The sequence below is a fragment of the Streptomyces sp. NPDC056883 genome, from assembly GCF_042788835.1.
GTDB classification, from domain to species: domain Bacteria; phylum Actinomycetota; class Actinomycetes; order Streptomycetales; family Streptomycetaceae; genus Streptomyces; species Streptomyces stoeckheimensis.
On record NZ_JBHUBS010000020.1, the window covers coordinates 55405 to 111645 of the forward strand.

A 56241-nucleotide genomic window follows, 5' to 3' on the forward strand; every position below is an offset into this window, starting at 1 on the left:
GTGGACCTGGCGCAGGAGTTCTTCGGCCTGCACAGCGGCCGGCCGGGAGACTTCGTCGAGAGCGAGCTCACCCGCTACCTGTCGATGCCGGGTCAGGCGATCGGCTACAAGCTGGGCGAGCGCGCCTGGCTGCTGGGCCGTGACAACGCGCGTGCCGCGCACGGTGATTCCTTCGACCTGAAGGCCTGGCACATGGCGGCGCTGTCCCAGGGTTCGCTGGGCCTGGACGACCTGGTGGACGAGCTGTCGAAGCTCTGACCTCCGGGACCCGCACCACGCACGGACGGCCCGGCTCCGCGGAGGAGCCGGGCCGTCCGCCTGCTTGCACTCAGCAGCCGCAGTCGTCGGAGTCCGTGGGGGCGGTCAGCGGGTCGGCCTCGGGGCGCTGCTCGCGGCCCTGCCAGGTCTCGACCTCGAAGCCGTTCTTGTCGAGGAGGCGTTCCGCCTGCTCGGCGACGAGGGCGTTCGGCAGGTGGACCGCCCCGGGCACGTGGGGCTGGTCCCAGGTGTTTCAGCCCGTTCCGCCCGCCGTGCGGTGCCGCACCACCGAGCCTCCGCGCTGCTTGACGATCTCCAGCTGGGCCTGCACCCGGGTCCGCAGGTCGGCGACGTGGCTCACGATGCCGACGCTGCGGTCGCGCTCGCGCAGCGAGTCCAGCACGTCGAGCACCTCGTCCAGCGCCTGGTCGTCGAGGCTGCCGAAGCCCTCGTCGATGAAGAGGGTGTCGAGCCGCATGCCGCCCGCCTCGTCGGTGACCACGTCGGCCAGGCCCAGCGCGAGGGCGAGCGAGGCGAAGAAGGTCTCGCCGCCGGACAGCGTGGCGGTGTCCCGCTCACTGCCGGTCCAGGCGTCGACCACGTGCAGCCCGAGCCCGGAACGCCCTCGTCCGCTCGCCTTGGCGTCGGAGTGCAGCAGCGTGTAGCGGCCGCCCGACATGCGCAGCAACCGTACGGTCGCCGCCGCGGCGACCTGCTCGAGCCGGGCCGCGAGCACGTAGGCCTCCAGCCGCATCTTGCGCTCGTTGTCCGCGGAGGTGCCCGCGGTGAGTCCGGCGAGCCGGGCCACCCGTTCGTAGGCCTCGCGCAGCGGTCCCAGGGAGCGGAGCTCCCGCTCCACTTGGAGGGAGAGCCCGTCGAGGTCCTTGCACCGGACCCGGGCCGCGTCCACGGCGGACCCGGCCGTACGAAGCTTCGCGGCGGCCAGCGCCGCGTACGCCTCGGCCGCCTCCGGCGCGGCCGGGGGCAGGGCCGCCGCCGCGGCGGTGTCGCTCTCGCCGAGGCGGTCGGCCAGCATGGCCTCCTCCGCCTGCCAGGCGTCCATGCGGCGTTGGAGCCCGCTGCGTTCGTACTCGGGGAGCACGGCCTCGGCCGCCTCCTCGGTGGTGTCGAAGCCGGCCTTGAAGGCGGCGTCGGCGAGCTGGTCGTCGGCCTCCTTCAGCCGGGCGGCGGTGGTTTCGGCCCGGCGCAGCGAGGCGGCCGCGGCCGTGACCATGCGGACCCGGTCCTCCAGGACTCCGGCGCGGGCCGCGACGCTGGGCGCGTCCGCCCGGACGAGGGCCAGCTCCGCTTCCAGCGAGGCCTGTTCCCGGTCGAGGGCCTCGCGGCGCGAAGCCCGCGCCGCGGCCCGGGCCTCGGCTTCGCTCCGCTCGGCGCTGCGCACCGCGTGCTCCCGCTCGGCGCGGGCCAGCCGCTCGCGGGCGGTGTGCAGTCCGGCGGCCGCGGCGTGCGCCTCGGCGTGACGCGAACTCAGCGCGGAGGTCAGCTCGATCAGCTCGGCGGTGGTGGCCTCCCCCGCGGCGGCCGCGGCCTCGGCGCGGGCCTCCCGGACGGCGGCCAGCCTGCGCTCGACGCCGGCCCTGCGCTCCTCGGCCCCCTCGAACCGGGCGTGCGCCGCCTCCTCCGCGGCCCGGTCGACGTGACCGGGGGCGGGGCGGGCCGGAGCGGGGTGCTCCGCGGCCCCGCACACGGTGCAGGGCTCCCCCTCCACGAGGGCGGCGGCGAGTTCGGCGGCGATCCCGCGCAGCCGGGTCTCCTTGAGCTCCAGCCAGCGCTCCCGGGCGGCCGCCGACTCCTCCCGGGCGGTGAGCAGTTCGCCCGAAGCCCGCTCCGCGTCGGCATCGAGGGTGTCGCGCCGCCGCGCGGCGTGCAGGTGCAGTCGGGCGGGCTCCAGCTTGCCGGCGAGCTGCTCGGCCAGCGTCGCGGCCTGCTGGGCGGCGTCCGCGCGCCCGGCCAGCTGGGTCCGGGTGGCGTCCCAGCGGCCGAGCCACTCGGCGGTCTCCTGCTGCTGCTCCTCGGCGGCCCGGGACTCCCGTTCCAGGTCGGCCCGTTCGCGGCCGATCTCGGCGCTGCGCTGCTCGGCGCGGCGGGCGGCTCCGAGGGCTCCCAGATCCTCGCGCAGCCGCTGCTCGACCGCGGCCAGCTGCTCGGTCCCCGCCTCGGCGAGCTGCGGCGGCAGCTCCGCCCGGGCCACCGACTCCGCGTGCGCGGCGGCCATGTGGGCGCCGGCGGCGGCTCCGCGCAGCTCCAGGGCGGGGGCGACGAGGGCTCCGCGCCGGGCCCGGTCGAGCAGGGCGCGCACCCGCTCCCGCTCCGGACCGGCCTCGGTGTGCAGGGCCGCCCGACGGGTGGTCTCCGCGTGCCGGCGCTGCAGCCGGTCGAGCTCCCGCGCCTCCTCGGCGGCCCGCCGGGCGGCGGCGTGGCGCCCCTCGACGGCGGCGAGTGCGTACTCGGCGACGGTGAGCCGCTCCCGGGCGGAGCACCGCGCGACGGCGGCCCAGGCACGGATCGCCCCGGCCAGCCCGGGGTCGCCCGGCTGGTGCCGGGGCAGCGGCCAGGCGCGCAGGTCGGCGGCGTCCCCGGCGGCCTGGGCGAGCCGCTGGGCGGTGTGCAGCACCTGCTCGTCACCGGCGCGGACCTTGGCCTCGGCCGCGCGGCGTCGCTCACCCAGCAGGGTCTCGACGGCGGCGAAGCGCCGGGTGTCGAAGAGCCGCCCCAGCAGCCGCCCCCGCGCGACCTCGTCGGCCCGCAGGAAGCGCGCGAACTCCCCCTGCGGCAACAGGACGACCTGGCAGAACTGCTCGCGGCTCATGCCGAGCAGCTGCTCGATCTCCTCACCGATCTCCTGATGGGACCGGCTCAGCGCGGCCCACTTCTCCCCGTCGTACTCCCGCAGCCAGCTCTGCGCCTTGTCCTTCGTCGTCCCGGTGCCGCGCTTCTTGGGCCGGTCCTGCTCGGGCCGCCGGGTGATCTCGAGGCGCCGCCCGCCCGCGGTGAGCTCGAGGGTGATCTCGGTCGGGTTGTCCGGGGCCGCGTGGTCGCTGCGCAGACTCGTACCCGGGGCCTGCCGGGATCCGGGAACGGACCCGTACAGCGCGTAGCAGACGGCATCCAGGACGGAGGTCTTGCCCGCGCCGGTGGGCCCGTGCAGCAGGAAGATCCCGGCGCCGGAGAGGGCGTCGAAGTCGATCTCCTGGGGTTCGGCGAAGGGCCCGAAGGCGGTGATGCGAAGCCGGTGCAGCCTCATCGGTGGGTCTCCTGCCGGCTGTCCTCGGCCCGTACCTCGTCGAAGGCGCCCTGGAGGACGTCCCGTTCGGCATCATCGGAGAACCCCGCGCCCCCGCGCACGTGGGCGACGAAGTCCTCGGCGATCTCCCGGTCGCTGCGGCCCTTGAGCCGCTGGGCATAGGACCCGCCGGCGTCCTCGCCACGGCCCTCGGGGTCGAAGGCGAGGCTCAGCACATGGGGGAACCGCACGGCGAGCCGGGCCATGGGCTCCTCGGGCCGGACGGCGTCGGTGAGCGTCGCCTCCACCCAACAGTCCTCGTACCGGGCGTACGCCTCCTCGGAGAGCAGCTCCTCCAGCGCCCCCCGCACGCGCGCGAGCCCGCGCGGCACAGGCGTGTCGACACGCTCGGCGCTGACGATCTCCCCGTCCTCCCCCATCTCCACGACCCACACGCTCTTCCGCTGATCGGCTTCGGAGAAGGAGTAGGCGAGCGGGGACCCGGAGTAGCGGACCCGCTCGCTGATCCTCTGGCACCCGTGGAGATGCCCGAGGGCGGCGTAATCGACCCCGTCGAAAACAGAAGCCGGCACGGCCTCGACCCCACCGACGGTGATGTCGCGCTCACTGTCACAGGCCAGCCCCCCGGCAACAAAGGCATGAGCAAGCACAACGGACCGCGTCCCGGGCGCCCGCCCGGCCAGATCCGCCCGGATCCGGTCCATGGCCGCACTCAGCACGGCCTCGTGGCTGACCTTCCCGGCACCGAACTCGTCCCTCACCAGCGCGGGCTCGAGATACGGCAGCCCGTAGAACGCCACGTCACCGTGTACGTCGGCCAGCACCACGGGGTCGGCACACCCGGCGGGATCGGTCCGGAGATGAATCCCGGCCCGCCCGATCAACCCTGCCCCGACCCCGAGGCGGCGGGCGGAGTCATGGTTCCCGGAGATCATCACGGTGGGCACACCAAGATCGGCGAGCCGGTGCAAGGCCTGGTCGTACAGCTCCACGGCAGGCAACGGCGGCACGGCCCGGTCGTACACGTCCCCGGCAACGAGCACGGCGTCGACCTCCTGCTCCCGGACGGTCTCGACAAGATGATCGATAAAGGCAGCCTGAGCCCCGAGCAGGTTCACCCGATGAAAGCTCCGCCCCAGATGCCAGTCGGAGGTGTGCAGGAACTTCACTCGCCGGCACCGCCGCGCATACCGTTTCCCCCTGCTGTACGACCCCGTCGGCCGGACCGCGCCGGCCGGACCCTGAACCCCTCTACGCTAACGCCTCCCCGGCGCCGCTCCGTCCCCTTCGTCCCTTCTCCACCTCGGGCGCTCAGAGCGCGTAGGTCTCCCCGCCGGGTGTGAGGGTGGCGCTGCCTGCGGTGCTGTCGGCCAGCCAGGCCTCGAAGGCGGGCAGGTCCGCCTCGGGCAGGGCCACCTCGATCTCCACGGCGGCCCCGTAGCGCACGTCGATCACGGTCCTGCCGGTGGAGCGGAGATCGTTCTCGGTCTTCCCGGCCCGCTGGTGGTCGACGGTGACGGTGACCAGCCGGTACCGGTGCCGGGTGACGGTGCCGAGCGCGTCGAGCGCCTCTCCGACGACCCCGCCGTAGGCACGGATGAGCCCGCCGGCACCGAGCTTCACGCCGCCGTAGTAGCGGGTGACGACGGCGACGGCGTAGCGGATGTCCCGGCGCGTGAGCATCTGCAGCATCGGCACCCCGGCGGTCCCGCCGGGCTCGCCGTCGTCGCTGGCCTTCTGCACGGAGGCGTCGGCGCCGATGACGTAGGCGTAGCAGTTGTGCGAGGCGGTGGGGTGCTCCTTGCGGATCCGCGCGACGAACTCCTGCGCCTCCCGCTCGGTCGCCGCGGGCGCGAGCGCACACAGGAACCGGGAGCGATTGATCTCGGACTCGTGCACACCCTCACGGGCCACCGTCACGTACTGGTCTGCCTTCACCCGTCCACCCTAAGCCGTGGCCCGGACCGGACCGGCCGGGGAAGAACCGGGCGCCCCGGATGACCGTCGCAGCCGTTGACGACCCTCTGACCACGTAGGCGGGCTCGGGGCGCCGGACCCGGGACCGCCTACTGCTCCGGGGACCGGACCCAGGGAGCGAAGCGCTGATGGGGGCCCGCGTCCTCGCGCCAGTACCGCAGGACGGTTTCCCGGACGATGTCGAGCCGCTCGGCGGCGATGAGACACGAGACCGGCTCCTGCCCGCCGGCGTCGGCCTCGAAGGCGACCACGACGGGGGGCTTCTCGCCGAGCCGGCGCGTAACCTTCAGGAGCTCGTCGGGCGACAGGGCCCGGAAGACCGGATCGTGAAAGCTGGACGGACAGCTCACGAGGAGCGGACCGCCGAAGACCAGTTCCAGGCCGTGGTGGTAGGTCAGGTCGTGGCCGGCGGCGAGCTTGAGCTGTCCGCCGTCCCAGGCGATGACGTCCCAGTCCCACCAGGAGCCTTCCGGAAGCTGGATCGCAGCATGTGATCCTTCGGCATCCACCGGCACCAGCAGCCTCCTCATCCCGTTCGAACAGAGCTACAGGCTACGGAGTGGCTGCGAGCCGTCGGCCTGGCACAGAGGGACCGGACCCTGAGGTGTCTACGGGGAATCCGACATGCGTCTTTTCTGTTGATCGAGCTGGCGGCAATCAGCAGTCAGACGCAGCAGGACCAGCAGCATCATCATCAGGAGGCGGCGCGCGTGTACGGCGATCCGGGAACCATCCGCAAGATCCTCACCGAGCTCGGCGACACCTGGGCCGTGGTCGGCCTGTCCAACAATCAGGACCGGGCCGCGTACCGCGTGGCCGAGGTGCTCCAGCGGTACGGGAAGCGCGTGGTGCCCGTACACCCCAAGGCCGAGACGGTTCATGGTGAGCAGGGCTATCCCTCGCTGGAGGCGATCCCGTTCAAGGTGGACGTGGTGGACGTCTTCGTGAACAGCGCCCTTGCGGGTGCGGTCGCCGACGAGGCCGTCGCGAAGGGGGCGGAGGCCGTCTGGTTCCAGCTGAACGTGGTCGACGAGGCCGCTGCCGCCCGTACCCGCGCGGCCGGACTGGACATGATCATGGACCGCTGCCCGGCGATCGAGATCCCCGCCCTCTGAGGCTCCGGGGGGCCTTCCGGCCTCCCGGCCTTCAACCCTTTCAACGCGGCTCAAGTATCCAAACCGCCCAAACGGTACGAATACTTGAGACCGCGCCTCCCCGTCGGGGTCTGCCGCGCACCTCGGACCGACCCCGACCAGGGAGCCTCGCCGTGATCAGTCATGCCCACAGCCGTGCCCGGAGCCACGCCCGCATCGCCGTGCTCGATCTCGACGGGACCCTGGCCGAGGGCTCGCTGGCGGCTCCGTTCGTGGAGTCCCTCATCGCGGGCGGCGTGTGCGATCCGGCGGCCGGACGGGCGGCGCTCGACGCGATAGCGGGCTACCACGACGAGGACGCCGATCCGGAGGGCCCGGCCGGCCACGCCTCCACCGCCGCCGCCTTCTACGCCCACTTCGCACGGGCCCTCGAAGGTGCGGACCGGACCGAGGTGGAGCGGGCCGCCGAGGCCGCCTGGCCGACTGCCCGGAAGAAGATAATTCCCTTCGCCGACGAGCTCGTACGGCTCCTGCACGCGGCCGGGCTGCGGACGGTACTGATCTCGGGGAGCCCGTACGAGATCGTCCGGCGCGCGGCGGCGGAGCTGGGCATCGGTGAGGCCCACGGAATGCGGGCCGAGTTCCGGCGCGGCCGCTGCACCGGCACGCTCACCACGACGCCGGCCCTGCCCGGCGGCAAGCGCGCGGCGCTGCGCACCGCGACCAAGGGCGGCCCCGTGGACCGCCGGAGCTCCTTCGCCATCGGGAACTCCCCCTCCGACGCCGAGGTGTTCGAGCAGGTCGGGCTGGCGGTCGCCTTCGAACCGGACCCGGTGCTGCGGGGCTGGGCGATGGACCGGGACTGGATCACGGCCGACCGGGGCAACGTACTGGCCGTCTGCCAGGACCTGATCGCCACGCACCCGGTGCTGGGCGATCAGGTCCCGGCAGACCACGCGGCGACCCGCGACGCCGGCCTGGGGGTCACCGGCCCCCGCTGACCCCGGGCCGGCCTCGCCGCTCACCCGTGGGCGGCCACCGGCGGGATGGAGACCGCCAAGGTCATCTCCATCGGACCGGGCCCCTCGTTGCGGTAGGCGTGCGCGGCGTCCGCCTCGAAGGAGACGGCCCCTCCGGCCGGTACGGCGTACGTCTCGTCCGCGACCACCAGCGTCAGCTCGCCCACCGTGACGTGCAGCATCTCGAAGGTGCCCGGCGGGTGCGGGTCCGAGGCGGTCCCCTCGCCGGGCTCCAGCCGGTAGGTCCACATCTCCACCGGCCCGCGCCGGTCGTCGCCGAGCAGCATGCTCGCGCCGCTGCCGCCCTCGGTGGACCACATCCGCACGCCCTGCCCCGGCAGGACCACCTTGACCCGCGGACCGCGGTCGTGGTCGAGCAGGGTGGTGATGCTGACGCCGAGCGCGTCGGCGAGTTTGACGGTCGTGCCGACACTGGGGTTCGTACGGGCCTGCTCGATCTGGATGATCATGCCGCGGCTCACCCCCGCACGGGCGGCGAGGGCCTCCAGGGTGAACCCGCGCTCCCCGCGCCAGCGCTTGAGGTTGCGGCCGAGTGCCTGGGTGAGCTGTTCGAGATCCGACACCGTTCCATCCGCTCCGTACAATATTTTGGATGACAGGGTTCAACAGGTTGAACTATCGTGCGCTGTACTACACGCGTACCTCATCGTGTACTCCACCGTTCAACACACTGTACTGCGAGGCCTGCCATGACCGCCCTGTTCGCCTTGGCCACAGCCCTCCTGTGGGGCCTCGCCGACTTCGGCGGCGGGCTGCTCACCCGCCGGATACCGGCCCTCACGGTGGTCGTGGCCTCCCAGGTCCTCGCCGTCCTCGTGCTGGGCGCGGTGGTCCTGGGCACCGGGGCCTGGCGGGAGGCCGGACCGCAGCTCTGGTTCGCGGTGGGTGCGGGGCTCGTCGGCCCGGTCGCGATGCTCAGCTTCTACAAGGCGCTCGCCCTCGGCCCCATGGGCGTGGTCTCCCCGCTCGGATCCCTCGGCGTGGTGGTGCCGATGGCCGCGGGACTGCTCCTCGGCGAGCGGCCCGGCGCCGCCCAGCTCGCCGGGATCGCGGTGGCAGTCGTGGGCATCGTCCTCGCGGGCGGACCCGAGCTGCGCGGCGCTCCCGTACAGCGGCAGGCCGTCGTCCTCACCCTGGTCGCGGCCTTCGGCTTCGGCGCGGTGATGGCCCTGATCGCCCCCGCCTCCTCCACCGTGCCGGGTCTGTTCCTCGCGCTGTTCGTCCAGCGCGTCACCAACGTCGCCGTCGGCGGCACGGCCCTGTGGGTGCGGACCCGGCGCGGCGCCCCGGCCCTCCCGACGGGTGCGGGAGGCCTGCGCATCCTCTGGAAGCTGCTGCCGGCGCTCGCCTTCGTCGGCCTCGCCGACGTCGCGGCGAACGGCACCTACTCCATCGCCGCCCAGCACGGCCCGGTCACCACCGCCGCCGTACTCTCCTCCCTCTACCCGGTGATCACCGCCCTGGCCGCCTTCGCCGTCCTCAAGGAACGCCTGCGCACCGTCCAGGCGGCGGGCGCGGGCCTGGCCCTGGCGGGCACGGTCCTCCTGGCGGCGGGCTAACACGCGGTCGGGTGCGCCACGTACCGGTTGCAGGCACCACACAGTCGTCGCGGCCACCCCGACGCCCTCATTCCGGCTCCGTCACTCCGGCTCCGTCACGTCCGCCAGTGCGCGCAGCTGCTCCGGTGTCACCCCGTCGGGGATCGGGACCGGCGCCGGGGTGCGCAGCGGTGGCTGCCAGCCCGTCTCGGGGTCCCAGCGGCGGACGATGCGCGCCGGCGCCCCCGCCACCACGGCGTGGTCCGGCACCTCGCCCCGTACGACGGCTCCCGCCGCCACCACGACGTTGCGGCCCAGCCGCGCCCCGGGCAGGATCACCGCGCCGGTCCCCAGCCAGCAGCCCGGGCCGATCTCCACCGGGGCGCTGCGCGGCCACTGCTTGCCGACGGGCTCGTGCGGGTCGTCGTAGCTGTGGTTGGTGGAGGTGATGTACACCCCGGGACCGCAGAAGGTGTCGTTGCCTATCGTGATCCGGGTGTCGGCGATCACGTGGCTGTCGCGGCCGATGACCACGCCGTTGCCGAGGACCAGGACCGGTTCGGCGCCGAGGTCCAGGTCCGGCATCATCCCGGCGGTGAGCGTGACCTGTTCCCCGATGATGCAGTGGTCGCCGAGCCGGATCCAGGGCGCGCCGAAGACCGTGCCCTGCGGGAAGGCGAGCCGGGTGCCGTGCCCGATCGCGCCGAAGCGCAGCCCTCCGGGGGTCTGGGCGGTGACCGCGCCGGCCCGCTGCATCCAGCGCCAGCCCGCGTGGACCGCGCGCCCGGCGAGCCGGCGGCGCAGCCCCGTCAGGGAAGAGAGCGCCGCCTGAGAAGAGAACGTGTTCTGGTTCTTCGCCACCGGATCACCGTAGCGCGCCGGGAGCCCGGACCGCGCCGTGATCTTCACCCCATCCCCGGGGGTGCGGGCGGCGTGGCCTACGGTTCCGGTAGCGCGACGCGACGTACCGGAAGAGGAAGAGAACACATGACGCAGCAGGCGGCCCAGGCACTCGTGGCGGGTGTCGGCGGGAAGAACCCCGAGATCGACCCGACGGCGTTCACCGCTCCCACCTCCGTCGTGGTCGGGGACGTACGCCTCGGGGCGGGCGCGAGCATCTGGTACTCGGCCGTGCTCCGCGCGGACTGCGGGCCGATCACGCTCGGCGCCGACAGCAACGTGCAGGACAACTGCACCGTGCACGTGGACCCCGGTTTCCCGGTCTCCATCGGCGAGCGCGTCTCCATCGGGCACAACGCCGTCGTGCACGGCTGCACGGTCGAGGACGACTGCCTGATCGGGATGGGCGCGACGGTCCTCAACGGTGCGGTGATCGGCGCCGGCTCGCTGGTGGCCGCCCAGGCGCTGGTCCCGCAGGGCATGATCGTCCCGCCCGGCTCGCTGGTCGCCGGCGTCCCGGCGAAGGTGCGGCGCGAGCTGACCGCGGAGGAGCGCGAGGGCATCAAGGTCAACGCCCTCATGTACACCGAGCTGGCCAAGCAGCACAGCGCCTCGGTGACCCCGGGCGCATAACGGACGCCACTCCTCCCTCTCCCTCTCCACCTTCGAGCGGAGAGGGAGAGGGAGAGCGAGAGGCAGGTCCTCAGTCGGTGAGCACGGTCGGAGCGGCCGAAGCCTGCCCCGGCACCTCGGCCGTGTCCGGGGCCGCAGCGGCATCCGCAGGCGCGTCCGTACCGGCCTCGTCCCGCGCCGCCGCGGCCGCCTTCTTCATCCGTCCGCGCACCACCACGGTCATGGCGAGCCCGCAGACGAGGGCCAGGGCGAGGGCCACCCACGAGAACCCCTTCAGCCAGGGCTCGGCGACGATCCCGATCGAGTAGATGACGGCCGTCGTACCTCCCGCCCACAGGATCCCGCCGAGGACGTTCGCGATCAGGAACCGCCAGTACGGCATGTGCAGCACGCCCGCCAGCGGCCCCGCGAAGATCCGCAGCAGCGCCACGAACCGCCCGAAGAAGACGGCCCACATGCCCCACTTCTCGAAGGAACGCTCCGCCATGGCCACCTGGTCCGGCCCGAAGTGCTTGGGGAAGCGCCGGCCCAGCCGCTCCAGCATCGGCTTCCCGCCCCTGCGCCCGATCGCGTAGCCGATCGAGTCGCCCACGATCGCCCCGATGGTCGCGCAGATGCCCAGCACCACGGGGTCGATGTGCCCCTGCTGCGAGGCCAGCAGCGCCGAGCTGACCAGGACGATCTCCCCCGGCAGCGGGATGCCGAGGCTTTCCAGTCCGATGACGAGCCCCACCAGGAGGTAGATGCTGACCGCCGGAATCGTCTCCAGCCATTCCTGGATGTGCACCGGTACGTCCTCCCGAGTTGTTCCGCCCGGCCCGCCCCCTGTGGCGGACCGAACGGGCAGCCTATCCGGTTGCTATCCGGTCGCCACCACAGCCTTTGCCCGCAGCGGCAGTTCGCGCGAGGAACGCCCCGCGAACACTTCGCGGCGGCCCGTCCCCACCACCCACGCGTCCCGCCCGGGATCCCAGGAGGACAGGGTGCGCGCGTCGAGGTCCATGACGATCCGCCGCTCCTCGCCGGGTTCGAGGGTGAGGCGCCGGTACCCGGCCAGGGCCCGGACCGGCTGGTCCAGTTTCAGGTCCGGCGACGGGCCCACGTAGACCTGGGCCACCTCCGTGCCCGTGCGGCGTCCGGTGTTGCGGACGGTGAACTCCACGCGCAGCCCGCCCTGCTTCGCGTGCGCGCCGCCCCGCCGGACCGCCAGCTTCTCGTACGCCCAGGTCGTGTACGAGAGCCCGTGCCCGAAGGGGAACAGTGGAGCCACCCGCTGCTGGTCGTACCAGCGGTGGCCCACGTGCACCCCCTCGGTGTACTCCTGCCGCCCGCCCACGCCCGGGTAGCGCACCGGGTCCGCGCCGACGGGGGTCGCCCGCTCGTCGGCCGGGAAGGTCTGGGTGAGGCGGCCGCCCGGTTCCGCGTCTCCGAAGAGCACGTCGGCGGTGGCGGCCGCGCCCTCCTGCCCCGGGTAGTACATCTGGAGGACCGCTCCGGTACGCGGGAGCCACGGCATGGTCGTACCGGAGGAGGTGTTGAGCACCACCGTGGTGCGCGGGTTGGCGGCGGCGACCGCCTCGATCAGCGCCGCCTGGCCGCCGGGGAGCGCCAGGGAGGTGCGGTCGCTGCCCTCGGTGGCGTCCTCGTAGGCGAACAGCACCACGCTTCGGGCCGCCTTGGCCGCCTTGACGGCCTCGGCGAGGTCGGCGGCCCGGGTCGCCTTCGTCGTGTGCCGCAGCCGCAGCCGCTGCCCCTTGGGCCCGCCCTCGGCGAAGACGGCGAGGCGGTGGTCGCCCGCCTTGAGCGCGAGGGTGCGGCGGCGCACGGTGCGGCCGTCGGGCGCGGCGCCGAGCAGTCCGCCGGCGAACAGCTCGGCCACGCCCTGCCGTACGGGGAACAGCTCCTCCCCGTCGAGCCGGACGGCCGGCCGTTTCCCGGTGTAGTGGACCAGCAGGGTCCACTCGTCGTCGGCGGCCAGCCGGAAGGTCCCCTCGTAGCCCCAGCTGCGCCCGGGTGCCACCGCCCGGTCGTCGAGGCCGGCGTCGGGCGTCAGGAGCTTCGCCGGCAGCGGGCGCCCGTAGAGGTCCTCGCCGAGGGCGTAGCCCACCGTGGAGCCGCTTCCGGCCCGCCGCCGGATCTCGTCGAGGGGGGCGGCGGCCGCGTCCGGCACCACGTGGGCGCTTCCGCCGCCGCCGACGAAGGGGGTCCGCCCGGTGGGGCCGATCACGGCGATGGAGCGGGCGGCGGGACCCGTCAGCGGCAGCGTGGCCCGCTCGTTGCGCAGCAGGACCGCTCCGGCGGTGGCGATCTGCCGTGCGGTGCGGGCCCCGGCGGCGGCGTCCCGGGCGGGCCGGGCGGCGGGGTGCCCTGCGAGCAGTCCGAAGCGGTCCAAGGTGGTCAGGATCCGGCGTACGGCGAGGTCGACGGTGTCCTCGTGGACGGAGCCGCCGCGCACCGCCTCGCGCAGCGGGGCACCGTAGTGGGTGCCCGCGGGCATCTCCATGTCGAGGCCGGCGCCGATCGAGGCGACGGTGCTGTGGGTGGCGTCCCAGTCCGACATCACCCATCCGTCGAACCCCCAGCGCCCGCGGAGCAGTTCGTCGAGGAGCGGCTTGTTCTCGCAGGCGTAGACCCCGTTGACCTTGTTGTAGGCGCCCATCACGGCGCCGGCCCCGGCGGCCACGGCGGCTTCGAAGCCCCGTAGCTCCGTCTCGTGGAGGGTCTGTTCGGCGGCGATCACGTCGACGGTGTCGCGGCCCTTCTCCTGGTTGTTGAGCGCGAAGTGCTTGACGGTGGCGATGAGCCCCTCGTCCTGGATGCCCCGGACGACCTCGGCGACCAGGTCGGCCGTCAGCTTCGGGTCCTCCGAGAACGTCTCGAAGTTCCGTCCGGCGTACGGGGTGCGGATGAGGTTGGCCATCGGCGAGAGGAGCACGTCGATGCCGAGCGCGCGGCCCTCGCGGCCGATGACCCGCCCGTACGCGCGGGCGAGCGCCGGGTCGAAGGCGGAGGCGAGCAGCACCGGCGCGGGCAGCGCGGTGGCGGGCTTGGCGACGCGTACCCCGGCCGGACCGTCGGCGAGGCGGAGCGCCGGGATGCCCAGGCGCGCGATGCCCGGCACGTAGCCGGCCTGGCCGAGCGGTTCCGGGTCGGGGCCGCCGTGCAGCAGGACGGTCTTCTCCTCCAGGGTGAGCCGGTCCAGCAGCGCGTCGACCCGGGCGGCGCTGCCGGCCGCGGGAGCGGCGGCGGGGGCCGCACCGGAGGCGGAGGCCTTACGGGGCTGCGCGCCGGGCGGCGGCGCCGGTACGCACGAGGCCGCGCCGAGGGCGGCGCCCATCGCCCCGAGGAGGCGCATCGCACGGCGTCTGGACACGGCCTCGCTCATGGGCGCTCCCTGCGGCGTGGGCATCGGCGTCAGGTGGCGGGAGCGGCCCGCGCCGGACCGCTCCCGCCGCCCACTGTGCGCCGCCCGCCGCGCGGGCCCGCTTCAGGCGCGCCACCGCGCCCCCGATGTTCAGCCCTGCGGCGGCTGCCGACCGAGGTCAGCCTCGCGCCGGGGCTCGTCCTGGAGCTGGACCCGCGCCTCGGTGCGGTGGCCGCGCTCGATGTAGTCCCGTACGACGGCCTCGACCGCGTCCTGGGGCGAACCGATCCCGGCGAGGACCATCACCTCCACCACGAGCTCGGCGTCGAGACTGATGCTGACCTTGGCTCGGCCCGGCACGCGACCCCCTCCATCCGTCGTCGGAGGAGGGACTCTAGCGGCCGCATGCCTTGCGGCACAGCGTCCGCGTACTGGACGTACTCGGGTGCCCCGGCGAAGGGGCGGCCTAGCCCTCCGGGTTCTCGGGGTCCACGCCCCACACCTGGGTCCGGACCAGCGCCGTGAACGCCCGCCGCTCGTTCCCGTAGGCGATGCGGGCCGTCACGAAATCCTTCTGAGCCTCCTCCAGGACGTCTCCGTCCCGCCGGGCCGCCGCAACGTCCAGTGCCACGTGGGCAACGCCCAGAGCCGCCGCGTACAGATCCCGCGCCAGGTCCCCGATGTCCTGGCCGCCCGCCAGCCGGACGTCCTCCAGGACGTCGCGTGCCGAGGCACCGACCACGCGAAGCGCTTGGGGGAGCCGCAGCAGCAGGTCGTCCGGTCCGGCCGACAGGCCCCGGGGGCCGACTTCCTCCGCCACCGGGTGATCCGCGGCGGCGTACTCCCCGGCCGCGGACACCACCCCGTAGCAGGCCTTCAGGAAGGCCAGGTACGCCACGTGCCGGGCGTCGCGGAGTGCGGCCGCGCGGTCGTGGTCGGCCTTCACCTCCAGCTGCGCGCGCTGTTCGTCCAGGGTCAGGCGGGTGAGCCTGCGCGTGGCGGACAGCTGAAGGGTCCCCATCACCAGCTGGACCGTGATCGTGATCGCGGCACCGACGACGAAGGCCGTCGGGAACGCAGCGGCTGTCTGCGACATGGACCGACCCTAGGCCGGACGGTCGCGCGCGGGCGGGGAGTTGAGCGGGGTGCACGACAGGCGCGGTGCACGCCAGGCGCCGGCCGGGGAAGGAGCGTGCCGCAGACATGTCGTACGACCGCCCGCGACACCCTCCGCCCCAGGGCAGGAACTACGCGTTGGGGCGCAGCGTCCAGACCACGGTCATCTCGCCCGTCACGGCCTCGTCCTCGCGCTGGATGGCGATGGTGACGGGAAACTCCGGGCGGCCGCCCGCGTCGAGTTCGGCCACGACGTCGGCGGCCGGGCGGCCGAGGGTGGCGGTGGCCGTCACGACGCCCTTGGCGAGCTTCTTGTAGCCGATCTCCGCGCTCACCGCGAGGGGCACGGCGCGGGAGAGCTGGTCGCCGAAGGCGGCCAGGACGATGGCGCCGCTCGCGGATTCGGCGAGGGTGAACATGGCGCCGGCGTGCGGGCCGCCGAGGTGGTTGTGGAAGTCCGGCTGGTCCGGGAGCCGGACGACGGCACGCTCGGGGGTGGTCTCCAGGAACTGGAGGTTCAGGGTCTTGGCCATCGGCACGGTCGCGGCGAGCAGTTCGCCCACGTTCATCTGTTCAGCGCTCATGGGACGCGATGTTACCCGCGAGTAGTCACCCTTGGCCAGACCCGGCCGGGGGCGGCCGTGGCTCCCCGCGCGCACTCCCACTATCGTTACCGGCCATGTGGCCAGGACAGCAGCAGCCGCCCGGGGGAGAACCCAACCCCCAGGACGCGCATCAGAACCCGTACCAGCAGCAGCCGGGAACGCCGAACCCGTACCAGCAGCAGCCGCCGACCGCGGCGTACGGGGAGCAGCAGCAGCCCGGCTACGGGTACCCGCAGCAGCCCCCCGCTCCCCAGGGATGGGGCCAGCAGCCCCCGACCGTTCCCGTACCCCAGTGGGGCGGCACTCCGCCGCCCCCGCCCCCGCGCGGCGGGAGCCCGTTCTCGACCAGGACCGTGGCCATCGTGGCGGCCACGGCCGTCGTCGTGGCGGCCGCCGCCACCGGGGCGTTCGTCCTGACCCGGGACGACGACACCTCCAACCAGGCGGACGACAAGCCGAGCGCCTCCTCCTCCGCCCCGGCCTCCTCGGCCGCGCCCGCCCCGGCGGGCTCGAGCGCCAACCCGCGCGGCGGCGCCGAGGTCAAGCCGGTGATCCCCGGCTGGAAGGTCGTCCTCAACCCGAAGTACGGCACCGCCTTCGACGTCCCGCCGGACTGGGAGGTCAAGTCCTCGGGGCTGTCCATCGGCTTCGACGACCACAACACGAGCAGCGACAAGCCCCTGGTCATGATGGGGGCGCCCGCCATCCTCAAGGAGGACTGGTGCAAGGTCGACGCCAACAAGGACGGCAAGGAGGAGTCGACCGAGCTGGCGAGCACCGGAACCAAGGGCGGCATGGGTGCGAAGGGCACCGCCGAAGCCGCGTACAACGAGGCGGGCAACTGGGCCTTCGCCGCGTACGCGCAGAAGGCGCCGAAGGGCACCACCAAGGTGACCGAGGCGAAGGAGTACACGACCTCCTCCGGGCTCAAGGGCCACATGGCGACCGCGACCGTCAGCGGCCTGCCCAAGGAGAACAAGTGCTCCACGGACGGCAAGTCCGTGGCCTTCAGCTTCCTGACCACCAACGGTGACCTCTCCACCTGGGTCCTCTACGGCGCCGCCGGCGTCCCGGGCGAAGTGAGCAAGGAGATCTACGAGAAGATCCTGAGCAGCGTCCGCCTCCAAGCGGGCTGAACTTCCGCGCCCTCCCTCCCGGGCCGGAAATCCGTTTGGATTCCCGGCCCGGGACGGGGATAGTCCGGAGGTGAGCTCATCCCCCGCCTCCTCCCCCGGTCCCGTCCGCCCCTCCTCCGCACGGCGGAGGCCCGAGTGGGCCGGCCGCAACTACACCCTGCTGACGGGTGCCGCGGTCATCACGAACCTCGGGAGCCACGGAGCGCTCATCGCGACCGCCTTCGCGGTCGTCCAGGCAGGCGGCTCCGCCGGCGACGTCGGCCTGGTGGCCGCCGCCCGTACGCTGCCGCTCGTCCTCTTCCTGCTCATCGGCGGAGCGATCGCCGACCGGATCCCCCGCCACCACGTCATGGTCGCGGCCAACGCCGTCAACGGCGTCTCGCAGGCCGTCTTCGCCGTCCTCGTCCTGACCGGCGATCCGCAGCTGTGGCAGATGATGCTGCTCACGGCGCTGTGCGGCACCGGCACGGCCTTCTTCAACCCGGCCGCCGAGGGCATGCTCATGGCCAGCGTCTCCGGCCCGCACGCCAACCGCGCCTTCGCCCTCTTCCGGATGGCGATGAACGGCGCCGGCGTCGGCGGAGCGGCCCTCGGCGGAGCCATGGTCGCCCTGCTGGGCCCCGGCTGGGTGCTCGCCGTGGACGCGGCCGCCTTCGCCCTCGCCGGAGCCCTACGGGCCTTCCTGGAGGTCGGCCACATCGCCGAACGCGCTCCCGGCGGCGGCCTGCTGACCGATCTGCGCGAGGGCTGGGTGGAGTTCAGGAGCCGCCCCTGGCTGTGGAGCATCGTGCTCCAGTTCTCCGTCGTCGTGGCCGTGGTCGGCGCCGCCGAAGCGGTCTACGGGCCCCTGGTCGCGCTGGAGCGACTGGGCGGGGCGGCTCCCTGGGGCGTGGCCCTGGCCTTCTTCGGCCTCGGCACCATCGGCGGGGCCGTCCTGATGATGGTCTGGAAACCGCGCCGCCTGCTGCTGGCCGGCACCCTGTGCGTGTTCCCGCTGGCGCTCCCCTCCGCGGGGCTGGCGGTGCCGCTGCCGGTGTGGGGGCTGTGCGTGGTGATGTTCGTGAGCGGAGCGGCCATCGAGGTGTTCGGCGTGAGCTGGATGACGACGATGCACCAGGAGATCCCGGAGGAGATGTTCTCCCGCGTCTCCGCCTACGACTGGTTCGGCTCGCTCTCGATGCTCCCGCTGGCCACGGCGGTGGCCGGCCCGGTCGAATCCGCGATCGGCCGCACCTCGGCCCTCTGGGGCTGCGCGGCCCTGGTGGTCGTGGTGACGGCCGCCGTCCTCCTGGTCCCGGACGTCCGCCACATGACCCGCAAACCGTCCGTCGTCATCGGCCCCGACGCCGGCTCCGACCCCGGTGCCGCACCGGACCTCACCAAACCGAGCCCCGCTCCGTCCAGCTCCGCCGAATCCAGCCCCGCCGGCGTGTGAGGCGCGGAGCCCCGGGGGCATTTCAGCCCGTCCGGCGTTTGAGGACCGGGGTCCGGGGCGGAGCCCCGGGGAACGGGCGAAGGGCGGGTAGGGGACTTCGCCCCGCGCAGCGGCGGCACCCCCTCAGCCGAGGCTGAACGCCCCCTCGGGCGGCTCGGGCGAAGCCACCGCATCGGCGTCGGCCACCGGCCGGGCCCCCCGCATCAGCCGTGCGAGGGCCGCCCCGCTCTCCACCCGCGCGGGAAACGCATCCCCCGCGCACACCCGAGAAAGCGGCGCCACCGGCAACTCCCGCTGCGAGGCCAGCAGCACCGCGTTCCCGAACCGCCGTCCCCGCAGCACTCCGGGCTCCGCGATCAGCGCCAACTCCCCGAAGGCCGCCCCGAAGTTCGCGAGCTGCCCCCGCAGAAAACCGAACGGCGCCCCGTCGGCGAGGTTGGCCACGTACACCCCGCCGGGCCGCAGCACCCGCGCCACCTCCCGGGCGTACTCCACCGAGGCCAGCGAAGCGGGCACCCGGGATCCCCCGAAGACGTCCCCCACCACCACGTCCGCGCTCGCGTCCGGGGCCGCGGCCAGCCAGGCCCGCGCGTCGGCGACGTGCACCGTGATGCCGCTCCCGGCCGCGACCGGCAGGAACTCCCCGACCAGCGCGACGAGCCCGCCGTCGAACTCGACCACGTCCTGCCGCGACCCCGGCCGGCCCGCCGCCGCGTACCGCGGCAGGGTCAGCGCGCCGCCGCCCAGGTGCAGCAGGTCCAGCGCGGCCCCCGGCTCGCCGACGCAGTCCAGGACGTGCGCGAGGCGGCGTACGTACTCGAACTCCAGGTGCTCCGGATCGTCGAGGTCCACGTACGACTGCGGCGCCCCGTCCACGGTGAGCAGCCAGGCCCGCTCGCGGTCGATGTCCGGCATCAGTTTGGCGGTGCCCTGGGCCACGTCCCGGATCACCGGGATCTGTTCGTCACTCACCGCACCATTGTCAGGCTCCCGGAGCCGCCCACACCTCGCGCACCTGCTCCACGTGCTCCGCGGCCTGCTCCAGCCCCGCCCGCGCGGCGGGATCGCGGCGCGCGGGGTCCAGTACGTTGCGTCCGAAGACCTTACGGGCCTGCGCCGACGGGGTGATCAGCAGCACCTTCGCCCCGGCCTCCCGCAGCCGCGCGGCCTGCGCCGCGGGCGAGGGGATCAGCCCGGCGCCCGTGGCCATCGGCGCGAGGATCACCACGCGCCCGTAGCCGGAGGCGAGGTCGGCGTTGGTCGCGGAGCGGACCCCGCCGTCGACGAACCGGCGTCCCGCGACCGTCACGGGCGGCCACACCCCGGGGACGGCGCAGCTCGCCGAGACGGCGTCGACCAGCCCGGCCTCGCTCCCGCGCTCGAAGGCGGCGAGTTCGCCGGTCAGCGCGTCCACCGCCGTGACGACGAGGCGCCGCTCGGGCCAGTCGTGCGACACCAGCCGGGCTTCCAGCACCTTGCGGCGCACGCCCTCGGGCTCCGTGTCGGCGGCGAGGGCGAAGGCGCCGATCCGGCGCCGGTAGGACTTCGCGTCGCGGGAGCGCACCATCGCGACGGCGTACCGCCCGATCAGGGAAGCCCCCAGCTTCGCGGGGAGTTCCCCGCCGGGGTCGCCGAGCTGGCGCTCGTACAGTTCCTGCGGGGTGAGCAGTCCGGAGGTGAGCTGCGCGCCGACGACGGAGCCGGCCGAGGTCCCGACGACGAGGTCGGCGCCGGTCAGGTCGACGCCCGCGCGGGCGAGCCCGTAGAGCATCCCGGCCTCCCAGCCGACGCCGGTCAGCCCGCCGCCGCCGAGCACCAGAGCCGTGCCCTTGCCTGCGCCGCCGCCTTCGCCTTCGCTCACGCTGCCGTCCGTCACGAACTGCTCCCTCCCCGCATGCCTGTGGTGACGGCAGTCTGGCGCAGGCCGACCACCGCCACCACAGCGGGTACCGCCGGGCCGCTACGGGCCCGCTATCCGACCTCGGTCACCGTCCCGGCCCCGACGGTGCGCCCGCCCTCGCGGATCGCGAAGCCGAGCCCGCCCTCCAGCGGGACGTCCCGCCCGAGCTCGACGGTCATGGTGACCGTGTCGCCCGGCCGGGCCGGGCCCTCCCCGCCCAGGTCCACGTTCCCCACCACGTCGGCGGTGCGGATGTAGAACTGGGGCCGGTAGCCGGTCGCCACCGGTGTGGTGCGGCCGCCCTCGCGGGCGGACAGCAGGTACACCCGCGCCGTGAAGCGGCGCCTCGGTACGACGCTGCCGGGCGCGGCCACCACGTCCCCGCGGCGCACCGCGTCGCGGGGCACCCCGCGCAGCAGCAGCGCGACGTTGTCCCCGGCCTCGGCGGACTCCATCGGCTTCCCGAAGGTCTCCAGTCCGGTGACCACGGACTCCACGACCGCGCCCTCGCCCGCGCCGCCGAGCAGGGCGACGCGGTCGCCCATGGCCACGGTGCCGCGCTCCACGGCGCCGGTGACGACGGTGCCGCGACCGGTGATGGTGAGGACGTTCTCCACCGGCATCAGGAACGGCGCGTCGGTGTACCGCACGGGCATGGGCACGTACGTGTCCACGGCGTCGAGCAGCGCCTCGATGGATGCGGTCCACTGCGGGTCGCCGTCCAGCGCCCCGAGCCCGGAGACCCGTACGACGGGGGCTCCGTCCCCGCCGTAGCCGTGCGCGGTGAGCAGCTCGCGGACCTCCAGCTCGACCAGGTCGGTGAGCTCGGGGTCCCCGGCGTCGGCCTTGTTGAGCGCGACGACGATGTGGTCGACGCCCACCTGCCGGGCGAGCAGGACGTGCTCGGCGGTTTGCGGCATGACCCCGTCGAGGGCGGAGACGACGAGGATCGCCCCGTCGAGCTGGGCCGCGCCGGTGACCATGTTCTTGACGTAGTCGGCGTGGCCCGGCATGTCCACGTGGGCGTAGTGCCGGGTGTCGGTCTCGTACTCGACGTGCGTGAGGTTGATGGTGATGCCGCGCCGGGCCTCCTCGGGGGCCCGGTCGATCCGGTCGAACGGCACGAAGGAGGCGCCGCCTCGCTCGGCGAGGACCTTGGTGATGGCGGCGGTCAGCGTCGTCTTGCCGTGGTCGACGTGACCCATGGTGCCGATGTTGAGGTGCGGCTTGGTGCGCACGAAGGCCGTCTTGGCCATGATGTCTTCCCGTGTGATTCAGAAGCTGAAGCTCGAATGACGGGACCCCTGAGCGAACCGACCCTCCCCCTGTGGGGTCCGCCGGACGATCCGGGAAGGGTCAGCTTCGTGCGCCGCCGAATGCGGTTGCGCCCGCGACGAGCGGTGCGGGGACGGCAGCCTTCGGCGCGTCCGCGACTGCGGACGGTGCTTCGGGGAAGGTCTGCCTGGACATGCGGTCGATCCTGCCGGAGCGGGCGCGGCGGGGCCAGTGAATTACGCGGCCCCGCCGGTGTTCTTCAGCGCCTCGCGCACCGAGAGCGGGGACAGCGACTCCCGCTCGGCGGTGACGAAGGCGCGTACGGCGGCCGGGTCGGTCTTGGCGTACTCGCGCAGGCACCAGCCGATGGCCTTGCGGACGAAGAAGTCGGGGTGCCCGCTCTGGCGGCGGCAGTACGCGAAGAGCCGGTCGGTGTCGGTCGCGGACTTGTACCGGAGCTGGTGGAGCAGGGCGGTGCGGGCCACCCACAGGTCCTCGTCCCCGATCCACTCGTCCATCACGGCGGCGAGCGCCGGGTCCGCCGCCACGAGGGGCCCGACCGTGTGCGCGGCGAGCAGGTCGACGGTGTCCCACCAGGGGACGGTCACGATCAGGTGCCGGACCACGGGCAGGAAGCCGGAGGAGCAGCGGGAGACGTGCCGGCGCAGGTAGTCGACGGCGAAGTAGCGGTACTCACGCTCCGGAAGCTCCCAGCAGCGCAGCGCGAGGGCCGTGCAGTCCGCTTCGGACGGTTTCGGGGTGTCCTTGGTCACGGCCCGGGACAGCTCGCGGCGCAGCGGGGTGGGGATCCCGAGGAAGGGCGAGACGTCCTTCATGTACGCGGCCATGGGCCCGGCCCGGCCCGCGTCGGCGGCGGCGCCGTAGGACTCCGTGAGCCGCGGCATCAACAGGTCGGCCAGGTCGCTGTGCGGAACCTCCGGAGGCCGGCTGTCGTTCGACTGCATGAGGCCCAGATTACGGCGCTCGGACAGGGGGGTCGGTTAGTCTCCCGGAATGTCCCTCCTCCTCGCGCCGTGGACGCGGCTCTCGCTGCTCGTCGTGCTGCTCCTCGCGGCCGGCGTCTGCGTCGTGCTGTTCGAGCCCCAGCGCCTGCTCTCGGAGGGCTGGCCCCCGGGGCTCCCGGTGGGCACCGCCGTCCTGCTCTTCGCCGCGGCGTACGGGGTGTGCACGGCCGCCCTGGTGCCGCGCCCGCTGCTGAACCTGGCCTCGGGGGCCCTCTTCGGCTCCCAGTTCGGCCTGGTCGCCGCGGTCGGCGGCTCGGTCGTCGGCGCGGGGATCTCCTTCGGTCTCGGCCGGATGATGGGGCGTGACGCCCTGCGTCCGCTGATCCGCGGCCGTTGGCTGCAGGCGGCGGACGACCAGCTGGCACGGCACGGTTTCCGCTCGATGCTCGCGGTGCGGATCTTCCCCGGCCTGCCCTTCGCCGTGGCCAACTACGCCGCCGCGCTGTCCCGCTGCCGCTGGCTCCCCTTCCTCCTCGCCACCGCGATCGGCGTGGTCCCGAACACCGCCGCGTACGTGATCGCGGGGGCCAGCGCCTCGTCCCCGACCTCCCCCGCGTTCCTCGCCTCGTTCGGCTTCATCGCCCTCTCCGCGGTGGGGGCGGCGGTCGTCGCCTGGCGCAAGCGGCACCGGCTGGCGCCCGTACGGAGGCCCGAGCGGCCCGTGTCCGCACGGGAACTGACGGCCGTACACCCCCCTGTGGTCACGGCCGCACCTCACGGGCCCTAGCATCGGACGCGAACTGCCCGACGATCACAAGGACGAGCGCACCCCGACATGAGCTGGTTCGAATCCCTAATCCTCGGTCTCGTCCAGGGGCTTACGGAGTTCCTCCCGATCTCCTCCAGCGCCCACCTGCGGCTGACCGCGGCGTTCGCCGGCTGGCACGATCCGGGAGCGGCCTTCACCGCCATCACGCAGATCGGCACCGAAGCCGCCGTACTGATCTATTTCCGCAAGGACATCGCGAAGATCATCTCCACGTGGTTCCGCTCGCTGTACACGAAGGCGCTGCGCTCCGAGCAGGAAGCCAAGATGGGCTGGCTGGTGATCGTCGGCTCGATCCCGATCGGTGTCCTCGGCCTCGCCTTCAAGGACCAGATCGAGGGCCCGTTCCGCGATCTGCGGCTCATCGCCACCACCCTCATCGTGATGGGCATCGTGCTCGGCATCGCCGACCGGCTGGCCGCGCGCGACGAGGAGGGCGGCCGGCACCGCGCCATCCGTGAGCGCAAGACCCTGAAGGAACTGGGCGTCAAGGACGGCCTCATCTTCGGTCTCTGCCAGGCGATGGCCCTGATCCCGGGCGTGTCCCGGTCGGGTGCCACGCTCTCCGGCGGTCTGCTGCTGGGCTTCACCCGCGAGGCCGCGGCCCGCTACTCCTTCCTCCTCGCCATCCCGGCCGTGCTGGCCTCGGGCCTGTTCGAGATCAAGGACGTGATGGAGGACCCGGGGCACATCGAATGGCCTCAGACGATCTTCGCGACGGTCGTCGCCTTCGTCGTCGGCTACGTGGTCATCGCCTGGTTCATGAAGTTCATCTCCAGCAAGAGCTTCATGCCCTTCGTGATCTACCGGGTCCTGCTCGGCATCCTACTGTTCGTGCTGATCGGCATGGGTGTGCTCAGCCCCCACGCCGGCGAGTCGGCCGGCTAGTACGGCCGCGCTCACCGCTTCGCGTGAATCGGAGGCCGCCCGGGAACGTTCCCGGGCGGCCTCCGCGTCGTTGTGGAGGGAGAGACCTGAAGACGAGCAGCAGGGGGTGTCCCATGGGTCGAGTGGTGTTGGAGCGGTTTCCGGCCGGAAGTCCGAGGGGGAGTTGGCCGGCCGAGGAGTACGCGGCGCAGCGGATGCGCGAGGGCGTGCCCGCGGAGGTGGTCATGGATCTGGCGAGCGACGCCTACCTCGTGGTGGTCCGTCCCCGGGAGGCGCGTTCCGGTCACTGACCCGGTGCCGGGACATCCGGGCCGCGCACGCCCCTTGGCCTTCGCGGCCCGCGCCCCCACACTGACCCGATGACGCAGCGTGTGGACCTTGCGGGCGTGATGGACCGACTGGCGATCGACGAGCTGGTCACGGGATACGCCATCGCCGTGGACGACGGGGACTGGGACGCCTACCGCGCCCTGTTCGCCCCGGGCGGGCGGGCCGACTACGCCTCGGCCGGCGGGATCGAGGGCCCGGCCGGGGAGGTCGCGGACTGGCTCGCGGAGACGATGAAGCTGTTCCCGGTGCGCCAGCACCTGATCGTGAACCGGCTGATCCGGATCGCGGACCCGGGCGGCTCCCCCGGTGACACGGCGGAGGTCCGGGCCGACTTCCTCAATCCCATGCGGCTCGCCGGGGAGGAGCCCGACGACGGCGGGCCCCCCGTGACCGCACCCAACTTCGTCGCGGCGGGCCGTTACACCTTCGCCGTGACCCGTACCGCCCGGTCCGGCTGGCGGCTCTCGCGGGTCACCGTCCACGAGAAGTGGCGGCACATGTCGTTCTGATGGTTCGGTGACCCGACGGGCTGGGCTGTTCCACACTGGAAGCGGAGGCCCTTCATGATGCCGATGGTCTCGGCGGTCCGGAAGCGGGTTCCGGGGTGGCGTGCGGCGGCTGCGGTCACCTCGGGGGCGCTGCCCTGCCTCGCCTTCCCCGCCCCCGCACTGTGGTGGTTCGCCTACGTCGCCCTGGTGCCCTGGATCCTGCTGCTGAGGTCGGCCCCCACCGGCCGGCGCGCCGCCCTCGAGGGCTGGCTCGGCGGCGCCGGCTTCGTCTTCGCCGTGCACCACTGGCTGTTGCCCAGCCTGCACGTGTTCCTGTTCGTGCTGGCGGCGCTGCTGGGCCTGCTCTGGATCCCCTGGGCCCTGCTGGTGCGGGAGTTGCTGGGCGGACGGCCCGGCGGGGCCCGGGCGGTCGCCGCGCTGGTCCTCGTGCCCGCGGGCTGGCTGCTGTCGGAGCTGGCCCGGTCCTGGCAGGGGCTGGGCGGGCCGTGGGGGCTGCTCGGTGCCAGTCAGTGGCAGGTGGCGCCCGCGCTGCGGCTCGCTTCGGTGGGCGGGGTCTGGCTGGTCGGCCTGCTGGTCGTGGCGGTGAACTGCGCGGTGGCGCTGCTGCTGACGGCGCCGGGGGCGCGGGTTCCGGCGCTGGCCGGGGTGACGGGCTGCGCGGTGCTGACGGGGGTGGTGTGGCTGTGGGCGCCCCGTCCGGAGGTCTCCGGGGTGCTGCGCGTGGCCGTCGTACAACCGGGTCCGGTCGAGGACGGCCCGGACAGCGCGGAACGGCGGTTCGCCGTCGGGGAGCAACTGACCGCAGCCCTGGCCGGGGCTCCGACCGCGCCTACGGGGACCTCGGCAGGACTGCGCCCCGACCTCGTGGTGTGGGGAGAGAGCAGTGTCGGCGAGGACCTGACGGCCCGCCCGGACCTGGCCCGGCGGCTCGCCGCCCTGTCGGCGCGGGTGGGGGCTCCGCTGCTGGTCAACGTGGATGCGCGGGCCGCCGACCGGCCGGGGATCCGCAAATCGGCGGTGCTCGTCGGTCCCGCGGGCCCGACCGGTGACCGGTACGACAAGATGCGTCTGGTCCCCTTCGGGGAGTACGTGCCGGCCCGCGAGCTGCTGGGCTGGGCCACCTCGGTCGGCAAGGCGGCGGACGAGAACCGGGTCCCGGGCGACGCACCGGTCCTGATGGACCTGCCCGGCCGGGCGGACGTCCGCCTCGGCCCGCTGGTCTGCTTCGAGTCGGCGTTCCCCGACATGAGCCGCCGCCTGGTCCGCGACGGAGCCGCCGTGCTGATCGACCAGTCGGCCACGTCCACCTTCCAGGACGGCTGGGCCCCGGCCCAGCACGCCTCGCTGTCCGCGCTGCGGGCGGCGGAGACCGGGCGGCCCGAGGTGCACGCCGCCCTGACCGGGGTCAGCGCGGTGCACGGGCCGTCCGGCGAGCGGATCGGTTCCGCACTGTCCACCTCGGCGCGGACGGCGCGGGTGTACGAGGTCCCGCTCGCCCGGGGCACGACCCTCTACGTCCGCTTCGGGGACTGGGCGGTGGGCGCGGCGCTGGCCGCCCTGGCCGCGTACTGCACGGTCGCGGGCGCCCGCTCCGTACGGCTCCGGCGGCCCCTGGGGCGGCCCCTCGGAGCGCCGGCCGGGGATCCGGCCGGGGCGCCCCTCGGGGAGTCGTCCGGGGAGTCGCTCAGGACGCCTGGTCCAGAGCCGAGCGCACGACCCGCTCGCACAGTTCGTGGGTCAGCAGCGCGTCGCGCGCGCTGAGGGTCGTGCCCGCGGCGACGGCCTCCAGGAAGGAGTCGACGACCTGCTCGATGCCGCGCTGGCGGGCCACCGACACCCAGTCCCCGCGCCGCCGGACGGTGGGCTGGCCCTTGTGGTCGATGACCTCCGCGAGGTTGACGACCTGGCGCTTGGTGTCCTGCCCGGAGACCTCCAGCACCTCCTCCGTGGAACCGGAGAGCCGGTTCATGATGCCGAGCGCGGTGAAGCCCGTACCCGACAGCTGGAGCACCACCTGGCTCATCAGGCCGTCCCGCACCACGGCCCGTACGTCGACCTGGTCGGCCTCGCCGGGCAGCAGGAAGCGCAGCGTGTCGACGACGTGGATGAAGTCGTCCAGGACGAAGGTCCGTACGTCCTCGGGCAGGCCGACCCGGTTCTTCTGCATGACGATCAGGTCGCGCGCGTGGTCGGCGCACTGCGCGTAGCCGGGCGCGTGGCGGCGGTTGAAGCCGACGGCGAGGGAGACCCCGCGCTCCTCGGCCAGTTCGACCAGGCGGCGCGATTCCGCGAGCTCGTAGGCGATCGGCTTGTCGACGTAGGTCGGCACGCCCGCTTCCAGCAGCCGTTCCACGATCTCCGGGTGAACGGCCGTCGGGGCGTGCACGAAGGCCGCGTCGAGCTTCTGGGCGAGCAGCGAGTCGAGGTCGGTGTGCAGGCGTTCGGCCGGGACCCGGTGCTGGGCGCCGACCCGTTCGAGGGTGGCCGGGGTCCGGGTCTGCAGGTGCAGTTCGAGCCCCGGGCGGGTGGTCAGGACGGGCAGGTACGCCTTCTGCGCGATGTCGCCGAGTCCGATACAGCCGACCTTCACCGGGACCTCCAGGTTCGTTCCTTGTGGGAGTACGCAGCCTAATCGGTGGTGGCCACGCACGGGTTCGACCAGGATGGGCCCCATGACGACCAGCGACGGATCCCACCGCTCCGAACCCTCCACCACGGCCGACGAGCGCGAGATGCTCGACGGCTGGCTCGACTACCACCGCGCCACCTTGGCCTGGAAGTGCGAGGGACTGTCCGACGCGCAGCTGCGCGCCACCCCGTTGCTGCCGTCCGAACTGAGCCTGCTGGGGCTGGTGCGCCACATGGCCGAGGTGGAGCGGTACTGGTTCCGGGAGATCATGCTGGACGAGGAGCTGCCCGAGCTGTTCTGCACCGCCGACGACCCGGACGGGGACTTCCACTTCGCCGACGAGGACACCTGGGCCGCTTCCGAGCAGGTCTGGCAGACCGAGATCGAGCTGGCCCGGCAGGCCGTGGCCGGCCGCTCCCTGGACCTCGCGTCCAAGCCCGAGAGCCACCGCCGGGGCGAGGTGTTCAGCCTGCGCTGGGTCTACACCCACATGATCGAGGAGTACGCGCGCCACAACGGCCACGCCGACCTGCTGCGCGAGCACCTCGACGGCGCCACGGGCGAGTAGCCGTCACCCGTGCGGGGTGAATATCGGCTCCGGGTTTTCGCAACGGGGTCTTCGCACAGCAGAGTTGTGTGAGTGCATCCAACCCGAACCACGACAAAACTGCTGCTCGGCGTCGCCTGTGCGGTCTCGGCCGTCTCCGGCTGCGTGAACGTGACCCCGCCCCCCGTGCAGCCGGCGCCCGGCACCGGCACCCCGGGCGCACCGCCCCGGCACGAGCCCCGCGGCGGGCCGGGGGCCGCGCCGGTGGTCGTCCGGGCACCCGCCCTGGAGGCGCTGGAGGCCGTGGAGGCGCTGCCGGGGCGGCCTGCCGGGCCGGCGCCCTCCACGTCCGGCCGGGCCGCCGTCCCGCGGGCCGGTGAGCCCGCCGCGGAGGCGGCCGGGAACGGGCGGCCCGGAGGCCGCGGAGCCCCGGCGGCCGCTGCGCCGGTCCCGGACATCCCGGAGCCCCGGCGGCACGGCGGGCAGCGGGACCACGCCGACGGGCGTCCCGGCGGGCAGCACCCCGGGCGGCCCCGGTCCGAGGGCGCCGAGGTGCCGCGGGAGCTGGTGCGGGAGCTGCCGGTGCGGCCGGCCGACGTGTGCGCGCTGGGCCGCCGGCACGGGCGCTGGCATCCGGACAGCCCGGAGGCCCGTATCTGCGCGGGCGTCCAGGGCGGCTGACGGCCCGGCCCCGGGTCCCGGCCCCCGCTCCCCCGGCTCCGCTACTGGTTCTGCTCCGGGAACGGCCGGGGCTCCTCCCCCGGTTCCTCCGCGAGCCGGCGCTCCAGCCGGGCGATGGCGGCGCGCACGCCGTTCCCGTACCCGTCGTCGGCCAGGGCCCCGGCGGCGGCGCGGGCCCGCGCCAGGTGGATCCTGGCCGCCTCGGGGCGCCGTAGCTTCACGTAGTCGGCGGCCAGGCTCAGGTGCAGCGACGGGTAGAAGACCCGCACGGCCGAGGGCGGACCGGGACCGTCGGAGTCGGCGTGTGCGGCGGCCAGGGCCCGCAGGTCCCAGGCCAGCTCCTCGGCGGGGTCGTCCTGCGCGTCGGCGAGGTAGTGCGCGAGCGTGCAGCGGTGCAGGGAGTCGCCCTCCGTGCCGATCTCGGACCAGATCTCGCCGAGCCGGTTGCGGGCCTCCTCGCGGTCGCCGGCGTGCAGCAGGATGGCGGCTTGGCCGATCCTGGTCATGACGGCGTCCTCCGACGCCTCCTGCTGCTCCGTCAACGCGGCCTCCGGCTCGTTCCCGTCAGACCTGCTCCGGTCTGATCATCAAGACGCTAGCCGGAGGCACCTGCAATGCCGCCTAGGCGCGGTCGGTCATCGGCCCAGGTCCGGGATCCGCCAGTCGATCGGCGCATGGCCCTGGGCGGCGACGGCCTCGTTGATCTGGGTGAAGGGCCGGGAGCCGAAGAACTTCTTGGCCGACAGCGGCGAGGGGTGGGCGCCCTTGACGACCGCGTGCCGCTCCTCGTCGATCAGCGGGAGCTTCTTCTGCGCGTACGCCCCCCAGAGGACGAAGACGGCCGGGTCGGGGCGCTCGGCCACCGCGCGGATCACCGCGTCGGTGAACTTCTCCCAGCCCTTGCCCTTGTGCGAGTTGGGCTCGGCCTCGCGGACGGTGAGGACCGCGTTGAGCAGCAGGACGCCCTGTTCGGCCCACGGCATCAGGTAGCCGTTGTCCGGGATGGGGGTGTCCAGCTCGGCCTGCATCTCCTTGTAGATGTTGCGCAGCGAGGGCGGGGTCTTCACGCCGGGCTGCACGGAGAAGCACAGTCCGTGGCCCTGGCCCGCGCCGTGGTACGGGTCCTGGCCGAGGACCAGCACCTTCACCTGATCGAAGGGTGTGGCCTCCAGGGCCGCGAAGACCTGCTCGCGGGGCGGGTAGACCGGCCCGTTCGCCCGCTCCTTCTCGACGAACTCGGTGAGCTCTTTGAAGTAGGGCTGGTCCAGTTCCCCGCCGAGGACGGGGAGCCAGGACTCGGGCAGCATCTGGGTCACGTCGACAACCTCCGGTACACGTTCTTCGATACGTCACGTCCGGTCGCGCACCTGCTTCGCGCGACTGGTCCAGAACTTACCGGTGGCCACTGACAACGCGACGCCCGGCCGCCCCGCCCGGGTGGGCGGTGCGGCCGGGCGGGGCGGCGTACGGGCCTGCTACCAGCTGGTCTTGCGGTACAGCTCCCACAGCTGCATGACGGTCTGCGGGTCGAGCGCCCGCTCGGCGCCGGCGATGTCGTCGCGGGCGGCGACGTACAGCTTGCCCTGCCACAGGGGCAGCAGCCGGACGTCGTTGGCGAAGATCTGCTGGGCCTTCTCGAACTCGTGGATGCCGGCCGACCGGTCGCTCTCGCGGCGGGACTTGGGCAGGATCACGTTCAGGATCTCGGCGGACTCGTACGGGGTGCCGACCGCGTTCTCCTTGCCGACGAACGGCGCGATGAAGTTGTCCGGGTCCGGGAAGTCGGGGAACCAGCCGCGGCCGAAGACCGGGTACTCGCCCTTCTTGTAGCCGACCTGGAATTCCTTCCACGGCTGGCCGCGCAGGGTGATCTTGAAGAGCCCGCTCTCGTCGAGCTGGCGCTTGAGCTCGGTGAACTCGTCCGCGGTGGAGGCGCCGTAGCGGTCGGTGGTGTACCAGAAGGTCAGGTTCACCGGCGTGGGGATCCCGGCGTCCTTGAGGGCCTTCTTGGCCTTGGCCACGTCCGGCTGGCCGTAGGAGTCGTAGAACGGCGTCTTGTGGCCGACGACCCCCTTGGGGACCATCGAGTAGAGCGGCTCGGCGGTGCCCTGGTAGACCTTCGAGACGAGCGCACCGCGGTCGACGATCTGCGCGATCGCCTGCCGCACCTCGACCTTCGCGACCTGCGGGTCCGTGGGGTTGAAGATCAGGTACCGGATCTCCGCGCCGACGTTCTCGACGACCTGGACGCCCGCGTCGTGCGAGGCGGGGGCCTGGAGGTCCTTGACCTCGTCGGCGGAGAGGCCGCGGTAGGTCGCGTCGATCTCCTTGCCCTTGAGGGCCGCGATCATCTTCTTGGAGTCCGCGAAGTAACGGATGGTGACCCCGCCGTTGCGGCGGTTGGCGAAGCCGTTGTAGCTCTCGTTGCGGTTCAGGACCGCCTCGCCGGCCTCCTTGTACGACTCCAGGGTGTACGGGCCGGAGCCGGTCACCTTGTCGCCCTCGCGCAGCTTGTCGGCCGGGTACTGCTTCGGCGAGACGAGCGAGGCGGCCGGGGAGCCGAGCACGAAGGGGAAGGTGGCGTCCGGGGTGTTCAGGTGGAAGACCACCGTCTGCGCGTCCGGGGTCTCGATCTTGTCGAGGCTGCCGAAGAGGGCCTTGGGGCCGGACGGGGCGTTGATGGTCTTGATCCGGTCCAGGGAGTGCTTGACGGCCTTGGCGTCGAGCGGCTCGCCGTCGGAGAACTTCAGGCCCTTGCGCACGGTGCAGCGGTACGACTCGTTCCCGGAGTCGGTGAACTCGCAGTTCGAGGCGGCGTCCGGCTGGGGCTTGGTGGCACCCGTGGGGAACGCCAGCAGGGTCTGGTAGACGTTCCGGTAGAGCTCCCAGGAGCCGTCCCAGGCCGCGGCGGGATCGAGGGTCGTGGGTGCGCTCGTCGTTCCGACGACAATCCGCTGTTCTCCATTGCCGCCGTCGTCCGAAAACAGGCCGCATCCTGAGAGCAGGGATATGGACGCAAGGGCCGCAGTGATCTGCAGGCATCTGGTCCGGTTGAACACGTGCACGCTCCTCGATCAGCCAGGGGTGCGGCAGACCCTACCGCAGAGCATCACGAAACCAATGGGTAGGTTTCGTGCGGCACTTGACCGATTTAGTGCCCATTCGGTACGCATTTGCCTCCCCTTCGGAGGCAAATGCGTCCGATTATCGGTCAATGCACCCCGGCATTAAGGAACATTCCCCCGTCGACGACGAGAGTTTGTCCCGTGACCCATTCCGCTTGTGCAGATGTGAGGAACGCGGCGGCCCCTCCGATGTCCTCCGGAAGCCCCAGGCGGCCCAGCGGGTACGCCGCGGCGGCCTCCTGCTCCCGGCCCTCGTAGAGCGCCTGCGCGAACCGGGTCTTGACCACCGCGGGCGCGATCGCGTTGACCCGGACCCCCGGCGCCATCTCGTGGGCGAGCTGCAGCGTCAGGTTGACCATGGCCGCCTTGCTCATCCCGTACGCCCCGATGAAGGGCGAGGCGGAGACGCCGGCGATCGAGGCGATGTTGACGATCGCCCCGCCGTTCTCCTTCTGCCAGGCGTGCCAGGTCCGCTGGGCGAAGCCGAGCGCCGAGATCACGTTGGTCTCGAAGACCTTGCGGGCGACCCCGAGGTCCAGGTCGGCGATCGGCCCGAAGACCGGATTGGTCCCCGCGTTGTTGATCAGGAAGTCGACGCGGCCGAAGGCCTCCATCGTGCGTTCCACGGCGACGGCCTGGTGGGCCTCGTCGTGCGCCTTGCCCGCGACCCCGATCACCCGGTCCGCGCCGAGCCGCTCGACGGCCTCCTTGAGGGCCTCCTCGTTCCGGCCGGTGATGCAGAGCCGGTCCCCGCGCGCCACCAGCGCCTCGGCGATGCCGTAGCCGATGCCCCGGCTCGCACCGGTGATCAGTGCGACCTTGCCGCTGTCCGTTCCGTCGTACGTCATAGCGTGCGCCTGCCTCTCGTCAGCTGAGCGGGCCGCCGGCCACGTACATGACCTGGCCGGAAACGAAGCCGGCGGACTCGCCGGTGAAGAAGGCGATCGCGTTGGCAACGTCGTCCGGGCGCCCGACGCGCTGCACCGGGATCTGGGTGGCGGCCGCGGCCTGGAAGTCCTCGAAGTCCATGCCGACCCGGGCGGCCGTGTGGGCGGTCATCTCGGTGACGATGAACCCGGGGGCGACGGCGTTCGCGGTGATGCCGAACTTGCCGAGCTCGATGGCCAGGGTCTTGGTGAAGCCCTGCAGGCCGGCCTTGGCCGCCGAGTAGTTGGCCTGGCCGCGGTTGCCGAGCGCCGAGCTGCTGGACAGGCTCACGATCCGGCCGAACTTGGCCGCCACCATGTGCTTCTGACAGGCCTTCGACATCAGGAACGCACCGCGCAGGTGCACGTTCATGACGGTGTCCCAGTCGGTGTCGCTCATCTTGAAGAGCAGGTTGTCCCGCAGCACACCCGCGTTGTTGACGAGGATGGTCGGGGCGCCGAGCAGGGTCACCACCCGTTCGACGGCCGCCTCCACCTGCGCGCTGTCGGAGACGTCGCAGCCGATCGCGACGGCCGTGCCGCCGGCCGCCGTGATCGTCTCCACGGTGTCCTTGCAGGCCGCCTCGTCCAGGTCGAGGACGGCGACCGCCCGGCCTTCGGCGGCCAGGCGTACGGCAGTGGCGGCGCCGATGCCCCGGGCCGCCCCGGTCACGATCGCGACGCGCTGCTCGGTGGTGGACATGCTGGATCTCCTCGCCCTCGGAAAAGCGGCCCCTCATGGGTGAGCAACCGCTTAGTAGCTTCAGCTGAGGAGACGCTAGGAGCCCTGGCACTCCGTGTCAACGGGGAGCAGATCCAGCCGACTACCGGACCAGCAGGTCCAGCAGTCGCTCCACCTCGGCGGCGGGGTCCGCCGTCAGTCCCGTGTGGACCGGGCCCGGCTGCACCACCGTGCTGCGCGGCGCGATCAGCCACCGGAACCGCCGCCCCGCGTCGTCACCCGCCGCCTGGCCGGCGGACTCGCCGCCCTCGCACACGCCCTCGACCCCGCGCAGGGCGGCCCGCACCCCGGCCACGTCGGCCTTCGGGTCCAGGGCGAGGAGCTTGGCCTCGTCGAGGTGGGTGCGCGCGCGGACGTAGGACCGCGCCCGGCAGTAGACGATCACGCCGGCGTTGAAACACTCGCCGCGCTCCATCCGGGGCACCACACGCACCACCGCGTACTCGAACACGTCCCGCTTGATCACTCGCTGTCGCTCTTCATCTTCCGGGGACGGGGGTCGAGGCGGTCGGCGAGCCAGCCGGGCGGACCCGACCGGACCTTCGCCTCGGCCTCCATCGTGATCCTCTCGTGGATCGTGGCCGCGCGCGGCAGCAGGGCCTCCACATAAGCGCGGCGCAGCGCGTCGGTGGAGTCGAAGCCCGGCTCGTCGACCAGCCACTCGTCGGGCACGTCGGCGGCCACCTCGGTGAGCAGCTCCTCGGTGACCAGCGGCGCGAGCGCGGCCGCCGCCGCGGCGATGTCCGGGCCGACCGGGGCCAGTACGTGGTCGGAGGCGTTGTAGGGCTTGGCGGCGGCGCTCTCGGCGGTGGGCCAGTTGTGGTGCCAGATCATGGTGGCGCCGTGGTCGATGAGCCAGAGGTCCCCGTGCCAGACCAGCATGTTCGGGTTGCGCCAGGACCGGTCGACGTTGTTGATCAGTGCGTCGAACCAGACCACGCGCCCCGCCTCGACGGGGTCCACCTGGTAGGCGAGCGGGTCGAAGCCGATGGAGCCCGGGAGGTAGTCCATCCCGAGGTTCAGCCCGCCGCTGGCCTTGAGCAGCTCCTGGACCTCCTGGTCGGGCTCGCCGAGCCCGATCACCGGGTCGAGCTGCATCTGCACCAGCCGGGGGACGCGCAGCCCCAGCCGCTGGGCCAGGCGGCCGCAGATGACCTCGGCGACCAGGGTCTTGCGACCCTGGCCGGCTCCGGTGAACTTCATGACGTACGTGCCGAGATCGTCGGCTTCCACGATTCCGGGGAGCGAGCCGCCCTCCCGCAGAGGCGTGACGTAACGGGTCGCGATCACTTCTGTGAGCATTTCCCCAGGCTATCCGGCCGTCCGGCTACGCATCCAAGGCATATCCGGTCACCCCTGCAGGCACCATTCGGTGAACCCTTCGATGCTGTCGTCCACGCGCGCGTCCTCGTCCGCCACGGCGGCCGTGCGGAAGAACCGGACCTCCTGGAAGTGCAGCTCCATGGCGCTGACGAGGCTCCGCAGGCGGAGCACCTCGCAGAGCCAGGTCCGCGCCTCGCTGCCGTCGAGGCCGGCTGGTACCAGGCCGTGCTCGGCGAGCAGGTCCGTCTTGCTGATCGCGACCGCCAGGCGGGCGCGCTTCAGCGGGGCGCCCATCGCGGCCACCGCCTGGACCGACCGGGCGAAGACCTCCTCGGGATCGACCGTGGAGCCGAGGGTGCGGTCCAGCAGCGGACCCGGCGCCGGGTCCGTCGCGGCCCAGAACTCCTTCACCGCCATCGGGTCGAGGACGAAGACGAAGGTGCGCGCGGCCCGCGCGTAGCGCAGCGCGTCGGTTTCCTCGCGGTCGACGAACCGCTCGCCGGCCGTGTCGAAGAGGTGCACCAGCCGCCGGGAGCGGCCGCCGCCGAGGACGAAGGAGTGCGCCCGGGGCAGGGCCTTCTGGGTGGCGCGCGTGTTCCCGCGCATCCGCAGCACCTCGCGCAGCACCTGGTAGTTGGCCTCCGACTCCTCGTCGGCGAGGGTGAGCGCCGGCCCGCCGTTCGCCGCCGCGCGCTCCAGGGACAGCAGCATGGCCGCCATCAGCTGCGTCTTGCCCGCCGCCCGTCCGCCGATCAGCGGTATCACCACCTCGGGCATGTGGCCGGCGTCCGTGTTCATCGGCTTCCCGCAGTGGGGGTGGACGCAGTACGCCTGGAGCCGCGCGTCCCGGCTCATCAGCATCAGCAGGGTCGGCATGCGCTGTCCGCATTGGCAGCGCCGCCGGAAGATGCCGTACGTGCCGGGGCGGATGTCCGCGTGCCGGCGCCGGCAGGTGGGGCGCGGGCAGTCGTACGCGGGATAGGGGACGCGTTCGAAGCAGTGCGGGCACAGCATGCCCGTGCGGAGGTGCTTCACCCACAGCACCGCCCGGTCGACGGCCCGCAGCGCACCGGCGAGGAGCCGGGCGCCGCCCGCCAGCAGGGCCAGCACCACCGCGTGCAGGGCCAGCAGCACGGCGAGCGGCGGCAGGGCGACCACCAGGCCCGTGCAGAGTCCCAGGTACAGCGCGAGACCGTACGGGACGGTGAAGGCCCGGTTGTGCGCCGGAGCGGTGAACTGCCGCGTGGTCACGGCCCGGAAGGAGTCGCCGACCGTGGTGACGTACGACCGGCGCTCCAGCACGAGGATCTGGCGCAGGTCGCGGGAGGCCGGTCCGAAGAAGTAGTTGCGGTACGCCTTCACCTGCTCGTCCTGGGGACGGTAGGGCGCGATCGTCTGGAACTCGGGGGTGCGCCGGTGCACGACGCCGACCACCGTGCGTCCGTACCCGGCGAGCACCTGCATCACCAGGGCGAGGCCGCGCAGGGCGGCGATGACCGGGACGAAGGGCAGGAACGCGCCGAGCGCGAGGAGGTAGAGGGCGGGGACGAGGACGAAGGTGATGATTTCATCCACGGCGCATCACTCTCCCTTATTCTTGCGGGACGTGTCGGGACTCTTCTTCCGGGACGTGTCGGGACTCGCCTCATCGGGCGCCGAAGGTGCGGACGCCCTCGCGCCGGGTGGATCCGCGGCGGCGGGCGTGGAGCGGCGGCCGAAGGGCCAGCGCGACCGGCGCTGCGGGCTGCTGCGCCGGGCCTCGGCGTACTCGGCGTAGCGGTCGGCCAGTCCGGGCTGGTGGGGCCGTACGGCCGCCTCCAGTCGTGCCAGGTCCGGCAGGCGCCAGTGCGTGGCGGGATGGGCGCGGATCGCCATCACGAGCTCCAGCTGGGCCTGGGTGCACGGGGACCGCCCCGTCAGGGTGGCCACCGTGGCGACATGGCTGAGCAGTACGTCGCCGATCCCCTCGCCGCCCGTGACCCTGCGGTACACGTCCGTCAGGTAGCGGTCCAGGTCGCGGTCGCTCAGCTCCGACAGCCGGCCGCGCAGTCGCGGGATGTCGGCGGGCAGCCACAGCATGGCGGGCACCAGGCACAGGCTCGTGAGCGCGAGCGTCGCGGACCATCGGAGCTTCGGCGGGACGTCGAAGGCCTCGAGGAGGTCCGTGGCCTCGACGGCCTCACGGAGGGCCCTGTTCAGATCGAGGGCGATCCGTACGCGCTCCCCCACGTCCGCGGGCAGCCATGCGAAGCGGCCCGGATCGGCGAGCAGCCCGCACAGGCGCAGACAGGCCGCCAGGGACTCTTCTTCCTGGATGTCCTGGCCCAGCGCGCGGCGGAACCATGCGCCGACCGCCTCGTCCACCGGTTCCGCGGCGGGCAGCAGCCTGGCGATCCAGGCCGCTTCCTCGTGGGACCAGGTCCGCGAAGGTCGCCAGAGGGCGCTGACGAGCTCCTCGTCGGGCGAGGTGCGCCCCCGGATCTTCAGGATCTTGAACATGATCGGAACCGTGTCCGAGGGCATCCGTTCGGCCCTGGCCCGCAGGTGGTGCTCCAGGACCAGGGGGCGGTCCGCCAGGTCGGCTTCGCGCAGGAGGTCGGCCGGGAAGTGCGACAGCAGCTGCTCTTGGCCGGAGCGTCCCTTCAGCACCTCCTCCACCGCCGCGGCCAGGGATTCGCGCATCGCCGGCAGGACGCGCAGGAGTTCGGACACCTCGTCGAGCAGGTCGTCGGTACTCGAGGCGAGCAGCGCGTGAGCCAGGCCCAGGGTCTCCCGCTCCACGGCCTCCCGGGTCAGGGAGAGCCGGGCGCCGACGGCCCAGAGCAGCAGGCGGGTCCGCTCGCGGGGGGTCCGCGCCTCCGCCGCGAGCCGCTCCCACAGGGCCGTGGCCCGCTCGCGCGTCGTCGGGTCGTCGATCGGCACCGGCGGGGCGGCGTTCCCGGCGGCGCGGATGTAGGCCCGCATCCGCGACGCGTGCAGTTTCCCCTCGATCTCCCGGTGCACGCCGATGTCGCCTCCGGCCTTCGCGGCCGCGCTCAGCATGGCCAGCCGGCCGTCGTCGAGGTCCCGGTGCTTGCGGTGGATGTCGTCCGCGACGGTCGCCCCGAGTGCGCCCAGGTGGTCGGCCCCGGCCAGCCAGTCGATCACCGCGTGGGCGTCGGCCTTGGTGAGCGTGATGCCGCCCGCGCACGCCGCCGCGGCGACGGGGGCGTGCCAGTCGTCCGGCGTCTCCTCCCCGCCCCGTGTGTAGTCGGCCGTCCAGGACCAGACGAGCCGGACGGAATCGACGCCGATCCTGGTGAGGAGGCGGACCAGGTCGCTGACGGGCACCTCCGGAAAGACGCCCCGCGAGAAGTCGAAGACGGTGTACGCCGCTTCGTCGTCCGTGCCGAAGGCGAGCTGCGCCTCCGGCACGGTGCCGATCAGGTGCAGGCGGCTCCGGGCCGGGCGGAAGACGTAGGTGGCGAAGGAGAGTCCGCGGGCGAGCGGGGGCGGCAGCAGGTAGGAGACGGCGGCGAACCAGCGCGCGATCCGTTCGGTGTCGCGGTCGACCACCACCACCGAGCCGTGTTCGGTGAGCGCGGCGAACACGGCGGCCAGCAGCTCCGGCAGCCGGGCCGCGTGGGGATGCCCGCGCAGGAACTCGGCCACTTCCCGGACACCGAGCGGTCCGGGCGCGGGCGCCGCGAGCGCCGGGATCTCCGTGGCCGGGGCCACCGTACGGGTCCACACGGGCGAGTTCCACAGCTCGATCCCGAGCATCCCGCCCGAGGCCTCCCGGAAGTCCTCGCTGTGCAGGGCGTGGGCGAAGTAGTTGCCGAAGCGGCGGGCGGAGTCGCGGCCCACGTACCGCACGCACAGCGCGGTGGCGCGGCGCCCGTCCCGGTCGTAGGGCCGGTAGCAGAGGTTGACCGGGCAGCGCTCCAGCAGTTCCGGCGTGTCCGACTCCACCAGGGAGCGGGGCGGCTCGTACCCGGCCAGGGCCTCCACGGCCTGCCGGGTGCCCGCGGTGACGCCCGGACTGACGGCGTTGAACTGGAAGCCGGAGAACCCGCTGAGCCCGTGCTCGCAGGAGGTGTAGTAGAGCTGCTGGAAGTGCTTCATCCCCGGCCCGCCTTCGGCACCGAACCGAACTCGCTCAGGAGCCACAGCAGGGGGTCGGCGACCCGGTACGGCTGGATGCCGGTGGGGGCGACCCGGGCATCGGTGGTGGGGTGGCGGCCGAGTGCGGAGACCCCGAAGTACCGGTAGCGGGAGTAATGGTTGTCCAGCAGGTGGTCGATCGGCACGCCGTCCCAGTCCTTGAGGAGCCGGCGCACCTCCTCGTGGACGTTCAGGCTGTCACCGACGTCGAAACGGTCCCGCGCGGGCACGTGGTCGCGCAGCGGACTGCCGGCATCGAGCAGGTGCCAGAAGGCGTCCATCTTCGAGAAGACGACGGCGATCGGGATATCTATCTTCTGGGCGGCCCGGCCGGAGCCGCGGGCGAGCAGCAGGTTGGTCACCCGGGAGAGGACGTTGATGGGAGGGTCGAGCCCCTCGCTGCCCGGCAGCGGGGTGCCGGGCAGGGCGTTGTCGCGGGCGCCGGGCATCTGCAGCGGGTCGAGCAGCAGCACGATGCCGTCGGCGCCGGCCAGATAGCGGGTGTTGAGTTCCACGTTCTCCCGGGAGTTGAAGTCCTCGCCGGCCGTGTCGAAGAAGGACAGGACCGTGTGCTGCGGGCGTTCGCCGAGCAGCGTGCGCCGGCGCAGGCCGAAGCGGAAGACCAGCGGGTCCACGCGGTTGAGGTTGGTGGAGGCCGTCTGGGTGCCGGGGAACATCTGGTTGTCTCGGTAGAGGCGGTCCTCGTAGTCGGAGCTGAAGCGCCGCATCGTCTCGTCGTCCGAGCCCATCAGGGCCGCTCCGAAGGCCTCTCCGATCCGGTTGCGCATCTCGTGGAGCAGCACCGTCATGTAGACGGTCTTGCCGGACGCCTTCGGCCCGACCAAGGCGATCAGACGGTTGTCCATCATGCCGAACTGCACAGGCAGTTCGGAGTGGCAGACCGGGCAGATCCGGTAGGTGGTCTCCCCGTCGCAGTCCGGGCAGACGGCCGTGGGCTTGCGGCCGTCGGCGGCGAAGTCCGGTCCGAGGTCGTGGCTGCGGCGCGGTCCCTTCCGCTGGTCGAGCACCTGGTCGCGGCGCCGCTCGCACTGCTTTCCCGTCCGGCTCAGCCGGCTGTGGCAGCGGAACCGGATCTCGCGCGGGGCGAAGTTCTCGTAGCAGTAGGGGCAGATGAGGCGTTTGGCCATCAGGTGACTCGCAGTCTGTGCAGCGCCGTCGGGCGGATGTCGATACCGAAGTCGGTGCCCGCGTCCGCGTGCGCCGGGAAGCAGACCAGCCAGGACGGGCCGCGCGTGGCGGGCAGCGGGAACTCCACGGTCAAGGGGGTGGCTGCGGACAGCCGCTGTGCGGGCACCTCGTGCAGGACGGTGCCCTCGGCCGTACTGGTGGGGCGGAAGCGGCCGAGGCTGTGGACGATGCGCAGACCGGGCAGGTCGCAGCCGTCCTCGGAGGTGAAGGTGACCGAGGCCACCCGGCCCGTGAGCCGGCGGCGCACGCTCGGCTCGTACGAGACGACCGTCGGGGCGGCCGGGACGAGCAACGAGGAGGCTCCTTCGCAGTCCTCGCCGAGATCCGCCACCAGGGCCTCCACGGTGAGGGTGACGGCCCCGTTGCCGACGGCCAGGTCGAAGCCGCCGTCGTGCTCGTACACCCGGCGACGGCACACGGTGTCCCCCGTGCCCACGGCGGCACCGGAGATGTTGCCCTCCCGGCGCCAGCGCACCCGCGCGCTCAGGGCGCCCTCGGGCCACGCCCACAGCACGAGGAGGTGGTCCCCGCGCCGGACGTACTGGAGCTGGCCCACCGGGACCGCGTACTGGGGCCGCGGATCGGCGGGGGACCGCGGCGGGTCCTCGGCCGTGATGTCGTACGGGTCGCTGCCGGGCGGGGCCGGGGAGCCGTACTCGGGCTCGGGCTGTCGGTGGGGCTCGGGGTGGGGCTCGGGCTCGGGGTGGTGAGCGCTCGGCGGGGGCGGTGGCGATGTCTCCGGAGAGCCGGGGGCATCCGTGGACGCGGTGCCGGCCGTCGGGGATTCGGCGTACGGCGGCTCGGCGTACGGGGCGCGCGCGGGCTCGGCGTGCGGCTGCGGCGCGGCCGCTTCGGGCTCGGGGGGCGCGAAGGCGTCCTCCTGCCCGGCCGGCCCGCCGCCCTGCCGCGGGGCGGGCTCGGGGTCCTCCACCGGGGGGCGCCCGGTGCGGGGCTCCGGGTCCGTCGGCGCGCCGGCGGGTTCGGGGTCCAGGAGGGTGTCCACGGACTCGGGACCGCCCGCGTACCGGGTGTCCCCGCCGGGGCGACCGGTCGCCGTACGCAGGTAGCCCGAGTCGGCGTACCCGGTCTCCGCCCGGCCCGGCCTCCCCGCGGAGCCGGTGACGACGCGCAGTACTCCGAAGTCCCGGAGCTCCAGCAGCCCGAGCACGACCGCGAGTTCGGGGCGGTCGCAGCGCACCGTCAGGCCCTGCGCGGCCGGGAGGGCCTCGATCGCGGTCCGCAGGCCGGGCTCGGCGCCCATTCCGCCGGCCAGCAGCACCGTGTCCACGGCCGGTTCCGCGGTGCCGAGCTGGTCCGCGACGGCGGCGAGCAGGCGCTCCCGCAGGGGCGCCACCGCCCGCTCGAACTCGCTCCGGTCCAGGGTCAGCGCATGCCGGCCGCCCGCGGCGTCCTCCACGGCCTCGGTGACGGCGTCCGCGTCGCCGAGCGCCCGTCGCAGGGCCTCCGCCGCGCCGAGCGGGTCCACGCCGTCCGGCAGGCGGCCGGCGAGTTCGGCGGCGACCGCCGCGTCCCAGTCGTCGCCGCCGAGCCGGAGGCTGAGGCAGCGGACCACGTGCACGGTGAGGTCGGGGGCGACGGCCAGGACGCTCAGGTCCAGCGTGGTCGCCCCCTGGTCGCAGACCAGGACCGTGTGGTCCACGCCCTGCGCGACGGCCCCGTAGTGCAGGGCCACGGCCACGGGCTCCGGTACGACGCGTCCGACCTCGAGCCCGGAGCGCTCCACCGCGTACCGCAGCTCGTCCTCCCGACCGCCCGACACGGGGAGTCCGAGAGCGGCCGTGCGGTCCGGTTCCGCCCCGTGGCCCCCCTCACCCGGCGGGGCGGATCCGATCAGCAGGGGCAGGGCCCGGACCGGGTCGAGGACGCCGTCCGCACCGGTGAGCCGGGTCGTAGTCACCTCCGGCAGGCCGTCGGGGCCGACCCGCGCGACCCGCCCGAAGCGGTGTCCCAGGTCGATGGCGATCATGACCGTACGCTCCCTTCGCCCTCGAACGGCCCCGCACCTTCGGCGGTGACCCACGGCAGGCCGTCGGCCCCGAGGCCGACCCGGATCCGGCTGCCCGGCTCCGGACGGTTCACCAGCAGGTGGCCGACGACGGCCGAGCGCACCAGTTCCAGTTCGTTGCGGATCTGCCGCCCGCCGTAGGCCTGGTGCGCGGGGTCCGCCATCCGCTCCGTGATCCACGGGTGCAGAGTGTCCGTGTCGGGTACCAGCTCCACGCGGTGGCGTTCCCGGACCGACTCGGCGAGCTCTCCGAGCAGCCGGTCGGCGATCCTGGCGACGTGCTCGGGGCGCAGCATGTCGAAGACGACGACGCCCGGCTTGAGCCGGCCGTAGATCTCCGGCCTGCCGATCTGCCGGAACTTCTCCTCCACGGCGCGGGTGAAGTGCGCCTCCAGCTGGGGGTACGAGAGCCGGTCGCGCTCCTCCAGCAGGCTCAGGACCTGATCCGCCCCCGTGTTGGAGGTGAAGATGATCAGGCACTGGGAGAAGTACGCCGTCTGGCCGCGGCCGTCGGTGAGCCGGCCGTCCTCCAGGATCTGCAGGAACTTGTCCAGCACCTTGGGGTGGGCCTTCTCGATCTCGTCGAAGAGCAGCACGCTGAAAGGCCGTTCCTGCACGCGGCGGGTCAGCTCGCCCCCCTGTTCGTGGCCGATGTAGCCGGGTGGTGCGCCGGCCAGGCGTTCGGCGGCGTGCTCCTGCTGGTACTCGCTCATGTCGAAGCGGGCGTAGGCACTCTGATCGCCGAACATCAACTCGGCCACGGCCTTGGCGAGTTCGGTCTTGCCGACGCCGGTCGGTCCGACGAAGAAGAAGGCGCCCCGGGGTCGAGCGTTCCCCGAACTGCCGAAGTCGACGCCCACGAAGGCGGACTGCAGGGCGGAGGCCACGGCGTTCACGGCCACGCTCTGGCCGACCACCCGGGAGCCGAGGGCCCCGGCGGCACCCGCGACGGTCTCCCGGTCGAGCTGGGTCCACGGGTCGACGCTCACGTTGAGCCGGTGCAGTTCCAGCAGCTTGTCGGGCTTCCGCAAGGGCGCCTTGCGCATACGCGAGGTCCTGGTGAGGGACTCGATGTCCCAGCCCAGCATGCCGTCGGTGGCTCCTACGAGGGCTTCGAGATCGGCGCGCGAGGATTCGTGCGCCCCGTTGAAGTCGTGGAGCAGCCAGCTGAGCCACAGCCTCCGTTCGCTGGGGTCGGGCGGGCCGATGTGGAGTGCGGCGACCCTCGGGTCCTCCAGGTGGAACCAGCCGGGCAGCCTCCCGACGTCGCCCACAGCGCACAGGACCGCGTTGCGTGCGTGCGGGGCATCGCCCGCGGCGCGGCGCGGGGTCACGGCGTCCGTCATCGCGGCGCGCAGCCTCAGGTAGCCCAGGTGCGATTCGGGGTGGCCGGACGGCAGGTGGTGGTCGACGTCCTCGAAGACGAAGGCTACGGCCGCGTCGGGCTGGGCCACCAGGCCGTGCACGGTGGCGACGATGTCCTCGAAGGAGCGCGGTCGGCCCGACTGCCGCGGCGTCAGCAGGCGTTCGCGGCCGCGGTCCCGCTCGTCCCCGCGCCGGGCGCGGGCGGTCGCGTCCGGCGCGCCGTCGAGCGGTCCATCCGCGACCCCCCGCCCCTGTGGCGGCCGCGCTCCCGCGGCGCCCGGGGGCGTTCCGGTCCCGGCAGCCCCGCCCGGCGCGGCAGCCCCGCCCGGGGGCCGCGCGCGCTCGGAGGACCGCCCTTCGCGCAGCTCGTCGAAGCGCTCGGCGTGGCCTTCCAGCGGAAAGACGAGCCCGCCGACCGGATCCCACCAGCCGACGACCTCGGCGCCGCGCGCTTCGAGCAGACCGGCGACCACCTCACGGAAGGAGGCCGGCCGGTCCGCGAACCACCAGCGGTCCCTGATCTGACCGTTGAGGATCACTTGGCGCCCGCGCCTCAGCTCCCAGTCGAGGGACACCGCCCACAGCGGCATCATGCCGTCCGCGACCACCGGTTGCCCGTCCCCGGCGGGCCCGCCCGGACGCTCCGTACGCGGGGGGCGTCCCGCGCCGCCGGCCCCGCCCGCATCGGACTGCTTCACCCAGCCGACGGTGCTCACCCGGTCCAACTCCACTCCTCCGTGTCCGGCACGTGCCCCGTGTCCGTCAGCCTCTTGCCCCGCGGGCCCGGCGGCTTGCCCTGCCAGGTGAGTTCCCCGGGAACGAAGCCGTCCCCTTCGACGATGGCCTCGTGCACCCGCGCCAGGAGGTCCTCGGTGCGGTCGCACACCGCGACCTCCGGATCCGGGCGGAGGGTGACGTCGGGCTCGCCGTCGACCTGGTAGACGAGGACGGGGGTGCCGCCGCCGTCCGTGGTGATCGTGGTCTGGTACGTCGCTCCGGTCGGACGCTCGAAGCTGAGCAGCAGCTCTCCGGCCTGCTCCGCTCCCCCGGTGAAGGCGAAGCCCTCGCCGATCATGGCGTCCTGCAGCGCCTGCGCGAGGTCCATCCGGCGTGCGTACGCCAAGTGCAGCTCGTCCAGCTGTGCTTCCGCGTCGAGGAGCAGCTCCTCCAGCGCCTCGACCGCCGTCAGTGCCTCCTTCGGCGCGCCCGCCGCGAGCGGGCTCGTGACGGCGGTCAGCGCCGCCTCGATGCGCTCGGCGAGTTCGGGGTCGGCGAGCTCCCGGGCTTCGGCCGCCGCCTCTCCCACGGACTGCCGTACGACGCCGAGCCGGTCCGTCGCCTCGGTGAAGATCGCCGTCACGCGCTCCTGTTCGGCCTCCAGCGCGGCCTGCCGCGCCGCCTCCTGCTCGGACGCGCGTTCCTCCGCCTCGAGTTGCGCCTCCCGGGCCCGCTCCGCCCGACGGCGTTCCTGGGCGTCCCGCTCCCCGACGGTCGCGGCATGCCGGGTGAGTGCGTGCTCCGCGGTGCCGAGCATCGCCTGGAACCGCGTCTGCGCACCTGGTCCGGCCGTGGCGCGCAACTCGGCGAGCAGGTCGAGGCAGCGCCGGTGTCCCTCGGGGTCGCTTTCACGGGCGTGCGGCCCGATCCCGGCGAGCCGCTCCTCCAGCCCGGCCAGGACGGCACCGTGGTCGGCGTTCCGGCCGGAGGCCTCCGCCTCGTCGGCGAGCAGGACGACCCGGCCGCGCAGTTCCTCGATGTCCCGGCCGGGATCCTCGCCCCGCTCCACGCGGCTCTGGAGCAGGTCCAGGCGCTCGCGCAGCACGCGCACGCCGGAGTCCTCGGCGCGGGCCCGGCCCAGCAGCCCGCGCACCTCGGCCAGCCGGCGCACGTCGGCGTCGGCCTGCTCCCGGCGCACCTGGGCGGCGTGGGACTCCTGTTGTGCGGACCGGCGCCGGGCGAGCTCCGCCTCCCGGCGCCCGGCCTCCTCCCTGGCCCGCTCCCGGCGGGCGGCGACTTCCCGGGCCCGCTGGGCGGCGCGCTCGGCCCGTTCCCGGGCGCGCTGCGCCTCCAGTTGCCGGCGGGCTGCCGCCCGCTGCGCCTCCACCCGCTGGCGGGCGGCCGCCCGGGCAAGGCTCCTTCCCAGCTCGATCCGCGCGTAGGACGGCGCGATCGACACGCTGCTGTACTTCGGTGATCCGCTCATGTTTCCCTCCGTTCCTCGGCGCGCAGGACGAAGCCCCGTGCCGCGAGTCGTTCCTCGAGCCCTTCACGGAAGCCGGGAGTCGGCGGCACTCCGGCCCAGGACAGTGATCCGTCGGCTTCCAGGGACAGTTCGACGCCCGCGCTGTGATCGGGCTCGGTCCCCAGGTCCGGGTAGCGGCCGGTGAGCGCGATGATGCGCTGGTTGGCGGAGCCGCGCCAGCGCAGACCGTGCTGCGCGGACGCCACGTAGGGGCCGTCGACGAGCAGGTCCAGTCGGCGCAGCAGTGCCTGCCGGTCGGGGCCGCCCCGGCGCAGGGCCTCGTACCGGAATCCGGAGTAGGCCATGGCGCCGAGTTCGGGGCGCCGCGCCCGGACGGCGTCGAGCAGCGCGGCCAGTTCCGCCGCCTGGCTGAAGGGTTCGCCGCCGGAGAGGGTGACGCCTTCGATGTCGGGCAACCCGCAGAGCCAGTCGGTGAGTTCCTCCACGGTGTGGGCGGTGCCCCCTTCGAAGGGCAGCGTTTCCGCGGCCACGCAGCCCCGGCAGCGCAGCGGGCAGCCCTGCACCCAGATCACGGCTCTGACCCCCGGGCCGAGGACGGTGCAGCGGTCGAGCCGCCGCGCCACCGAGAGCCTGGTCACCTCTGCCATACCGCGCCCTCCTTCCCCTTCGCGTCCTTGCCGTCCTTGCCGTCCTTGCCGTCCTTGCCGTCCTTGCCGTCCTTCGCGTCCGTACGCGGCCTCGGGTCCGGCCCCGGATAGCCGTCGGCCCCGCGTTCGGCCAGGTCGCACCAGGGGCACCAGGGCCTCTCGGCCGTGTGCACGTGCAGGGCGTTCCTCCGGCAGGTCCTGAGCCGCGCGGGGTCCGACTCCGCCGCCAACGCCTCGCTCCAGACCGCGGCGGAAGGCCGGATCCCGCCGAACGCGGCCCGGAAGAGCGCGGTGAGCCGGCGCGGGAGCAGGTCGACGGGCGGCGCGGAGCGGGGCAGGTACACCGAGGTCCGGTCGAGGAGCCGGCACCGGCCGTGCAGGACGTTGTCGTCGTACGACAGGTAGTCGCCGCCCCCCGAGGGATGCCCGGCGAAGGGGTGGAGTCCGCACATCAGCAACTGGTGGACGAGGACGGCGAGGACGAACTCGTCGGAGGCCCGGTCCGGCGCGGTGCCGGCCGGTGCGCCGATCCGTTCGGGCGCGGTGTGGCCCGGGCTGCCCATCCGCCCGGGGAACGTCTCGCCCCCGTCCGTGAACTGCCAGGAGTCCACGTCCGCGATGCCGACCCTGCCCTGCGGGTCCACCCAGAGGTTGTCCGGCTTCAGGTCGCCCACCACGTAGTCCTCGGCGTGCAGGTCCGCGAGGAGACGGGCGAGCGAGAGGGCCGCCGCCAGTGCGGTGGCCCACGTCGCACGGGGCAGCAGCACCTGGCGGGCCTGCGGGGTCAGCAGGTACGCGAACGGCTGATGGGCGTGGCGCATGTCGGTCATGACGTAGCCGTCCACGCCGTCGCCGCCCGGCCCGCCGGCCCGGACCCCGGCCATGGGCCAGGCGACCCGCGTCGGCGTCCCCGCGAGCAGCCGGACGGAACGCGGCTGACGGCGCTGGCGGACCAGGCGGGCGATGCGGCGCCGGTAGGCGGCGGGATCGGGCGGATCGAGGACGAGTTTGGCCACCAGGGGGCGCGCGTCGTCCACGGCGAAGACGACCCCTTCCGAGCCGCTGCCGATCTGCGCTGTGAGGTGCCATGTGCGTCCGCTGTCGGACACCACCGTGAGGGCCATCGTCACCTGCCGTCCGTGAGAGCGCAGAGCACCGTCAGGTCGTCGCCGGTCCGTGCCGCCCCGGGCCCGGAGAGCAGGGCGCGCAGGGGCGTGGCGTCACCGCCGTTGGCGCGGAGCGTGGCCGCGAGGCCGCAGAAGAACCGCTCGGAGGGCAACGGTCCCGCCTCGGGCGGGAGTTCCCGTACGGACGGGTGGTCGAGCGTCAGGGCCGCACAGCCGTCGGTGGCGAGCACGACCCCGCTCAGCTGCGGCTCCCACACCACGAAGGTCCGTAATCGCAGCGCGGCCCCGGGCGAGGAGAGGAAGACCGTCTCCGGTGCGCCCGGAGCGGGGGGCGGCAGGACCAGATGGCACCGCTCGCGTTCCTCGCGGCCCGGTCCGGGCCCGTCGGGGTCCCGGGTCAGCACCGTCCCGAAGCAGTCGCCGACCGAGAGGAACGCCACCCAGGGCGGCCGGACGACGGCCGCCGCCAGCGTGGCGGCCAGCGCCCCGGCGTCCACCGGATCCGAAGGACCCGACGGACCGGAAGGACCCGACGGACCCGCCACCGCCGACAACACACCCTCCACCGCCCGCCGGTAGTCCCCGACGATCCTGGCTCCGGCCGTGGCGATCCACCCGGTCCACACCTCCGGAGCGTCCCCCGCCGCGGGGACGTCCTCGGCCAGGATCCGGCAGGCGGCGTCCACGGCGAGGTGCGCGCCGAGCGCGCTGCGTTCCCTGCCGCCGGCGCCGTCCGCGACGGCCAGCACCGCCGTCCCGCCCAGCTCGACCGCCTTGAAGGCGTCCTGGCAGCCCTGCCCGCGGGCCAGGTGCGCGGTCCCCTGGACCGCGGCCCCCGCGACGATCACCGGTACCGCTCGTCGAGCAGGCGCAGGCGCCGTTGGCGCTCCACCAGGTCGGCCACCTGTCCGTGGATCTCGTCGGCGGCCTGGACCGCCCCGATCCGGTCCGAGCTCTGGAACAGCAGATCGAGGATCTGCGCGAAGTCCAGGCCCTCCAGCATCAGCGCACCCTTGGGCGCGAGGACCCGCAGCAGCTCCAGGTCGGCCCCGCTCACGCCGATCGCCTGGAGCACGCATTCGCCCCGCTCCTCGCCGCGCCGCACCTTCTCCGCCGTACCGGCCAGGGCGGCGGGGTCCATCCGCTCCCCCTCGGCGTCGCTGGGGGCCCCGTCCGTCAGCACCCACAGGAACGGCCTGCGCACCTGGACCCGTTGCTCCTGCAGCGTCCGGTGGCGCGCCCGGCCCAGGTCGAGCGCGATCTCGACGGCCTCCGTCATCCGGGTGAGTCCGGACGCCTCCAGCCGGGGCGGGCGCATCCGGTCCACCGGTACGAAGAGCCGGTCGGTCACGGCTTCCTCGACCGGAACCAGCTGCTCCCGGTCCGGGTCGAAGACCCGGACCCGCGAGTCGAAGGTGATCAGGCACACCTCGACCCGCGCGCGCAGCCTCGGCTCCGCCCGCACCCCGTCGAACCAGGCGGTCAGCGCCCGGCTGAGCTCGTCGATCCGGGGACTGCCGGCCGGGCGTCCCATGGAGGCCGAGGTGTCGAGGAGCAGGACGACGGGCTGCCGTTCGTCATTGCCCTGCGCCAGTCCGAAGCCGTACTCACTCATCCCCCCACACCCCACCCTGGTCCGTCCGGGCCGCCTCGCGGGCGACGCGCAGATGCCGCGAGGCCTCGTACCGCACGAGCACCTCCGTGCCCGGCGCCGCTCCCGGGGGCTCCGGGAGCATGCGCAGCAGCACCCCTTCGACCAGGACGTACGCGTCGGGATCGGGCCAGGTGATCACCCGGCCGGTCGCCCCGTGCCCCCACTCTTCCATCCCACCGCTCATGCGCCCACGCTAAGTGACAGATCATCAACTATGGCCGTGACAGCGAAGATTACCCAGGCCATGATCCCCCCGCACCCCCCTTGCGTACCCCCTTGCACGACCCCGGTGCGCCCCTCGTGCGCACCGGGGCGCCCCTCCATTGCACCGGGTCAGCCGGTCGGCCTCTGGTCGTGCGCCGGGCGGATTCCGGCGGCGATGCGCTCCACCACCGCGGCGGCCTGCGGGGTGCGCACCACGAAGTGCACGTCCCAGCGCGCCCCGCGTGCCAGCTCCGCCTCGACCGCCGCCCACACCGCACCCAGACTGACCTCGTAGGACAGTCCGCCGCGGCCGGAGCCGATCAGCGGGAAGCACACCGAGCGCAGCGGCGGTACGTGGCGGTCGCGCTCCTCGGCCAGCAGTGCCAGGACCCGGGACACCGCCCGGGTGACATCGGCGGGCAGCACGTCGTAGTCGTTGGTCCCGGCCCGGGGCACGGCGATCGCCGCGTGGTAGATGCGCCGTACGCCCTGCGCCTCCAGCGCCCCCGCCCCGGTGGCCGCCACTGTGCCGGGACGCACCGCACGTCCCGTCGTGCCGTGCCGCTCCGCCCACCTGTGCAGCTCCGTGGGCAGCGGGTCGGCCAGGAGTTCACCGGTCATCCCGTGCACCGCGGCCGCCCGCCGCAGCGATGCGGCGATGGACGACTTGTAGGCCTCGGGCAGCGCGAAGTGGACATTGGACGGGGAGACGATCACGTCCACGTCACGCAGCAGGTCCACGGGGTGCACGTGCACCGTGAGGCCGATGGTCCGGCCGGCCGCCCTGACCTGGACGGACCGATGGGTGCCCGCCCCGCCCCCGTCCACCGGTCCCGCCGGTCCGCCCGGCCCTCCCGGTCCGCCGGGCGCTGCCGCGGCCGCTGCCGCGTCCGCCGCCAGCCGCACGATCTGCTCGGCAACCTGGTCCAGGACCATCATCTCCTGGTCCTTGCGGAACCGCTCGACGCTGACTCCGTAGACCGAGGCCGCCCTGGCACGGCGGGAGGACGCCGGCCAGTCCCGGGTTCCCTGGGCCAGGCCCAGGGTGTACTCGGCGGCGGTGCGCAGCGTCCCCGCGTCCAGGCGGGCCACCGCACTCCGCAGCAACACCTCTATCGGCGCCCCCGGCGTCCGGGCACCGCCGGACGTGAACGCCATCGCCGCCGCCTCCAAGCCGGGCAGCGCACGCCCCCGCAGCCGGATCAGTCCCGCGCGCCTGACCTCCTTCAGTTCAGCCAGAAGTGACGTGTCATCAGAAAGAGGTAAGGCCATGGGCTCACGATGACATCACCCTTCGCGGGCGGACAAGCCACGGGCGGACGCCCGGCGGGCCTCCGTACGGGGCGTCACCACCCCATGGGTTCGGACACCTCCGCCCACAACGGGTCGAGGAGCCGGTTCACTTCCTTGAGGCCCGCCGGGGATCCGAGGTCCTCGACACCCCGTTCCGGCAGCACCTCCAGGGCCCGGCCGTGGCGGTCGTCGAAGCGATCGTGGAAGAGCACCACGGCGTTCTCGGGCCGGTTCCGGCGGGACTGCCATACGAGCCCCGTGGCGTCGGGCGCCTGAGCCCGGATCTCGCTCGCCCAGCGCCGCGCCTTCGCATAACTCCTCTCGTCGTCCAGGAGCTCGGCGTTCCGGCGCACGGCCGCGAGGTCGGCCTCCCCGACCAGGGAGACCACGGTCAGTGCGCACGTGGTGCGCAGCACGCTCAACGACCGCCCCTGGACCAAGGCGTAGGGGATCATCCGCTTCTCGCCCGTCCAGGGCACGGAGCGCAGCACGCTCTCCGCGACGGCCGTCAGTGCGCTGTCGGCCAGGTACAGGCTGTGGTACGGGTCCAGCACGGTGCCTTCGAAGCGGCCGCCCTCGAAGTGGATGTCCGCAAGGGTGGGATTGAACTGGGTGGGCCGGTACTTGGCCTTGTGCACCCGCCACAGTTCCGTGCCGGCCGGGATCACCCTGAAGTTGGGGCGCAGTTCCTCCTTGATCATGGGGAACAGCCTGATCATCGGCATGGAGTTGCCCATCACTCCCCCTCCACGAGTGCGGTGGCCGCACCGACGAGTTCGTGGTCCCGCATCCGGCCCAGCAAGGACACCGGGGGCCCGCTCAGCCAGCTGTTGCCCCCGTACCACCACGCGGCGGCGCCCCGGGGATCGACCTCCGCCATGAGCAGCCGGTTGACCTCGAGCACCACCTCGTACGGGGTGCCGCCGCCGGCGGGGAACTGGAACTCCGGGTAGCGGTCGCCGTTCTGCGGGTCCGGCAGTCTGATCAGCTCGGGCGGCGGCGCCCCACCGCAGCGGGCCGTCGCCTCGGCCGCCGAGAGGGCGGGCTCCCGGAGCAGCGGGTCGGCCGCGCGGTCGCCGCGCCCTGCCGGGTCCATCGCGGGGGCGGCCTTCGGGCCCGCCTCCGGGCCCGCCTGTGGTTCGGGCTGTGGTCCGGGCTCCGGGATGGGGGCCCCGCCCGGTGCCGCCAGCAGGTTGACCAGCTTCAGCGCCTCCGTCACGGCCTGCGGCCCGGGAGGCGCGGCAACCAGCCGCACCCCGTCCACCATGGTGCGCACCGGGTGGCCGAACGGCAGTTGCCGCAGGGCCAGCCTGACCCCCTGGAGCGCCCTGGGGACCGCCATGCCGTCGGCCGGTGACGCTTCGGCGAGCGCCTTCAGCCGGGTGAGCAGCAGCGCGTGCTGTGCGTCGTCGAGTGCGGTACGGATGGACTCCAGATGCTCGCCGATCAGGGCGAGCAACGGCTCCGCGGACGGCCCGCGGCCCTCCTCGTTCATGCTGTCCCTTCTGCCGTGTTCGCCGAGCTCCGGCCCGGATGTCCCTGATGGATGAAGGCGGCCCAGAGCGCGGTCCGTTCCAGTCCCGGCTGTTCCATCTCCCGGAGCAGGTCGCCCCGGAGGGAACCCGGGTTCTTCCGCTCGGGGTCGAGCATCCACAGCTGCGCGGCCCTCAGGGCGTCCACGGCGCTGAGCCCGTCGACGACCAGGTGGTGGTGGAACACCGCCATCAGCAGCGCCGACGCACTGTCCTGGGCCAGCCACCGTGATCCCACGACGTCCCGCGCTCCGGCGGCGACGAACGCGGTGGTGAGGGTCAGCGCCTCGTCGTGGTCCCGCATGCTCAGATCGGTCTGGCACGCACTCAGCACGACCAACGGCCCGTCGGACGCCTCCTGTCGGCCGCCTTGGTCGAGCAGTCGGGTCACCGTCAGGGGGTCCGGCGTGTACGCGTCGTCGGCCACGAGGTCCAGGGCCGAGACCGTGGGCCGGGTGCCCGCGGATCCGTGCGAGACCACGTGCAGCACGGAGGTGCCGTCGGCAAGGAAGCCCAGGACGGCACCGGGCGTGCCGGGCGGCAGTTCCTCGTCGTAGAGCGCGCCGCACAGCCGGGCCTGCGGATAGAAGGCCTCGCGCAGGCTGGTGACTTCGGTATCGGCGTACGCCAGGCTCATCGTCGGGTCGGCCACCAGAACGGGGAAGGCGGCCGGGTCCCTCGGCGCGCGCCGTGCGGTGCGCAGGAACTGGCCGCCGGACGCCGCGTAGCTGATGACCGCCGTCTGGCAGAGCCGGTCGCGGGCGGCCCCGGCCGGGAGCCTCGCCGCGTGCCACGGCACGATGCCCAGGCGCCCGCAGGGCACGAGGACGATGCGCGGCAGCCGGTCCCGGCGCCCTTCACCGGCTGCCGCCAGGCGTTCCTCGATCTCGCCGAGGAGCGGGCCCAATGCCTGGTAGGCCCAGTCGCACAGTTCCTCCAGGGCCTCTTCCCACGTCCGGGCGAGGGACGGGTCGTGGGGGCTGCCGTCCCGCGCCGCCGCTGCCTCCACGTACCGGGCGAGGGGCCCGTCCTCGACGTCGCGGAGTTCCGGCAGTGCGCCCGCGCCGGCTCCGAGCTCCGGCCCCACCACGATCGCCAGGCCCGGGCCCGCGGCGTCTCCGGCCACCAGGTAGAGGAGTGCGTCCGCACCGGCGTCGGCGACCCCGTCGGCGAGCTCGCTCAGCGTGGGAGTGCCCAGGAGGCCCCCTTCCCCTCGGTAGCCGAGGGCATCGAGGGCTTCGCGGCGCAACGTGCTCGGGAGCAGTCCGGGAACCTCTCCCGCGTCGCCGGGGGCCCCGCCCCCGGCGGCCTCCAGCCAGGCCTCCGCGAGGTCGTGGCGTCCGGCGGCCTCCAGCAGTTCGGGTACGGCCGAGGCGGTGGAGGCCGCCTGCAGGACCAGGGCCCGCCCCAGTTCGAGGGCCGCCACGGCCTCGTGCAGCCTGCCGTACGAGGCCGCCATGCGGGCCGCCCGTACGCCTCGGCTCGCCCCGGTACGGGCAGCCAGCAGTCCGTGTTCGACGCCCGACTGGAGGAGGACGTCGGCGGCGAGCGCCGTCAGCGCCTCCGCGGCGGCGTCCACGACGCCCGTGTCCTCCGGGTCCGGCTCGTCCTTCGCGAGGAGCCGGCGCAGGTGGTACGACTCGGCCAGCTGCCACAGCGCGTCGGCGGCGATCCGCGGCGCCCGGCCCTCCCGTACGCCGGCCCGGAGCCGTTCGAGTTCCTCGATCAGGGCATCGAGCACCGCCGGGTCGCCGTCGAGGCCGAAGCGCATGCCCAGGGAGAGCGTGGAGGTGTACAGATCCTCCATCGAGGCGTCCGGGGGCGGGGGAACGTAGTCGGGGACCGGGCCCGCCCGGTCGCCCGTGAGGGCGGCGCGGATCAGATCGAGCTCCCCCGCCCACGGCGTGGACAGCTCGCCGGCGAACGGCAGCCCGCTCCCCTCGGCCCGGGCCATCCCCCGCTCGATGTGGGGCAGGGCCTTCAGCAGGGCCTCCTTGTCCCGGGTCAGCATGCCGAGCGAGGCGTGGACCGTACCGAGTGCCCAGTCGACGGCGAACCGGAGCGGGACGCTCTCGGCGACGTCCGCCCCCAGGGCTTCGGCCTCCTCCACGAGTTCCCGGATCCTGGGGACGTCCTCCGTCTCCCTCGCCTCCATCGCCCGGAAGGTGATCTCCATGGCACGGGTGAAGGCGGCGGGGTCCCCCAGCCCCGGAGGCAGCTTCCCGGCCGACTTCTCCAAGTGGTCGGCGACCGCGCCGATGTGGGCACGGCCGGCCGACAGGTCCTGGTAGCTGCCGCCCACGGTCGAACTGATGCTCAGCAGGAGTGCCCTCAGCCCCTCCAGGGCCCCCGCCGCCGATTCCAGGCCCGGCATGGGCAGGTCCTGTACCGAACGGAGCCTCTGGAGCAGCTCGTTGAGTGCGTGCGGGTCACCGCTGCCCAGGAGGGAGTCGAGCCCTTGGCTGGTCGCGTTCACGGCGTCCAGGGCGGCGACCATGTTGCGGAAGGCATCGGGGTCGAGCGGGGACCGCGGCCCGGGGTCCGGGGCGGGGTCCGGGTTCGGCTCGGGAGCCGGCTGCGGCTGCGGCTGCGGCTGCGGCTGCGGCTGCGGCACAGGGTCCGGGGCGGAGTCCGGCTCCGGATCGACGTCCCGCTCCCACACCGGCCCGGGGCGCGCGGCGGAAGACGGTCCCGCCGACGCCATCGCCCCGAACATGCCGTCGACCATCTGGTTCAGCTGATCCGCGAACGGCGAACCGGGCGGCACCATGCCCGCCAGCAGATCGGAGAGTCCCTGAGCGGAAGGGGCCGCGAAGAGCGCTGCCGCCTGGCGCATCGGACCGAGCAGCTCCGGCGACAGCGGCAGCTCCGCCGCTTCGTTCATCAGCGTGCCCAGCTCGGCCGCCTTGGCCACCATCCCGGCGGTCCCCGCCTGCCCGAGCCAGTCGAGGTAGCCGGAGAGGTCCGGCGCCGTCGCGAAGTGTCCCTGCTGCGGCTGGACCGGAGTGACGTGGCTCATGAGGAACAGCGCCGCCCACCGCTGATCTTCCCGGGTCACCACCGCCCCCAGCGGCGCCGTACGGTCCCGGGCGTCCCGCAGCAGCCGTTCGGCCCGCTCCCGGTCCCCGGCCGAGCCGGCCCCCGCCGCGTCCCGCAGGGTCAGCGCACCGGCCAGCCACACGCTCACCGAGCCGCGCAGGGCTTCGTCGTGGTCCAACAGCCGTGCGAGCTGGTCGAGTTCGGCGACCGAGGCCATGGAGGCGTACGGCGACGGCGGACCGCCGCCCATGCCGGGGAGCTGCCGCTTCACCCGCTCGATGGCGTCCGACACCCAGGTGCGCAGGCCCTCGACGCCACCGCTCTCCTCCCCGCTCACCCACATCCCCCCTCTCCATGCCCCCGCACACGGCCCCCCAACAGCCGTCGCCGGCCTGTGGATCACCCCCACTATGCCGATCCGACGCGCGGACCGCCTCGACTTCACGCGCTTCGCCCCGCAGACGACCCGGCTCCGCCCGGGAAGCTCGCCGCCGACTCCCGTCGGTCGCCTGCCGGTTCGGCGGCGCGGACATCGGTGTGCCGACGACGCCCACGACCGGCACCGGTGCAGCGCTCACCCCACCGATGTCCGCGCCGCCTCCTCCCCCTGGGGCCTGTCGTCACACTCCCGTCTGCCTCACGCCTTCGGGTGGCGACGCGAGTGTGACGACAGGCCCTTGTTCCCCCCACACGATCAGCGAAGCATCGGACGGGTCGCCGGTGAAGGCCCCACCCGGATCTCGCCCGTTGTTCGCCCCGTTCACGCCCCGGG

The 56241-nt window shown here is 73.4% G+C and carries 53 protein-coding genes (1 of these 53 only partly in view); 14 read left to right on the forward strand and 39 right to left on the reverse strand.

What is annotated here, in order from left to right; all coding sequences use genetic code 11:
* Nucleotides 1–258, forward strand: partial view of a DUF885 domain-containing protein gene (locus tag ACFRU2_RS34440; protein ID WP_382979861.1) — the end only. Its footprint begins 1476 nt before the window's first position; only the last 258 of its 1734 coding nucleotides appear in the window; its start codon lies off the left edge, out of view; its stop codon occupies nt 256–258.
* A 70-nt stretch (nt 259–328) separates the two neighbouring features.
* Here ACFRU2_RS34440 and ACFRU2_RS34445 read toward each other — a convergent pair whose 3' ends face one another.
* The 5 genes from ACFRU2_RS34445 to ACFRU2_RS34465 form a co-directional block, all read right to left on the reverse strand.
* The gene (locus ACFRU2_RS34445; RefSeq protein ID WP_382979863.1) at nt 329–490 is read right to left on the reverse strand and encodes a hypothetical protein; all 162 of its coding nucleotides are present in this window, start codon (nt 488–490) and stop codon (nt 329–331) included.
* Nucleotides 491–511: 21 nt separating this feature from the next.
* Nucleotides 512–3523: an AAA family ATPase gene (locus tag ACFRU2_RS34450; RefSeq protein ID WP_382979865.1), complete on the reverse strand. Its 3012-nt coding sequence runs from the start codon at nt 3521–3523 to the stop codon at nt 512–514.
* Nucleotides 3520–4692: an exonuclease SbcCD subunit D gene (locus ACFRU2_RS34455; RefSeq protein ID WP_382979867.1), complete on the reverse strand. Its 1173-nt coding sequence runs from the start codon at nt 4690–4692 to the stop codon at nt 3520–3522. Before ACFRU2_RS34455 ends, ACFRU2_RS34450 begins: the two co-directional genes overlap by 4 nt.
* Nucleotides 4693–4834: 142 nt before the next feature.
* Nucleotides 4835–5461: a YigZ family protein gene (locus tag ACFRU2_RS34460; RefSeq protein ID WP_382979869.1), complete on the reverse strand. Its 627-nt coding sequence runs from the start codon at nt 5459–5461 to the stop codon at nt 4835–4837.
* 128 nt (nt 5462–5589) lie between these two features.
* On the reverse strand, nt 5590–6015 hold the full coding sequence (locus ACFRU2_RS34465) for a hypothetical protein (protein ID WP_382979871.1): 426 nt from the start codon (nt 6013–6015) through the stop codon (nt 5590–5592).
* 195 nt (nt 6016–6210) lie between these two features.
* Here ACFRU2_RS34465 and ACFRU2_RS34470 point away from each other — a divergent pair, with 195 nt between their 5' ends.
* Nucleotides 6211–6615, forward strand: coding sequence for a CoA-binding protein (locus ACFRU2_RS34470; protein ID WP_382979872.1), 405 nt, complete (start codon nt 6211–6213; stop codon nt 6613–6615).
* Nucleotides 6616–6767: 152 nt separating this feature from the next.
* Nucleotides 6768–7595, forward strand: coding sequence for an HAD family hydrolase (locus tag ACFRU2_RS34475; RefSeq protein ID WP_382979873.1), 828 nt, complete (start codon nt 6768–6770; stop codon nt 7593–7595).
* Between the two features lie 20 nt (nt 7596–7615).
* On the opposite strand, the gene ACFRU2_RS34480 is transcribed toward ACFRU2_RS34475, so the two are convergent.
* On the reverse strand, nt 7616–8197 hold the full coding sequence (locus ACFRU2_RS34480; RefSeq protein WP_382979874.1) for a helix-turn-helix domain-containing protein: 582 nt from the start codon (nt 8195–8197) through the stop codon (nt 7616–7618).
* Between the two features lie 126 nt (nt 8198–8323).
* Here ACFRU2_RS34480 and ACFRU2_RS34485 point away from each other — a divergent pair, with 126 nt between their 5' ends.
* Entirely contained in the window at nt 8324–9193 is an 870-nt protein-coding gene (locus ACFRU2_RS34485) for an EamA family transporter (RefSeq protein ID WP_382979875.1), read from the forward strand.
* 81 nt (nt 9194–9274) lie between these two features.
* Here the strand turns inward: ACFRU2_RS34485 and ACFRU2_RS34490 are convergent, their stop codons facing one another.
* Nucleotides 9275–10033: an acyltransferase gene (locus ACFRU2_RS34490; RefSeq protein WP_382979877.1), complete on the reverse strand. Its 759-nt coding sequence runs from the start codon at nt 10031–10033 to the stop codon at nt 9275–9277.
* A 126-nt stretch (nt 10034–10159) separates the two neighbouring features.
* Here ACFRU2_RS34490 and ACFRU2_RS34495 point away from each other — a divergent pair, with 126 nt between their 5' ends.
* A complete protein-coding gene (locus tag ACFRU2_RS34495) occupies nt 10160–10705 on the forward strand; it encodes a gamma carbonic anhydrase family protein (protein ID WP_250740209.1) in 546 nt (181 codons plus the stop codon).
* Nucleotides 10706–10775: 70 nt separating this feature from the next.
* On the opposite strand, the gene ACFRU2_RS34500 is transcribed toward ACFRU2_RS34495, so the two are convergent.
* The 5 genes from ACFRU2_RS34500 to ACFRU2_RS34520 form a co-directional block, all read right to left on the reverse strand.
* Complete coding sequence (locus ACFRU2_RS34500) at nt 10776–11492, reverse strand: DedA family protein (RefSeq protein WP_382979878.1); 717 nt, start codon at nt 11490–11492, stop codon at nt 10776–10778.
* Nucleotides 11493–11564: 72 nt separating this feature from the next.
* Entirely contained in the window at nt 11565–14090 is a 2526-nt protein-coding gene (locus ACFRU2_RS34505; protein ID WP_382979879.1) for a beta-glucosidase, read from the reverse strand.
* Nucleotides 14091–14219: 129 nt separating this feature from the next.
* Nucleotides 14220–14372: a DUF2191 domain-containing protein gene (locus tag ACFRU2_RS34510; protein WP_274551683.1), complete on the reverse strand. Its 153-nt coding sequence runs from the start codon at nt 14370–14372 to the stop codon at nt 14220–14222.
* A gap of 163 nt (nt 14373–14535) precedes the next feature.
* Nucleotides 14536–15165 carry a hypothetical protein gene (locus ACFRU2_RS34515; protein ID WP_382979881.1) on the reverse strand — a complete coding sequence of 210 codons (630 nt, stop codon included), beginning with the start codon at nt 15163–15165 and terminating at the stop codon, nt 14536–14538.
* A 151-nt stretch (nt 15166–15316) separates the two neighbouring features.
* On the reverse strand, nt 15317–15769 hold the full coding sequence (locus ACFRU2_RS34520) for a DUF4442 domain-containing protein (protein WP_250740213.1): 453 nt from the start codon (nt 15767–15769) through the stop codon (nt 15317–15319).
* Between the two features lie 95 nt (nt 15770–15864).
* Here ACFRU2_RS34520 and ACFRU2_RS34525 point away from each other — a divergent pair, with 95 nt between their 5' ends.
* Together ACFRU2_RS34525 and ACFRU2_RS34530 are read left to right on the forward strand one after the other, a co-directional pair.
* Nucleotides 15865–16926 carry a hypothetical protein gene (locus tag ACFRU2_RS34525; RefSeq protein ID WP_382979882.1) on the forward strand — a complete coding sequence of 354 codons (1062 nt, stop codon included), beginning with the start codon at nt 15865–15867 and terminating at the stop codon, nt 16924–16926.
* Between the two features lie 70 nt (nt 16927–16996).
* A complete protein-coding gene (locus ACFRU2_RS34530; RefSeq protein WP_382979883.1) occupies nt 16997–18361 on the forward strand; it encodes an MFS transporter in 1365 nt (454 codons plus the stop codon).
* Nucleotides 18362–18484: 123 nt separating this feature from the next.
* Here the strand turns inward: ACFRU2_RS34530 and ACFRU2_RS34535 are convergent, their stop codons facing one another.
* The 4 genes from ACFRU2_RS34535 to ACFRU2_RS34550 all read right to left on the reverse strand — a co-directional run bounded on the left by ACFRU2_RS34535 (nt 18485) and on the right by ACFRU2_RS34550 (nt 22501).
* Complete coding sequence (locus ACFRU2_RS34535; protein WP_382979946.1) at nt 18485–19276, reverse strand: spermidine synthase; 792 nt, start codon at nt 19274–19276, stop codon at nt 18485–18487.
* Between the two features lie 67 nt (nt 19277–19343).
* The gene (locus ACFRU2_RS34540; protein WP_382979884.1) at nt 19344–20237 is read right to left on the reverse strand and encodes a patatin-like phospholipase family protein; all 894 of its coding nucleotides are present in this window, start codon (nt 20235–20237) and stop codon (nt 19344–19346) included.
* A 95-nt stretch (nt 20238–20332) separates the two neighbouring features.
* On the reverse strand, nt 20333–21517 hold the full coding sequence (gene tuf / locus ACFRU2_RS34545) for an elongation factor Tu (protein WP_382979885.1): 1185 nt from the start codon (nt 21515–21517) through the stop codon (nt 20333–20335).
* Between the two features lie 255 nt (nt 21518–21772).
* Nucleotides 21773–22501 (reverse strand): DNA alkylation repair protein, encoded by a 729-nt coding sequence (locus tag ACFRU2_RS34550; protein ID WP_382979886.1) that lies wholly within the window; start codon nt 22499–22501, stop codon nt 21773–21775.
* 49 nt (nt 22502–22550) lie between these two features.
* Here ACFRU2_RS34550 and ACFRU2_RS34555 point away from each other — a divergent pair, with 49 nt between their 5' ends.
* The 5 genes from ACFRU2_RS34555 (at nt 22551) to lnt (ending at nt 26815) form a co-directional block, all read left to right on the forward strand.
* Nucleotides 22551–23288, forward strand: a complete 738-nt coding sequence (locus ACFRU2_RS34555; protein WP_351381853.1) for a TVP38/TMEM64 family protein — start codon at nt 22551–22553, stop codon at nt 23286–23288.
* A 48-nt stretch (nt 23289–23336) separates the two neighbouring features.
* A complete protein-coding gene (locus ACFRU2_RS34560) occupies nt 23337–24215 on the forward strand; it encodes an undecaprenyl-diphosphate phosphatase (RefSeq protein ID WP_382979889.1) in 879 nt (292 codons plus the stop codon).
* Between the two features lie 113 nt (nt 24216–24328).
* Complete coding sequence (locus ACFRU2_RS34565) at nt 24329–24505, forward strand: hypothetical protein (protein ID WP_243339660.1); 177 nt, start codon at nt 24329–24331, stop codon at nt 24503–24505.
* A 69-nt stretch (nt 24506–24574) separates the two neighbouring features.
* The gene (locus ACFRU2_RS34570; protein WP_382979891.1) at nt 24575–25054 is read left to right on the forward strand and encodes a nuclear transport factor 2 family protein; all 480 of its coding nucleotides are present in this window, start codon (nt 24575–24577) and stop codon (nt 25052–25054) included.
* A gap of 54 nt (nt 25055–25108) precedes the next feature.
* The gene (gene lnt / locus ACFRU2_RS34575) at nt 25109–26815 is read left to right on the forward strand and encodes an apolipoprotein N-acyltransferase (protein ID WP_382979892.1); all 1707 of its coding nucleotides are present in this window, start codon (nt 25109–25111) and stop codon (nt 26813–26815) included.
* Here lnt and ACFRU2_RS34580 read toward each other — a convergent pair.
* Nucleotides 26739–27644, reverse strand: coding sequence for a Gfo/Idh/MocA family protein (locus ACFRU2_RS34580; RefSeq protein WP_250740223.1), 906 nt, complete (start codon nt 27642–27644; stop codon nt 26739–26741). The two genes, lnt and ACFRU2_RS34580, sit on opposite strands and share 77 nt — an antisense overlap.
* An 82-nt stretch (nt 27645–27726) precedes the next feature.
* On the opposite strand from ACFRU2_RS34580, the gene ACFRU2_RS34585 reads away from it, so the two are divergent.
* Both ACFRU2_RS34585 and ACFRU2_RS34590 read left to right on the forward strand, forming a co-directional pair.
* Nucleotides 27727–28251 carry a DinB family protein gene (locus ACFRU2_RS34585; RefSeq protein ID WP_382979893.1) on the forward strand — a complete coding sequence of 175 codons (525 nt, stop codon included), beginning with the start codon at nt 27727–27729 and terminating at the stop codon, nt 28249–28251.
* 72 nt (nt 28252–28323) lie between these two features.
* Nucleotides 28324–28911 (forward strand): hypothetical protein, encoded by a 588-nt coding sequence (locus ACFRU2_RS34590; protein ID WP_382979895.1) that lies wholly within the window; start codon nt 28324–28326, stop codon nt 28909–28911.
* A gap of 41 nt (nt 28912–28952) precedes the next feature.
* Here the strand turns inward: ACFRU2_RS34590 and ACFRU2_RS34595 are convergent, their stop codons facing one another.
* The 22 genes from ACFRU2_RS34595 to ACFRU2_RS34700 form a co-directional block, all read right to left on the reverse strand.
* A complete protein-coding gene (locus tag ACFRU2_RS34595) occupies nt 28953–29453 on the reverse strand; it encodes a hypothetical protein (protein ID WP_382979897.1) in 501 nt (166 codons plus the stop codon).
* A 93-nt stretch (nt 29454–29546) separates the two neighbouring features.
* Nucleotides 29547–30218, reverse strand: a complete 672-nt coding sequence (locus ACFRU2_RS34600) for a uracil-DNA glycosylase (protein WP_382979947.1) — start codon at nt 30216–30218, stop codon at nt 29547–29549.
* 168 nt (nt 30219–30386) lie between these two features.
* On the reverse strand, nt 30387–31970 hold the full coding sequence (locus tag ACFRU2_RS34605; protein WP_382979898.1) for an ABC transporter substrate-binding protein: 1584 nt from the start codon (nt 31968–31970) through the stop codon (nt 30387–30389).
* A gap of 152 nt (nt 31971–32122) precedes the next feature.
* Nucleotides 32123–32884 (reverse strand): SDR family oxidoreductase, encoded by a 762-nt coding sequence (locus tag ACFRU2_RS34610; protein ID WP_382979900.1) that lies wholly within the window; start codon nt 32882–32884, stop codon nt 32123–32125.
* A 19-nt stretch (nt 32885–32903) separates the two neighbouring features.
* Nucleotides 32904–33665, reverse strand: a complete 762-nt coding sequence (fabG, locus tag ACFRU2_RS34615; protein ID WP_250745253.1) for a 3-oxoacyl-ACP reductase FabG — start codon at nt 33663–33665, stop codon at nt 32904–32906.
* A 121-nt stretch (nt 33666–33786) separates the two neighbouring features.
* On the reverse strand, nt 33787–34170 hold the full coding sequence (locus ACFRU2_RS34620) for a DUF3037 domain-containing protein (protein WP_274547748.1): 384 nt from the start codon (nt 34168–34170) through the stop codon (nt 33787–33789).
* On the reverse strand, nt 34167–35006 hold the full coding sequence (locus ACFRU2_RS34625) for a HipA family kinase (protein WP_250745251.1): 840 nt from the start codon (nt 35004–35006) through the stop codon (nt 34167–34169). Before ACFRU2_RS34625 ends, ACFRU2_RS34620 begins: the two co-directional genes overlap by 4 nt.
* Before the next feature lie 48 nt (nt 35007–35054).
* Nucleotides 35055–36602 carry a hypothetical protein gene (locus ACFRU2_RS34630; RefSeq protein ID WP_382979902.1) on the reverse strand — a complete coding sequence of 516 codons (1548 nt, stop codon included), beginning with the start codon at nt 36600–36602 and terminating at the stop codon, nt 35055–35057.
* A gap of 6 nt (nt 36603–36608) precedes the next feature.
* Complete coding sequence (locus ACFRU2_RS34635; protein WP_382979903.1) at nt 36609–39131, reverse strand: GTPase-associated protein 1-related protein; 2523 nt, start codon at nt 39129–39131, stop codon at nt 36609–36611.
* Nucleotides 39128–40318: a hypothetical protein gene (locus tag ACFRU2_RS34640; protein WP_382979904.1), complete on the reverse strand. Its 1191-nt coding sequence runs from the start codon at nt 40316–40318 to the stop codon at nt 39128–39130. The genes ACFRU2_RS34635 and ACFRU2_RS34640 overlap by 4 nt, the downstream gene beginning before the upstream one ends.
* Nucleotides 40318–42366 carry an Hsp70 family protein gene (locus ACFRU2_RS34645; protein WP_382979905.1) on the reverse strand — a complete coding sequence of 683 codons (2049 nt, stop codon included), beginning with the start codon at nt 42364–42366 and terminating at the stop codon, nt 40318–40320. Before ACFRU2_RS34645 ends, ACFRU2_RS34640 begins: the two co-directional genes overlap by 1 nt.
* Nucleotides 42363–44486 carry an AAA family ATPase gene (locus ACFRU2_RS34650; protein ID WP_382979948.1) on the reverse strand — a complete coding sequence of 708 codons (2124 nt, stop codon included), beginning with the start codon at nt 44484–44486 and terminating at the stop codon, nt 42363–42365. Before ACFRU2_RS34650 ends, ACFRU2_RS34645 begins: the two co-directional genes overlap by 4 nt.
* Complete coding sequence (locus ACFRU2_RS34655) at nt 44483–45973, reverse strand: hypothetical protein (protein WP_382979906.1); 1491 nt, start codon at nt 45971–45973, stop codon at nt 44483–44485. The genes ACFRU2_RS34650 and ACFRU2_RS34655 overlap by 4 nt, the downstream gene beginning before the upstream one ends.
* Nucleotides 45970–46620: a 4Fe-4S single cluster domain-containing protein gene (locus ACFRU2_RS34660; RefSeq protein WP_382979907.1), complete on the reverse strand. Its 651-nt coding sequence runs from the start codon at nt 46618–46620 to the stop codon at nt 45970–45972. The genes ACFRU2_RS34655 and ACFRU2_RS34660 overlap by 4 nt, the downstream gene beginning before the upstream one ends.
* Nucleotides 46608–47744, reverse strand: a complete 1137-nt coding sequence (locus tag ACFRU2_RS34665) for a hypothetical protein (protein WP_382979949.1) — start codon at nt 47742–47744, stop codon at nt 46608–46610. Before ACFRU2_RS34665 ends, ACFRU2_RS34660 begins: the two co-directional genes overlap by 13 nt.
* A 2-nt stretch (nt 47745–47746) precedes the next feature.
* A complete protein-coding gene (locus ACFRU2_RS34670) occupies nt 47747–48595 on the reverse strand; it encodes a protein phosphatase 2C domain-containing protein (RefSeq protein ID WP_382979908.1) in 849 nt (282 codons plus the stop codon).
* Nucleotides 48592–49362, reverse strand: coding sequence for a hypothetical protein (locus ACFRU2_RS34675; protein WP_382979909.1), 771 nt, complete (start codon nt 49360–49362; stop codon nt 48592–48594). The genes ACFRU2_RS34670 and ACFRU2_RS34675 overlap by 4 nt, the downstream gene beginning before the upstream one ends.
* Complete coding sequence (locus ACFRU2_RS34680; protein WP_382979910.1) at nt 49355–49585, reverse strand: hypothetical protein; 231 nt, start codon at nt 49583–49585, stop codon at nt 49355–49357. The genes ACFRU2_RS34675 and ACFRU2_RS34680 overlap by 8 nt, the downstream gene beginning before the upstream one ends.
* A 149-nt stretch (nt 49586–49734) precedes the next feature.
* Nucleotides 49735–50877 carry a macro domain-containing protein gene (locus ACFRU2_RS34685; RefSeq protein WP_382979911.1) on the reverse strand — a complete coding sequence of 381 codons (1143 nt, stop codon included), beginning with the start codon at nt 50875–50877 and terminating at the stop codon, nt 49735–49737.
* A 74-nt stretch (nt 50878–50951) separates the two neighbouring features.
* Nucleotides 50952–51635, reverse strand: coding sequence for an RES family NAD+ phosphorylase (locus tag ACFRU2_RS34690; RefSeq protein ID WP_382979912.1), 684 nt, complete (start codon nt 51633–51635; stop codon nt 50952–50954).
* Nucleotides 51635–52393, reverse strand: coding sequence for a hypothetical protein (locus ACFRU2_RS34695; protein ID WP_382979913.1), 759 nt, complete (start codon nt 52391–52393; stop codon nt 51635–51637). The genes ACFRU2_RS34690 and ACFRU2_RS34695 overlap by 1 nt, the downstream gene beginning before the upstream one ends.
* Nucleotides 52390–55806 carry a CHAT domain-containing protein gene (locus ACFRU2_RS34700; protein ID WP_382979914.1) on the reverse strand — a complete coding sequence of 1139 codons (3417 nt, stop codon included), beginning with the start codon at nt 55804–55806 and terminating at the stop codon, nt 52390–52392. Before ACFRU2_RS34700 ends, ACFRU2_RS34695 begins: the two co-directional genes overlap by 4 nt.
* Nucleotides 55807–56241 lie beyond the last annotated feature (435 nt).

Coding starts and splice junctions, on each gene's coding strand:
- ACFRU2_RS34450 (WP_382979865.1), bottom strand. CDS start 3,523: ATGAGGCTGCACCGGCTTCGCATCACCGCCTTCGGGCCCTTCGCCGAA.
- ACFRU2_RS34485 (WP_382979875.1), top strand. CDS start 8,324: ATGACCGCCCTGTTCGCCTTGGCCACAGCCCTCCTGTGGGGCCTCGCC.
- ACFRU2_RS34495 (WP_250740209.1), top strand. CDS start 10,160: ATGACGCAGCAGGCGGCCCAGGCACTCGTGGCGGGTGTCGGCGGGAAG.
- ACFRU2_RS34505 (WP_382979879.1), bottom strand. CDS start 14,090: ATGAGCGAGGCCGTGTCCAGACGCCGTGCGATGCGCCTCCTCGGGGCG.
- ACFRU2_RS34510 (WP_274551683.1), bottom strand. CDS start 14,372: ATGGTCCTCGCCGGGATCGGTTCGCCCCAGGACGCGGTCGAGGCCGTC.
- ACFRU2_RS34515 (WP_382979881.1), bottom strand. CDS start 15,165: ATGTCGCAGACAGCCGCTGCGTTCCCGACGGCCTTCGTCGTCGGTGCC.
- ACFRU2_RS34520 (WP_250740213.1), bottom strand. CDS start 15,769: ATGAGCGCTGAACAGATGAACGTGGGCGAACTGCTCGCCGCGACCGTG.
- ACFRU2_RS34525 (WP_382979882.1), top strand. CDS start 15,865: ATGTGGCCAGGACAGCAGCAGCCGCCCGGGGGAGAACCCAACCCCCAG.
- ACFRU2_RS34535 (WP_382979946.1), bottom strand. CDS start 19,276: ATGCCGGACATCGACCGCGAGCGGGCCTGGCTGCTCACCGTGGACGGG.
- tuf (WP_382979885.1), bottom strand. CDS start 21,517: ATGGCCAAGACGGCCTTCGTGCGCACCAAGCCGCACCTCAACATCGGC.
- ACFRU2_RS34550 (WP_382979886.1), bottom strand. CDS start 22,501: ATGCAGTCGAACGACAGCCGGCCTCCGGAGGTTCCGCACAGCGACCTG.
- ACFRU2_RS34555 (WP_351381853.1), top strand. CDS start 22,551: ATGTCCCTCCTCCTCGCGCCGTGGACGCGGCTCTCGCTGCTCGTCGTG.
- ACFRU2_RS34560 (WP_382979889.1), top strand. CDS start 23,337: ATGAGCTGGTTCGAATCCCTAATCCTCGGTCTCGTCCAGGGGCTTACG.
- ACFRU2_RS34565 (WP_243339660.1), top strand. CDS start 24,329: ATGGGTCGAGTGGTGTTGGAGCGGTTTCCGGCCGGAAGTCCGAGGGGG.
- ACFRU2_RS34570 (WP_382979891.1), top strand. CDS start 24,575: ATGACGCAGCGTGTGGACCTTGCGGGCGTGATGGACCGACTGGCGATC.
- lnt (WP_382979892.1), top strand. CDS start 25,109: ATGATGCCGATGGTCTCGGCGGTCCGGAAGCGGGTTCCGGGGTGGCGT.
- ACFRU2_RS34585 (WP_382979893.1), top strand. CDS start 27,727: ATGACGACCAGCGACGGATCCCACCGCTCCGAACCCTCCACCACGGCC.
- ACFRU2_RS34600 (WP_382979947.1), bottom strand. CDS start 30,218: ATGCTGCCCGAGTCCTGGCTCCCCGTCCTCGGCGGGGAACTGGACCAG.
- ACFRU2_RS34610 (WP_382979900.1), bottom strand. CDS start 32,884: ATGACGTACGACGGAACGGACAGCGGCAAGGTCGCACTGATCACCGGT.
- fabG (WP_250745253.1), bottom strand. CDS start 33,665: ATGTCCACCACCGAGCAGCGCGTCGCGATCGTGACCGGGGCGGCCCGG.
- ACFRU2_RS34625 (WP_250745251.1), bottom strand. CDS start 35,006: ATGCTCACAGAAGTGATCGCGACCCGTTACGTCACGCCTCTGCGGGAG.
- ACFRU2_RS34635 (WP_382979903.1), bottom strand. CDS start 39,131: ATGAAGCACTTCCAGCAGCTCTACTACACCTCCTGCGAGCACGGGCTC.
- ACFRU2_RS34640 (WP_382979904.1), bottom strand. CDS start 40,318: ATGGCCAAACGCCTCATCTGCCCCTACTGCTACGAGAACTTCGCCCCG.
- ACFRU2_RS34645 (WP_382979905.1), bottom strand. CDS start 42,366: ATGATCGCCATCGACCTGGGACACCGCTTCGGGCGGGTCGCGCGGGTC.
- ACFRU2_RS34655 (WP_382979906.1), bottom strand. CDS start 45,973: ATGAGCGGATCACCGAAGTACAGCAGCGTGTCGATCGCGCCGTCCTAC.
- ACFRU2_RS34660 (WP_382979907.1), bottom strand. CDS start 46,620: ATGGCAGAGGTGACCAGGCTCTCGGTGGCGCGGCGGCTCGACCGCTGC.
- ACFRU2_RS34665 (WP_382979949.1), bottom strand. CDS start 47,744: ATGGCCCTCACGGTGGTGTCCGACAGCGGACGCACATGGCACCTCACA.
- ACFRU2_RS34675 (WP_382979909.1), bottom strand. CDS start 49,362: ATGAGTGAGTACGGCTTCGGACTGGCGCAGGGCAATGACGAACGGCAG.
- ACFRU2_RS34680 (WP_382979910.1), bottom strand. CDS start 49,585: ATGAGCGGTGGGATGGAAGAGTGGGGGCACGGGGCGACCGGCCGGGTG.
- ACFRU2_RS34685 (WP_382979911.1), bottom strand. CDS start 50,877: ATGGCCTTACCTCTTTCTGATGACACGTCACTTCTGGCTGAACTGAAG.
- ACFRU2_RS34690 (WP_382979912.1), bottom strand. CDS start 51,635: ATGGGCAACTCCATGCCGATGATCAGGCTGTTCCCCATGATCAAGGAG.
- ACFRU2_RS34695 (WP_382979913.1), bottom strand. CDS start 52,393: ATGAACGAGGAGGGCCGCGGGCCGTCCGCGGAGCCGTTGCTCGCCCTG.